The sequence below is a fragment of the Variovorax sp. LG9.2 genome, assembly GCF_035018885.1.
Classification (GTDB): Bacteria; Pseudomonadota; Gammaproteobacteria; order Burkholderiales; family Burkholderiaceae_C; genus Variovorax.
Window position 1 is genome coordinate 1 of sequence record NZ_JASJXB010000027.1, and the last position, 56,406, is coordinate 56,406.

A 56,406-nucleotide genomic window follows, 5' to 3' on the forward strand; every position below is an offset into this window, starting at 1 on the left:
GCAAGAAACTTCTCGCGGCGCGTTCGCTTCTTCTTCAATGCGTACTCGGCGCTGGCAAAGCTGCGTTGGTTCATGTCGGGCGCCCTCGTAATCTGGTCTTCTCGTGCATGCATGAGGCGTGCCCGGATCGATCAATTGATCAGCGTCTCCCTAAGGATAAATCAGCCTCAGTGTCTTCGAATGTCACTCACGAAGATCACGGTTTGCACTGCGAAACAAAAGTCAAACACTGTGCGAAGAGAAGCTAGTAACTGGCGAAGCCAATCTGAGTCTTAAGAGTATTTAAAAAAGCCGCATTCCACCTATACTTAATTGCCTGGAGAAAACCGGGTCAAAAAAAGGCATAGGGGGAATAGTGAAAAAACCAACATCGGCCGTACGCGAACTATTGAGAAAATATGGTGAGGCATCCACTGTGGCAGTCGTCCTGACGCTCTGTGCCTGCACTGCGGCCCCGCGATTGCAGTATCCGATTGGGACAGCTGCAAGAGCGGCCGTTAACCCAGGCGTCGACTTGGCCAGTGCCCCCGCAATGACGGTACCAAGCACTTCTCCCGCTCCGGCAGCGAGCCCTGCGAAGTCCGACATACTGGTGGCAGTCACCAATCCCGCGCAGATCATTCCCATTACCTATTCAGTCAACGACTCGGAGCGAAGTGTTATGACCGTTCTCAGACGCTGGTCGCAAGCCGCAAAATCAGACTTCACCTGGAATGCGAACATCGACTATTCGGTAACACCGCGCATGCGAGTTATCCAGTTTCAATCCTATGCCGAGGCTGTGATGGCTGTGCAAAGCGAACTGGCTGGCGTCGACATTCCTTTGAACATTACTCTCGGATCAGAAGGACTGTATGTCTCGCTTGCCAACACAGTTGCAAAGAAAGCAAAAGAAGAGTCGAAGACCATTGCAACGAGAATTCCTCTGCCTATGCGTATGGCCGTCACGAAGGCTGAGGCTGAGCCTGGCACGGTAACCGCGCTTGCAGGCGCCTCGGTCTTGCCCGGCATCTCCTCCGCATGTAACGACCGCAGAGGCAAGGCGTCACCATGTACCGTTGAGTCCGGACGATCTGCCAGAGGTGAGGAGTCTCTTGCTCGTTGGCAAGCACGGCAGGCGGCGCCTGCGCCCCATGTGCGAGACGGGCGCCGGCACGAGGCGGCGTCCGAAAGCTGACGAAAACGGCACGTTGAGCGCGCAGCGCCCGTCATTCGCATCTGATGGTGTGCACGATATGCCTCGCATCAATCGAAGTGCACAAGCCGAACCTTTCTATTTGACTTTAAGGGCTCCGCGAGCGGCGACAGCCTTTTGATACCCCTTTTTGGGGGCTGTCGCGTGCGCCAGGAGGTCACACGACGCACAAAACTCGTCAGGGCGCGGCCGTGCCGACTGCAATTGGAAAGGCTACCAGGCGAAGTCGGCCAGGATCATTTCGTTTTCAAGCTTGACCTGCTCGAGCGAATCAATGACGAGCTCCAGCATATTGGCCAGCTCGGCACCGTCGGGCTGGACGGCGCCATCAGACGCCATGTTTTGGCGCAAAAGGTACTGGACGCCCTTCAGCGTCCCGAACGAAATGGTCAGACTCTTTCCAAGGGCGTGATGCCGTTCGGCGAGCCAGACCAGATCCGTACCTTCCGCGCCACTCAGAAAGGGACGGTGTCGTCCGAGAAGGACTCGGTCTGCTTTGCCGGCGCGGCTGTCGAGAGCCCGGCTTCTTCCTGCGCACGTTCATTCTTCCAGCCGCTGATGATCTGCATGGCGTCTCCGACGATCTCCGTCGAGAAGCGCTCAACGCCGGCTTCGTCGGTCCATTTGTTGTTGCTCAGCCGGCCGGCCACGAGAATGCAGGACCCGGTGCGCAGATTGCGCGCCGCATGTTCTGCCAACACCCCCCACAAGACGACACGATGCCAGTCCGTGCGCTCGTGCTTGGCCGTCTTGTAGGTTGTTGCAATGCCGAGGTTGAGTACTGAGAGACCTCCGTCGGTCTTTCGCAGTACGGGTTCGGCACCCACATTGCCGATCATGCGCACTTCGTTGAGATAAATTGCTGACATTTTTTATATTCCCTGAGTTGACTTAAAGAACGGGTCCATCGGTAGCGGATGCCATGCAGATTCATCCGAGAGCCGATGGTCTCTTTGCTTTTGGGTCGATGACGCACCATTGGCTACGGCCTTGTGCATGCGCTCGATGGCCATCTCGAAGCGTTTCAAGGCTTTTCCGACGGCTCGCCTGCTGACGCCATACCGCGCCGCGATCACAGGCGGCGGCAAGCCTTCCACAAAGTGATGACGTATCTGCGTCTTCGTGGGATACACCCTGGGCAAACGCACGGAGGTTGAACAACCCCACCGGATCCTTGCCGAACTCGCCCAGACGTGTGCCCTTCACGACGAGCGCAATGGCGTCCGTCGGATGAATGGCAGGCATGTGGGAAAGGTCGCGAAAAGTCGGCAGGCGGACATTGTCTGCCATGCGTTTTCTGACCTACTCTGTAGCCTTCACCCTTCGGCACGCGCCAAAGGGGCGCTCCCGTCACTTCAAGACCGTATCGTCATGGCGCGCGATCATCGCTGCCATGTCGTCATCGAACTCGTCGACCAAGAAGCCTTCGCGACCGTCCATCAGAGCCTGGGTGTGAACGTACGCAAAAGCGTCCAGATCTGCCTGCAGGACGTCTGGACTGTCAATGGCCTGCAAATGGAGTCTCTGGAAGTCTGCGAGTGAATAGTAAGAGGCATTGGGAGTGATTCGATTGGACATGAAAGTTAATTAATATGAATTGAGCATTTATGTTGAATTAGCTGATTGGCATTATCGTTGAGTCTTCGTCATCACTTGCGGTGTAATTGCAGCCTCATTCCATGCAGTACAGGACCAGAAGAAACCCGTCCTCTCCTTGTGCTCTCTTCGAGTCAGTGCGCCGCGATTGCAGGAAGGACACTTGATCGTGCTGGACTCTCTCTTTCGAATGGTGTCCACGTCGTCAAAGACCGGGATGCCATTCGAATCGTTTGCGGCAAACGTGCAGTCTTCTTCCAGTCCGAGCACGACCAAAATGACCCTGAGCCGTCCTTGCGCTGGCGCTGCGCAAGGTCCTGTTTTTTCTTGCACCGGCAGTCGCCGGCACCTACCGAACATCTGTTTCGTCAGCGGCCTCGCATGTCCGGGGTCGTTCCATTGAGGAGGACAGGCTTTGCCTGCGGCGTCGCCGAATTCCTGAACGTGACAGACACCTTCTGCGATCTCGCTGCGTCTGCCATGCCTTTTAGGAACACGGCGTCCCCGGTCAGCGTCAAGTTCGGTCCGTAGCGGGCAACGGCCACCTTCAAAGCGATGGCATAGGCCGCAGGGTCCACGCGGAGCACGGAGACGCCTTTGGTGGAATCGGTCACCAGTGCGGCCACCCGTCCCAAGGCAGACGCCGCATTCCTGAAATAGGACACGGTGCCCGTGTGGTCCACCGCATAGTGCGGCTGCGCGAAGACCGGCCGGCTGATAGCGCCTGTGATCGTCTGCGCCATGTCGGGTGCGGGAGCTGCGGAGCGACGCAGCTCCTTCAACGCGTTGGTATTGCCGCGGCCCGCCAATTCGGTCAGGTAGTGGCGATAAAGCGCCTTGCGCGAGGGCCGTCGCTGGATGCCCTGGCTGGCACTCTCAAAGCGCCGCTCCGCCGCGGCTATCTTCACAATCTGCTGCGCCCGCGCCTGTGCCATGAGCGATGACTTGCGAAGCCGCAGGTCGACCGGAACACCAGAAGTGGGCCGCCCCCTGGGCGCTGGCGGCATCGCCTGGACCGCCGATCGAGTCGCTTTGAATGCATCTCTGATGGATTTCAGCTCCGCGCGGTAGATCGCTGCCTCTGCTGCACGCGTCGGACCCGTGTCGGGCGGTCTCGTTTTTTCCCATGCCCGGAATCCTTCCCACAAGGACGGTTCGGGCACCGGCAGTCCTTCGGCCAGTGTCTGGTAGTAGCACTGAGTCAGGACCTTTTGAGCCTGAGCCCAAGGCACGTCGAGGTGCTTCGTGAAGAAGTCGCCCAGGTTGTATTGCTTGTCCGCGTGCAGGATGCGCGGTGTGCCGTCGTGGCCACTTGTGACGGAATATCGGGCGATGTCGATCTTGTAGAGCAACACAGCCTTTTCAAGCACCAGCAACGGATTTGTGTCCCCCTTGAGCTGGGCAGGCGTCGGACCGCCGGGCCGGTGCTGTGCCTCGAGTGTGGTGGAAACGGTGCGCCTGGACCCGTGTTGCCCCATTGATCCGTTCAACCCGCCTAGCGCTGCGCCCTCATCGCTTCGATCGCCTCCCTCTCGGCCAACGCGGCTTCTCTGCCGTCGCAACGCACTACCCCAGGCAGTCGTTTCGCCCATGTGATCAGGCGCATCGTCGTACAGAAGCACTTCACTACGTCGGAGGTCGTGAACCACACCGACGCTGGACAGGTGCTGCACGCCGTCGATTGCGCGGGTCTGAAGTAGTCGCTCAGACTTGAGAAAGTTGGACTCGTATAGCTCGGCGACGGCTCGGTGGGAGGCACGCTTGCGCTCGCTGTGTTCTGGATCATGGATTGGTTCCCTGTAGGTGATGGGCTCAAAGGCTTCGTCGCTGCGGATGGCTTCGAGGCGTGTCTGGGTTCGACTGATCCTGTCCTGCAACCACGCGACCTTTTCATGCCCGGCCAATGCCTGGTAATGCGCATGAAAGCCGCCCACGGCGTACCGGGATTCCTGGGCGCCTCTATCGACCCACTCCCGCGCGACCGTTGCGAACTGAACGGCCCGTGACTCCCCGCTTGACGCCTGGACGGCTTGCAGCCCGAAGCCCTGGCGCGTGAACTCCTTGACGTTCATGCCCTTGGGAGCGCCTTCGGGTGTGATGTTGATGTAGTCACCCTCGCGGCCCTGCCGGACCCGGACGGCTCCGTAGCGTTCCGATTCCTGGATCAATTTGTCAAAGGTTGGAATCCGGCCGGACTCCACACCCTCGCGCAGGCGCTGCCTGATCTGTGTCGCCGAGAGCTTGTCAAAGGCGATGCTATGGCGTGCCAGGGGCGACTCGGCCGCAGCACGCAAGGAATCCTGCGGGCTCTTCAGACCGAAGCGGGCGTTGATCGTTTCCTGGATTGCCTGGAGGTAGCGCTCGTTTCTGCCGCCTGTATTCGCCGGGTTGAGGTAGGTCCGGTCGGTCAGATTGATTTTGGGATAGACGATGTGGATGTGCGGCAGACGTTCGATCGCCTCGCCAGTGACGGCATGGACATCGTGTGTGACTTTCGGAATGTGCGCTTCCGCGTACCAGTAGTACTCGTCCGGACCATAGGCTGCCATGAGCAGCCCCCGATAGGCATCGGCGACCGCTTTCATCAAAGCGAAGTTCACCTCTCCGGATCCGCACACGGATGCCGCGGTGAACTGTTCGGCAAAGCCGAGCGTGATGTGGACGTAGCGATCCGCTTTGCTGTCCGCGGAGTGACCGGCATGCGAAGCAATGACGCTCTCGAGCTTGGCAATGTCACCCTCGAGCACCATCCGGTCGTCGATCTCGTCGCGACCGTTCTCGCGACCCTTTTTGCGGCCGGATTCCAGATACTTGCCGATCCCGCTTTTGCCGCCGCCGACCCTAGCCAGCATAGGCAATAGCCTCGTCAAGCAGGGCATCGATCAGCGCAAGCTGCGCCATGGCATCAGCGAAATCGGCCGCTGTGATTGTCTCCATGAGCAAAAGGACATTGAAACTGCGGGCGAGCTGGTTGATGTTGTTGCCGGCGCGGCAGACTTGATAAAGCAGGCCATTCAGGCCGGGCCGCTCCTGTGGCGCGATGACCGTTTTGTTGGCAATGATGGCCTGCTCCAGCCATATTGCCTTCGTCATTCCAGCCTCCCCGGCGCAATCAACCAATTTCCCATGGGAAATTCTGTCGATGCGCACATGCAGTTGCACTGTTTCGCGTGATTTCTTCGGATTCAATTATTTCATCTGCGCGTATTTTGACAATTGAGAAGCCTATTTGCTGGCTGCCGAAGGCTTTGATTGTGAATTGTTATTTAACAAAGGCGTAGCCGTCGCAGGGTTTCAAAGGGATACCCTTTGGCACGTTAATGATGGCGAGGCGTAGCCGATGGTACCATTAACTTACGTGCCTGCATTCCTCCAGAAACCGCTAATTCGACCCATGATTGCATTGCAGTCGTGTTGATGTATCCGGAATGTAGCGTCATGTCGCCTAGCTGTCGTCACCTGCCATTGCTGTGTATTATTTGAGTCTGGCATGTCACTTTAGTGGCGCCTTTCTACCGCATGGCAGTCACAGTGTTTCACATTATTATTGTTACATCCCTCGCCGGTTAATTCCGATGTTGCGCGATATAGTCAGCTGGCCAGACGGTAGCGAATTAGATATCGCAAGCCAGCTTCAAAAAACAATCCAATTCAACAGCCGTACTCCATGCCGGTCCATTTTCACGACTTTGCCGTCAGAAGTTCGAGCGTTTACCAGCAATGGAAAGACGAGAACGTGCCGCTAGACTCACCTAGAAAAGTACTGACGGCCGCTAGAACGGTGCTCGCGGATATGAAGATTTCCAATGTGACTGCAGTCAAATGCCAAGGTTATTTTGCTGCCCACGGTTATGCGCTGAAAATTGAAACCATCCGACGCTGGTACCGAAAGAATTGCAGGACGGTGGAGGAAGCGCACGCCATTATCCGCGGTGCTGAGCAATTCGTTCCGAGCCTAGAAGTTCGACGTTTGCCAAACAGCCCTGTTATTGCAGGCAAAGAGCCTGCAGAGATCGGGCTTCAACAATCAAAACGTCGAGACCTGATGGATCGAGCTCTGGCCGATATGCAGGAAAAGGATCCGGACGTTATCAATGCGCGGCTTACCGCCCACATGGCAGCGGCTTCTGCTCTTAAATAAAAGCGATCTGGATCAAAGAGATCCGGGCACAGGGAGTTCAATGAAAATCGCAGTTCTCAGCTATTCCGGCAACGTCGGTAAATCCTTGTTGTCGCAGCATCTGCTGCGGCCACGCATCGCCGATGCAAAAATGTTCTATATCGAATCCATCAATGCAGGTGGAGGCGACACCCAAGTCTCAGGTGGCGATTTCTCCTCTGTGATGCGCGAGGTGAACATCTGCGACAACGCAATTGTCGACATCGGCAGCAGCAACATCGAGAAGGTGCTCGCGCGTGTCCAGGCCATGAAGGGCGTTCTGGAAGACTTCGACTATTTCCTGATTCCGGTGATCGCCAAGAGCAAACAGGAGAACGACACCGTCCGGCTGATCGCCCACCTGGACGAGCTCGGCGTGGGCCCTGAAAAGATCAAGGTGGTCTGCAATCAGGTGGAGCCCGGAGCGGATGCTTCCAAGCTTTTCACGACGCTGTCCCCGCTCCTTAAAAGCCTCGGCATCAATTGGGCGCAGGTGCACGAGAGCGAAACCTATGCACTGCTCGGTTCATCGACGATACGCAACTCGACCGCTGTGGGTTTCGACTTCAAGGCCGCGATCCAGAAGACCGGTGATCCGGCAGCCAAACGGGATCTGTCGTCGCGGCAGATCATTGCGCGTCTGGCACGCGGCACTGACGCCGAACTGGACGGCGTCTTCGGCAGGCTGTTCCCGGCGGAAGCTGTCGTAGCGAAGAAGTGATGGCCGATGCAGAGACGGTCATCGGCAGCCCGTCACCCCAGCATGCGAAGTACATCGACGCGTTCCACAGTCAGCTGCTGATCGACGTCCAGGCGATCGGCGATGCAGTGGACCGGCATGTCAGTGCCTTGCCGCTGGCCTACGCCGAGTTCGACGAACGGGCGAGGAGCATCGCAAGCGCTGCGTCCAAGGCCACGACGGACTTCGAAGCCATGGGGGTTGCACTCCTGAACGTCATCAGGACGCGTACGGACCGCATGCGTGCTGACAGCGCGGCCACGAGCGCAGCAGTTGCCAAGAGCACGCAGTCGTCGCTGCAGGTCTTCACGAGGTACTTCTGGCTGCTGATCGGTATGTCTGCATTTAACTTCGTGGCCCTGGCCGCGTGCCTGCTCGTCCTTTTCATGAAGCGCGTCGTCTGAGCCGGTACGTTTTGCACGCAAACAGTTGCTGATGCGAAACGACCACTTAACTGCTCTGGCGACTGTCACCGCCAGTTTTCTCAGGCCCGGGCCACCGGGCTGGTGTTTCAGGGATTTGAATGGCCATCGATTGCGCACAGGCGCTCGCATCACCCTTGATGCAGCAAATTATCCGGGTTGAATCCGGCGGAAATCCATTCGCCATCGGCGTTGTGGGCGATGCATTGCAGCGCCAGCCGAAGAACGAGACCGAGGCCGTGGCCACGAGCCGGATGCTGGAAGCGCGTGGCTTCAACTACTCCATCGGGATCGGCCAAGTCAACAAGGTCCACTTCCCGCGTCTGGGATGGGTCGCCGATTTGCCAAAAGGATTCAACGACTGCCAGAACGTCTTGGCCGCGACAGACATTCTGCTGGTGTGCCAAACCCGCGCAACCAACGCCGGATACAGCACACACCCCCATTTCACAACGGTAGACGGCGTGAAGGCGTCGGCCGCCGATGTAGCCGCCCTGTCCTGCTACTACAGCGGTGACCTGCGAGCAGGAACACGACTCGGCTATCCGGCAAAGGTCCTTCGCGGCATCTCGATGCCGGACGCTCCAGGCGGGCGCGGCAAGACCGCGGCCAATGAATTTTTAATGATGGCTGATTGAGCCAAGGGAAGCAAAAAATGAAAACTGCAATTCAACTGAACACACTCGCCGGCGCTACAGGTGCTGGTGCCGCACGCAGGCTGGTGCTCTTTTCCGCCGTGACCGCTGTCGTCACGCACCCTGCCTTTGCTCAATTCCAGAAGGCAACCGCTGCGCTGACACAGGTTCAGACCTGGCTGTTGAGCATCGGGGCAGTCGTCGTGACACTCGCCATCATGATGGTCGGCTTTCGCATGATGTTCGGTGCTGCTCAATGGAAAGACGTGTCGCCCGTCTTCTGGGGTGGCATCTTCGTCGGCGGCGCTACCGCCATCAGCGCCCTTTTCTTCTAGGCAACCCAGTGGCCGACCGAATCTTCAAGGGGGCCACCCGCCCCGCGATGATGATGGGAATTCCGATCATTCCCTTCATTCTCACGGCAGGCGTGTTCCTGCTGATTTCGATGTGGTCAATGGTGCTGCTCGGATTCGTCTGGCTCGGCGTCGGCCTGGTGTGCGGCGCGACAGCTCTTGGTTTTTTGCGCTATGTCTCTTCGCAGGATGACCAAAGGCTGAATCAATACATCCTGTATGCCATGTCCCGGGTTCACGGCTGGCGCAACGGACCGATCTGGAAAGCTCATTCGATGAGCCCGGTCAACTACAAAAAGCGGAGATAGCTTGATATCTATCCTCGCTGAACGGCGGATATCAGCCGCCGAAGACCAGATCTCGCGCATGGTTCCGTTTTCGGTATCGCTGACCGACACGGTCGCGTCGACCAAAGCAGGCGACCTGATCTCCAGCTGGTTGATCGATGGCCTATCTTTCGAAGGCATGGGCATGGCCCAGGCTGAGCAGCAGATGGCGCAGCTGAACCTGCTAGTCCGTTCGCTTTCGAATGGCAAGTTCGCGTTCTGGGTACATCGCATCCGCCGCAGCATCGGAGACAAGCTCCACATTCCGGAGACCGGGTTCGCCCATGATTTTCTGAAGAAATACAACGCCGGGCTCACTGCCGGCGGGCTGATGGGAACCCAGATCTACCTCAGCATCCTCTATCGCCCACACGTCCAGTCGACGCGTTCGAGCCTCTTTCCTGGCCCCGCCTTGTCGCAGGGTGATTGGGAAGGCGAACTCGAGGCAGCGATGGACGTGATGACCAACCTGCAAATCCAGGTCAGAAGCACCCTCGCGGAATACCGCCCTCACCTGCTCGGCACCGTGACCAAAGCCGGTGTCGTCTATAGCGACCAACTCACGCTCTATGCCTTCCTGATCAATGGCGTATGGACCGACATCCCGCGCAAGAACGTGCCACTGGACCGCTACCTTCCGACCTCGCGTCTGTTCTTCGGCAACGAGTTCGTTGAAAGCCGCGACATCTATGGCTCGATCTATAGCACCTTCATCGACATCAAGGACTACGCCGACATGACGTATCCGGGCATCCTGAATCCGATTCTCGGACTGCCCTGCGAATACGTCGAAACGCATTCCTTCTCGCCGATGACGGGCCTGGACGCGCAGAGCGCGTTGAAGACGCAGCGCAACCAGCTCCTGAGTTCGGACGACAACGCACGTTCGCAGATTGTCGAGATTGACTTTGCGATCGACAACGTGATCAGCGGTAAGTTTTCACTGGGCGAGTACCACTACTCGATGCAGGTCAAGGGGGCGTCGATCGAAGCAGTGAAGGTGGCCCGCTCGCACGCGGTCGACGCGCTGCAGCAGAAGGGCTTTCTGGCGGTGCCGCTGGACCTGATCACGCAGCATGCATTCGCGGCGCAGCTCCCCGGCAACTGGCGTTCGCGCCCGCGGGTGGCCAACCTCAGCTCGCTCAACTTCTGCGGCCTTTGCTCGCTTCACAACTTCACCGTCGGCAAGCGCAATGGCAATCCTTGGGGAGAGGCCGTGGCCATCTTCAAGTCGCCCGCGGGTCAACCTGTGTATTTCAACTTTCATGACTCGAAGATCGATCACGATTCGTTCGACGACAAAGAGCTGGGCAACACGCAGATCATCGGCGAGTCCGGCACGGGCAAAACGGCGCTGTCGCTGTTCCTGCTCTTCAACCTGGAGAAGTTCAAGACGCAGATCATCTTCTTCGACAAGGACCGCGGCGCAGAGATCGCCATCCGCGCGATCGGCGGCAAATACCTCGCCCTGGAGAATGCAAAGCCCACCGGTTTCGCCCCTTTCAAGATGGACCCCACCCCGCAGACGATCGCGTTCTGGGGTGACCTCGTCACCTTCTGCTCGATGGACCCGGCGCGGCCGCATACGGCGACGGAAGAAAAGCACATCCGCGATGCCGTGCTGATGGTGGCGCGGCAGCCGCGCGCGCATCGCAACTTCCAGGCGGTGCTCCAAAGCCTGATGGACGTGACCGACAACAGCGTGGCGCAACGGCTGCGCAAGTGGGCTGCTGACCCCAGCGACCCCGGCGCGCTGGCCTGGGCTCTCGACTGCGCCGACGACGAGCTGCAGTTCGAAAATGCACGGCCCTATGGCTTTGACTACACCGATGTGCTCGAGGATCAAAGAACCTGTCCGGCCATCATGATGTATCTGATGTATCGGGTCGAGAGCCTGATCGATGGCCGGCGCTTTGCGTTCTTCATGGACGAGTACTGGAAGGCACTTTCAGTCCCCTACTTCGAAGAGTTCGCCAAGAACAAACAGAAGACGATCCGCAAGCAAAACGGTTTCGGCGTCTATATGACCCAAAGCACATCGGACTGCCTGCGAAGTCCGATCGCGCGCACCCTCATCGAGCAGACGGCCACGTTTATTTTTCTGCCGAACTCCAAGGCAGACAGGGACGAATATGTCAACGGCTTCAAGCTCAGCGACGACGAGTTCGCAGTCGTGAAGAGCCTTGTCAAAGGCTCCTACATGTTCGCCATCAAGCAGGGGACGAAGTTCACGCTCGCACGTCTTGACCTCGCCAGATTCCACTCTGAACTCAAAGTGCTTTCCGGAGACACCGCCAACGTCGCGCGTCTGGATCGGCTGCGCGCACGCCTGGGGAATGCACCGGAAAACTGGCTGGCTGCGTTCATCAACAACGAGTCCTGAAATTCAACGCCAGCCCGGAACCAAAAGTGAAGATCCTCATGAAAAAAACACCCTTCAAATACATCGTCGCGAACGTCGTGAGCGTCATCGCGTTCACAGCCCAAGCGCAGATTCCGGTGACCGACATCCTGCTGAATGCCACGCAGCTGACTTCATCCATCGAGACGGCGACGTCATGGGCATCCCAGTACGCTCAGATGGCAGACCAGTACAAAAGGCAGCTGGATCAGTTGAAGGCCCTGACCAGCAAGACCGGCATGGGCCAGATCGGCAGCAACATGACGCGCCAGTCTTTGCCTTCGGATTTCCAGACGCAATTCGACAGGATTCGAAGCAACGGCGTAGCCGGTGGTTCGCCGGCCGCACAGGCTATCTACAACAACGCCGGGGGCTACAACTGTGCCTCGCAATTTCCGAGCGACCAATCGAGGCGCGTGATGTGTGAGTCTCGCTCTATGACAGCGCCACAGAGCCTTGCGCTCATGAACACGTCAATCGCCAATACGCAAACACGGCAAGGGCAGATCCAGCAACTGCTCGGCCAGGTCGACTCGGCGCCCGACGCCAAGGCTGCTGCAGATTTGGCAAACAGGATCTCTGTCGAGCTTGCCTACATGAACAACGAAAAGATGCTGATGGATATGGCCGTCGTTTCGCAAAAGGAACAGGCCCAGATTACGGCGCAGACGTTGGCGGATCGAAACCGACAAGGTTTGTTGCGCGTAGGCAATGACCCCTTTTCCAACTGACTCATGTTAAGAGGTTCTATGAAATTCTTTCTGATCTTTGTAGTAAGTATTTTGTTATCCGCTTGCCACAAGCCAGATGAAAAGAACGTCGGGAAACCAAACATGACCCGAAACGGGAATGACCCGTTCAACCTTTCTACTCCCGAGACGCTCCCAAAGAAGTGAATGTTGGAGCAACCAGCTGATGTTCACAGTCTTCTCTTCAATCAAAACGCAGCTGCTCGCGCCAACTGACGCATGGTCCGGAGTGGCAGGCAATCTCTCTGCGCTCGTCTTATCTCCAGTTTTGGTTGGGGTGAGCATTGTGATTTTTTGGCATGGCTTCAATATCCTTCGTGGAGCGCATGGGGCGCACCACATGCTCGATATTTTTGCGAAGCTGATAAGGTCGTTTCTTGTGGTTGCACTTGCGATCAGCGCCGGCGCTTACACAAGCAATGTCATAGGAGTTTTCAACGATCTCCGAACGGGCTTGACCGGACTTTTCATCCCTGGTGGTGCCGCGAACTCGTACGCTGCGCTAGACGCCGCGATGGAAGCCGTACTGTCGACTTGGGACGGGATGTGGTTGGTCGCGAGTCATAACGTTAGCGTCGGAATAGTCGGGCCAACTGACATATCCGGCATCCTCATGCTCATTGGATGGATCGTGCTCGCCGTGGCGCTCGCGATCTTCTGCGCGCTGTGCGCGTTCAATTTGATCTTCATCGATTTCTCCCTTGCTTTGATGTTTGCGTTAGGACCGATGTTTATTGCTTGTATGGCGTTCCCATCGACGTCGCGTTTTGCAGATGGTTGGATCTCCGGCGTACTGAAATACGTGTTGACTGCGGTATGCGTGGCGGCGGTTGTAGGTTTAGGAGTTGGCATCCTCAAAACGTACACAGACAAGATGGTGTTGGATCCCAGTACGATCAACTTTATATTGGTCGCCATCAACGGCGTCATAGCGTCAGTGGTACTTGGTCTGTTCGTATCAAAGATGCCACAAGTAGCTGCCGACATGGTTGGTGGTGCCGCGCTCAATCTGCTCACGCCGCGTGATGGTGTAGCCGCAGCAATGAGGATGATGAACATCCCGAAGGCAGGTCAAGGCTCTACCAACGGCGGGATAGAGAAAGCTCTTGAACGCCAGTTCGGGCCGCCGCAAAGTAGCGGTGGAGGCGGGAGCAACGCCATCGCTTCCGGAACCGGGACCATCACCAGCGGACGGGACTCTCTCGGCGTACAAGCCGCGACGGGCCCGTCAAGCATGCCGCCCTATGCAGTTGCAGCAGCAGCGACTGCGATGGCGGCCGCGTCGACGACAACCCCAACTGTGTCGCAGGAGAACTACAGCTGTGAATCGCAAAGCGCTTCTTCCTCTTCCCCGGTCTCTGGTCCACCAGCCGTAGTGATAACGGCACCGATGACATCACCTTCAACAAGCGGGTCCGCATCCAATCAAGTCTCAGAAGATGGTCCTATATTAGTCCCGACGAGCGCTTCTCACACCGCTGCGCAAGCTGCCAGCGCGGTCACCACAACGCCTGCTCCCGCGCAGCCGGTGACCGCGGCGACCACGTCAACCGAGTCGTCGTTCTCGCAAACCTCGTCAATACCGCCTCCTCCGGATTTCACCGCTGCAGCCACCGCAGTTTCACTTGGCAGGCCGGTCGGCAGCACGCACACCCCAGGCAAGGCCTGAGCCGTCTTCCCACCAATTCACAGCTGACGTCGCACGCGTCAGCCAGCTGAAGCGACCCGTTCGCTGAACCCATTCCAAACATGTTCGATAAATCAAAACCGATTCAAAACCTTTCGTGGGAAGCAGACATCCTTCGCAATGAAAGGAACTCCCGGATCGTTGCCTGGCGCGTCGCCGGTACCGCGGTTTTCGCGGTCGTGGTGCTTGCGATCGCGATCACGCTGATGATGCCGCTCAAGCGCGTCGTGCCTTACGTCGTGATGGTCGACAAGTTGACGAACGAAGCCCAGGTTGTCAACACCAGCCAGGAGTTCGTCAAGACTTCCGAACTCTCCGACAAGCATTGGCTGGCCACTTTTCTCATCGCACGTGAACGGTATGTTTTCAAGATCGTCCAGATCGACTACGACAACGTGAAGCTGCTGGCCTCGGACCGGGTCTGGGCGTCCTACCGCCCGCAGTTCGAGGGCTCGAACTCCATCGACAGCCGCTTCAAAGACGAGGTCGAGATTGTCCCGCGCATCCTGAGCATCACCCCGACCGGGATCGGTCTTGCAACCATTCGCTATGAGCTGACGACCAGGGACTATCGCGCCACTGCGCCCCCGATGGTCCAGCGGCGCATCGCAACGCTCAAGTACGAATACCAGCAGAGGGCCATGACCGTCGAAGCCGACGCCATCGCCAATCCATTTGGCTTCACCGTCACCGAATACCGAACCGACTCCGAGATGTTCAACCCGACCGGCGCAGCCGTGGCGCCAAACGCCGCTGTCGTTCCCAGCGCACCGACGGTGCCGGCGATTCCGCTCGTACCTAAAGCGCATGGCGAAGGAGCATGAGCATGATCAAAGCCATCCTTGTGATCTGCCTTGCCGCCGGCAGCGCTCAGGCCAGCGCAGACACCTATTCGGCCGTCTCCGGCGAATCGAGCCGCGTTCGGCGGGTCGAATACAAAGACAACATGGTCGTCAGCGCCACGGGCTACGCCGATCATCCGATCCTCATCGACATGGACCCGAAGGAACCGATCGAGGACAAGGCCGGCGGAAAGATGTCGAACTGGGAGGTCTATAAAAACGGTTCGCGCATGTACGTGCGCCCACTTGATGACGCGCGTCCCATGACGCTGATCTTGGCCACCAAGACAAGGTCCTACGTCTTCGACATGAAGCCCGGCAAAGGTACGCCGCCGCCGGGCTTCGTCTCCAAGATCATCTTCAGCTACCCAGAGGTGACGACATCGACTGAAGCTATGGAGAAACAAAGCAAGGAAATCAGGGATGCCAGATCGCCGCTCGGCGATGCATTGAAGGCCGCCAGGAACATGCGCTACTCCGTAGAAACAACGACCGTCGGCAGCGACATCCAGCCGCGGGAAGTTTTCGACGATGGCCGATTCACATACTTCAAGTTTCCGGCGAACCTGCCCGTTCCCGCGATCTACCAGTCAACCCCGCGCAGCAAGGACGAGTGGCTGGTCAACTCCCACAAGGACGGTGAGTACGTCGTGATGCATGCCGTGGGCGCCTCGTGGAACCTCCGTTCGGGACCCTCACTGCTCGGCATCTTTAACGATGCCTACGACGCCGCAGGCGCTGCGCCAGTCGACGGGACCACCATCAGCGGCATCAGGCGCGAGGTGCGGCATGACTGACCCGGTCCAGGCCTTCGAGTCCGACGCGCCCAGCGACGTCGACCAACCCACCGAGTTCAAGGGCGGCAAGCCGAAGAAACGCTCCTACCGCGGGATCGTCGTAGCCATCTCCATGGCCGCAGTGCTGATCGGACTCATGTTTTTTCTGAGCCACGTGATCGGCGGCTATCGGGAGCAATGGGCTGCCGACCGGGCCGACAAGGCCAAGAAGGCAGCGGAGGCGGCCAATACAGGCGCGCGGGGCGGTCACCTCTTTGGAGACGCCGTGTCGGCCCCTACAGCCGCTCAGGCGGCGCCGAAGCCCGCCGGCTCGCCACCAGCAGGCGGCAGCGGTGCAATCCCGCTGCGCACCGATGGCGCAGCGCCCCCACCCCCGCAGGGTCAAGCCGCCGCGGCACCGCCGCCGAAGCCACCGCAAGTGTCGATGTTCGATGACGACTCATCCTCAGGCACCAAAACGCCGGCAGGCGGCACCGCTGCGCAAGCCGCCACTGCCAGCCCACTGAAAGTCGTCCAGACGCAAGCGGCGAGCGAAGCCAAGGGCCAGCCAGCGACGGCCACGCCCCAGGCGACAGCCGCCAACTTCGGCGATCGTTCCTACCTGCTGGCACGTGGATCGTGGATACCCTGCATCCTGGAAACCCAGCTGAACTCGACAGTCGCCGGCGCAACCAGCTGCGTGATTCCGGAGAATGTCTATTCGGATGACGGCAAGGTCGTCCTGCTCGGCAAGGGCTCGCACGCGCAGGGCACGTTTGGCAGCACCCTCAAGGTGGGCGACGAGCGCATCGCAGTCATGTGGGACCGCATCAAGACAACGCTCGGCATCGTAGTGGACGTGAGTTCGCCGGTGGCCGATGGTGTGGGTACCACCGGCGCCGGCGGCTATGTCGACAACCACTGGGTCCAGCGCATCGGCGCCGCCGTGCTGCTTTCTTTCGTGCAGGACGCGATCGGCTACGAGGTGGCCAAGACCCAGAACAACGCCAACACGAATTCGACTACCACCAACGTGTACATGCCGCAAAACAGCGTCTCGAGCACCAACCGCCTTGCAGAAAAGATCCTCGATTCGACGATCAACATTCCACCCACGCTCTACAAGAATCGCGGCGACCGGATCATGATTTACGTGAACCGCGACATGTGGTTCGACTCGACGTACAAGCTTGTGGTGTCGCAATGACCGACATGACGGCTCAGGCCTTCGACAGGTCGACTACAGTGCGCAGCTTCTTGAGCCCGCTCGCCGAGCTGATGGACGACGACAGGATCACGGAAATCGCAGTGAACGAACCCGGCAGAGTCTGGTTCGAGCGCAGCTCCGTCTGGGACTCGACCCCCTGCCCTGCTTTCACGGCCGTGCACATGCGCCAGCTGGGCATCGCTGTGGCGGTCTTCAGCAACCAGGAGCTGTCCCGAAGAAATCCGCTGATCAGCGCCGATATGCCCGATGGCTCGCGCATCCAGTTCATCGGCGAGCCCGCAGTGCCGGTGGGCAAGCCCTCGATGACGATGCGCAAAGTGTCCAAGCAAAACCGCGTACTTGCCGACTATGCGGCCGAAGGCCTCTTCGATCGCGTGCGACCCGTCACATCGGGCCTTCGCCAGCACGAGATCGACATCAAGCAAATGCTTGCTGCAAAAAACTACGAGGGCGCGCTGCGCGCTGCCGTCGCATCCAAACTGAACATCGTGTTCGCAGGCAAGACCGGCTCCGGCAAGACCACCTTCATGAAGGCGATGGGCCGCGAGATCCCGTTGCACGAACGGGTCATCACCATCGAAGACGTGCGAGAGCTGCACTTGCCGCACCAGAACGTAGTGAACCTGGTCTACAGCAAAGGCGGCCTGAGTGCTGCCGATGTGTCGGCAAAGGATTTGCTCGAGTGCTGCCTGCGTTCCAAGCCCGACCGCATCCTTCTGGCCGAAGTGCGCGGTGACGAGTGCCTCTACTACGTGCGCGTGGCGGCGTCAGGTCACCCGGGGAGCATGACCAGCATGCACGCCGGCAGTCCGGCCGAAGCAATGGAGCAGATGGCCATCATGATCCAGGACTCCAAAGGCGGCGCCAACCTGACCTTCGACGTGATCAAGCGCCTGCTGACGCTCACGATAGACATGATCATCCAGTTCCAGTGCGACGACGGTGCCCGGTACATCAGCGAGATCTACTACGACCCCGACAAGAAACTCGCGGTCAGCCTTCACTGAGACGGCCTTCGATGAAAACCCGTTTCAAAATGACCTTGGGGGCGGTGTCGCTCTTTGTCATCGGTGGCCTGCTGGCCGCGACCACTTTCCTATCCGGTGCTGTGCTGTTCCTGCTGCACAAGAAGCTGCCGCAGAACGTGAGCTTCGCCACCATCGGGCAAGGCTGGGACGAGGCCCAGACTCCGGTCGATTTGAAGAAGGTCTACCTCAGCGTGCTGGTCGCCGCCGCAGTGTCGTTCGGCGTGCCCGGTTTTCTCCTCGCGTATGCGCTCAAAAAGCGCCCCGAGCCTGTGCATGGCAACGCGCGCTTCGCCTCGCACAAAGACGTGCAGGGCGAGGGTCTGCGGGCGGCCAACGGCATCCTGCTCGGTCGCCTGGGTCCGGGCATGACGAAGCGCAGCCTGCTCTGCCTGCCGGGATACGAGTTCAACCTGATCGCAGCGCCGACGCGAAGCGGCAAAGGCGTGAGCCACATCATCCCTAACCTTCTCACCTTCGACGGCTCGGTGGTGGTGCTCGACATCAAGGGCGAGAACTACAGCCTCACAAGCGCGTTCCGCAAACAGCATATGAAGAACGAGGTCGTGTACTTCAATCCGTTCTCGGGAAGCTCGATGCGCTGGAACCCGCTGAGCTACATCTCGAAAGACCAGAACTTCCGCGTCAATGGCCTGCAGGCACTGGCAAAGCTGATCTATCCGGCAAACCCGAAGGAACCGTTCTGGCCAGACTCCGCGGCCAACCTCTTTGTTGGCCTCGCTCTACTCGTCCTCGAAACGCCGGGCCTGCCTCAGACGATCGGCGAGATCCGTCGGCAGAGCACCGGCAAGGGCAAATCAATCTCCGAGTACCTGATGGAAGTGATGGAGCTGCGCGCCGACCCGACCAAATGTGACTTCCCTCTTTCGAGCGCGTGCATCACGTCGCTGCAGCTGTTCGTCAAGAACCCGGATGCGACGCTCAACAACATCGTGGCCACGCTGGTGGCACCGCTCGCAGTCTTCGGCAATGCGGTCGTGGACAAGGCAACCTCGGGTGACGATTTCTTCCTGACGGATGTGAGGAAGAAACGGGTGTCGATATACATCCACATCCCAGCCAAGGAAGTCGTGCAGGCAGCCTTCATCGTGAACCTGTTCTTCTCTCAGCTCATCAATGAAAACGTCGGAGAGCTGCCAGAAGACAACCCCGCGCTGAAGTACCAGTGCCTGATGATCATGGACGAGTTCACCTCGATCGGGAAAGTCGAATCGATCGCCAAGGGTGTCGGCTTCATGGCCGGCTACAACATGCGGCTAGACATCATCATCCAGGACAAGTCACAGCTCGAGGCCGCGTACGGCAAAGAAGACGCACACAACATCCTTTCGAACATGGGATCGCGGATCGTCTTCACCCCGAACGAGGTCAAGGATGCCGAGGACTACTCGAAGCTGATCGGCAACACGACGGTCACAGTGAACAACCGGACACGACGGCTGACCGGTACGGGCATGGGTTCGAGCAGCAGCGACACCGCCACCGAAGGCCTTATCGCCAGGCCGCTCATGCTGCCTCAGGAGCTGCTGTCGATGGACAAGAAGAAGGCACTGATCGTGCGCGCAGGGATACCCGTCATCCAAGCCGACAAAATCATTTACTACACCGACCCGTACTTCCTCGAGCGCTTCCGGTCGGTGCCGATGAAGACGGTTCGCCTTAACGGGGCGGAACGATCGGTGCCGGTACCGCTCGAGGTACCCGTCGCCAAATGGCGTGCATACAACTGCACCGTCGAGCAGTCGGATTTCTATGCACTGGCCGGCGCAAATCCAGAGACGTGCACAGAGCCATTTTTCCCGTCGCTGAAGAAGCGCGTGGAGCGCACTGATCTTGTGGAGCAGATGAACGCACAGGAGGACCTCACGGACGCACAGGTATCGATCATGTCGAGCCAGCTCCTTGCGGGTCTGGTCGATGAATTCACAGCCAAGTTCGAGAGGATCTGACCGCACCAGAGGGTGTGCAGCGTGTTTTCACGGTGGCTGATTTCCAGCCTTCCGTACCTCGCTCCCGGCATACGGGAGCGTTTACAAATCAGGGAGTGTCAGATGAATACGAAAACTGCAGAAGGCGTCAAAGCCACAACCGATTCGACCGTCGCCGAAGCGAAGTATCCCGAACGAACAGTGATCACGGCGCCGATGGCGCGATCCGAATGGGCAGACGCCAAAGCCAATTTCGAAAGCAAGACCACCGGGCAAGTGAACCTGGGCCTGGCGAAGAACAACACCGTCCAGCCTTACAAAGGGCAGGTGCTGTACATCACCGATACGCACATCGTCCAGCGAGTCAACGCCAACGTCGCCGTGGTACATGAGTTTTCCAAGCTGTCGAACGGTGCGGAGTTGAACGCGGCCGTCGACAACGGCAAGCTCAAGCCAGGTTCGCAGATGGAGGTGAGCTACGCGCAGGATCATGGTCGAGGTGACGTCGTGCCCTTCAACAGGCTGCGTGCCGAGATCGTCCAGCGCGAAGTAACCGAATGGGCCAAAGAGAACATCAAGGCGCCAAAGGCGCTGGAGACTTTCCTGAAGACGATGCAGAAGGCGACCCTTGCCATATCCGCCGATCGCTCGCCGAAGGCGTTGGACTTGAAATCTCCGTTGGCCGAGGTGCAAAAGTCGAAAGACGCACCGCCGATCGCCCGTTAAGCAAATCCGGGCGCTGGTGACACAGCGCCCGGGCTTCGTCTGGGTGCTCAGGCCTTGAGCTTTTTCATTTCCTCGGCCAGCACCCACAGCGCGCGATTGACCTTCACGGATTGATCGATGCCCTGGATCTCGCGGGTACGTTGCCGGCGCCCGTTGGTCGTCTGCGCTGCCAGACCACCGCGCACCAAGTTTTCCTGAACCCGGTTGAAGGTGCTCCAAAGGTCGGAACCCATGTCCGCATGACGGCGCGGCGCCAGCAGTTGCATTTCAGTGACCGGTACCGGCTTGGCGAGGTCGGGCTCGTATTTCAGGGCGAGGGCAGCGCGGCCGAAAGCCGTGGCCTCTTCGCAAGACAGCGTCACAGCGCGCATCGCATCCCGACCCTCACGCACCTGCGTGAAGCCCTGCAACACCGCGTAGGCGCCCTCGATCACGTTGTCGACGATCTGGCCCTTGTGACGCACGCGAACATCGGCCACGGTGTCGCCGCAGACCAAGCCGTTGCTGCAGACGAAGCGGAACATGCCCGCCAACATCTGATAGCTGCTGGTGCCGTCATGGCTGTTCAGCAGGATCACTTCATTGGCTTCGCGGTCATCGATCCGTTTCGCATGGCGAAGCCGGATCATGTGTTTCGTGAAGTCGCGTTTGCTCTCGTTGCGCACCCGCGTCTGGCACACCATGAACGGTGCGAAGCCTTCCTTGCGCAAACCTTCGAGGACGGTCGAAGTGGGGATGTACGTGTACCGCTCCGACCGGCTTTCATGCGCAGCCTCGGCAAAGATCGACGGCGCAACACTTCGCAATTGCTCGTCCGTCAGCGGCAAGGCACTGCGGTACGAATGAGAGTTACGGCCAAAACGTGAAGCGAGTTGCATGGTGTTTTCCTTGATGTTGCTTGGTGTTGAAAGAGCTGCCGGGTCCTTAGATTCCGAGCCCATCAATTGATGGTTTCGGGGGCGAGTGGCCGGCTCCCGGATCTCGCCGCCGTTTCCCTGAGTTCGTCGCCCGGTGTGCTGCGGCAGAAGAGCGGACAGGGGAGCAAGGGGGAAGCCTTCGTAACGCGCAAGCGTTATGAACACCCCCTTGCAGGCGAGAGCCGGTCCGATGGCCGATCGGATGCAAAGTCACCGGGAATGGCGAGGAACACAAGGAAACGGAGAGCACGGCGGTCCGGCTTCGCGCAACCGAAAACGCCGCGCGGCAGCGCCTTCACGCACCGCAGGTGCGGCTGGCCAGAGCAAGCGCAGCGCGCAGCACCGGCGCAGCCGATGCGAAGGGAGTCAAGAAACTAAAAAAGGGCGAGCAGGCGCAGCCTGGTCGCGGACCCCAGTGGGCGCCAACCGCAGGGCGGCGGGAGAGGGCCGACTGGCCTTCTCCCTGGAGGCGACCGTCAGGGCGCAGCGACGCAAGGAGCGAAGGCGTCAGCGATGGAAGCCCGAGAGGGTAGAGACGCACCGCGGCTCGATGCGCAGCACGTCAGCGTGGCCGGTGAAGCCGGCGACGCACAGGAAGCATCTGTGCAGGAACAAGTTATCTAATGCCGTTGCAAAAGGCCGGTCAGATCAACGTTGCGCTCACTCCGCGCGCTACAAGCGGCGCAATGCCGTCGTAGAAGAAGATCAAGCTGTCCTCCGGACCGTTGAGGGCCCGCCCACGAACCTTGCCCATGAAGCAAACGCCGACCTCTGCATCCGTCGGGCCGATGACCAACACGAACGGGTTGTCCTCATCGCTACGCAAATAACGCCCACCGAATGCACGCCGTGCGACTTCGAATGCGTAAGCCGATGCAAGGAAGTGCAGATCGTCCGGCAGCGGCGCCTTCTGTTGGAAGAAGTCCTGGAGAACGCGGTCCACCAGTTCTAGCGAGCCACGGCTGTAGTCGAGCAACGCACCGTCGATCGGTGCGCCGGGCTTGGAGAACGCCCGGACGAAGTCCGCAGCCTGGGACGCCATCGCCGCTTCGAGTGTCGAAGGCATCTTTCTCTTATTCAAAAAGCTGAACAGACCCATGGTCGGGCCTAAGCGCTGGCGGGTGTGAGTACAACGAGGCCCGCACACGTGTTGTTGGTTTTCATACATTCCCTGATTCGCCACGTCCGCTCCCCCGATTGGGTCACGTGTGCTGGCTGTTTCCGGCACCAGCGTCGATGTCATGCATGGCTGCTCTCATTTTCACGTCCGCGGCCTTCCACCTCTTCAAGCAAAAACTGGTCCGCGCGTACTAACTCACGAACAGAGGGACCGTGCACGGGAAGCAGCAACCGGCAGTCCGGTCGCTGCATCGATGCGTCACATCAGCCCCTTCGCCGCCATCGACAACGAACGTGTACCGGCAACGATCACATGGTCCAGCACACGGACATCGATCAGCGCCAGCGCAGTCTTCAGCGTCTGCGTCAGTGCCTCGTCCGCACGCGATGGCTGTGCTGCTCCTGACGGATGGTTGTGACTCAGGATCACAGCGGCGGCCTGATGATGCAAGGCCCGGACCAGGATCTCGCGCGGATAGACGCTGGTCTGCGTCAGCGTGCCCCGGAACACATCCTCGAAGGCAACAAAGGCGTGTTGTGCGTTCAGGTACAGCACCGCAAAGCTCTCGTACGGTTGACCGGCGAAGTGCAGCTTCAGAAATTCGGAGACGGCCGTCGGTGAATCGAACACCGGCCGATCGGTCATCTCTTCGGCCAGCAGCTCCTGCGCCAGCGCCAGGCTCGTCACCAGGCTATGGCATCCCGGCAGCGATGACTCGCGTGCGAAGTACGTGAGCCTCTGGAGCGACCGTCCATGGGCTTCGTAGAGTGCTTCGGCGTCGTTGCCGAAGAAAGAGTGCAGCGCCTCGATCGTGCGGCGTTGTTTTTCATTGAATTCAGTGAATGCGGTCATGAGAGAGCCCTGTCGATGTCACAGGCGGAATGCCTGCGTGAGTCCAGACCTCCTCGCCGCAGCGCAGCGCTCAAGGTCGCCATAGGCGCGCGGTACGCGCCGAGCACGCAAAGCGCGCACAGGGCCTTGAACGCGAGAACGGTGGGGTAGTCTCAGAACACACAGGCAAGCCCTCCCCTGCCCTGTTCCTATCCACATCAGACGAAAATGCGGCCACGGCTGGACCGCGACCTCAAGCTCCTGCATGCTGTGTCAGCAACGCAAGGAGTTTTGACATGGGCATGGGCTTTCTGAGCACGATAGGTCGAGAGAACGAAGACGATGATCCGGTCGGGGAAGGGGCCGACCCGATTGATCGTTTCACCGAAGCGGCGGTTGCCGTCGGCCTGATTCGGCCGGGCGACAAGCTCGACGGGAACATGGTCGAGCTGTGTCTGCGCGTCGTCGAGATGGCCGCACAGATGGGTGATCACTATCGCCTCGCCGACTTCCCTTGCGACACTGTTGGCTCCCAGATCCGCGCTGAACTAGGTCAGCAGTCCGCCGGTAAGGGACCGCAAGTTTTGGATGAATAGGGGCGCGCAAATTGAAGAGGACCTCACCTGTTCCAGCTGCTTTATTAGGTATGTACTTATTTACATTTACGTAGTGAGGGAAAATTGACCTGTCATCGGCATCTGCCGCGCAGCGACATTGCCGAGCCAACTTCTTCCCGAGCCACTGCGGACATCGCCTTGCAAGTACGACGAAGCAACGCGCCGCACGCCTCCTGAAAGAGCGCGCTGAGCACCGCAATGCACGCCGTCTCGAAACAGCATCGATATGCGTCGCCGCCTCGATTGCCCTGGGCAAGTAGCATCTGAGTCGAACCCTGGACGCAGCCGGCCTCAGCCACGCTTGGCCCAACTACACGGGCTCGCTGCGCCTGGGAATTGACATCGGCTCATGCATCGGCGTCGCCGCCATTGACGCGCCCCAACTACCGCTTATGCGCCGCATCATGCAGGCTTTGCCAGCATCCAGTGCAGCCTGATTGCTCGGCAGCGGCCCCATGGCGAAATCGATCACCAGCGGCTTTTCGCCGGCCTGCGTCTGCTGGACCAGCGTCCAGAAAAAATGGCCCGCAATCGGTTCGTCGATGATCAGCTCGTGTGCGTCAGGCATAAATGTGAAGAGAAAGTGAACTGCCTCATTGAAACTCCGGCATGGCGACGCCGAAAGTAAAAACATCACAACTTCGCGTGCGATTGACAGAGGAACCCAAGTCGCGCTCCTGGCCTACATGGCCAGAGTCGCCCGCCGAAGGGCCCGACCGGTCAGCCGCGTCGCACAGTCTGGAGGAACAACAGCTGAGGCTTCTACAAAGCGCGACGCGACAGACATGCCTGATTCCACGCGGACGACCCCATCTCCCCCGACCACACCGGATGGCCGCTACATCGTCGTACGCGGGCGACTGTGGCGCACCGCAAATCCTGCGCTGGGCTCCGCGGAGAGGCAGACCTTGGTGGACCAGCTTATGGCGGCGCGACGCAGGGTATCAGTGGCCAAACAAGAAACGGACTTGCCTTCACTGGCGCCGGCACAGCAACAGGTCGATGCAGCGAAGCACGCCCTCGGCGAGCGCGGGCCGGTCTAGTGGTCGGATAGCTCACCGGACCTGAATCGGCACATGGTTCACACCACGCCATACGCTGCTTGGCATGCAGCGTTGCACAAATGAAGGTGGGTGGACGCGATGAGCGTTGACCGATGTGTTCGGCGTGGAATCAATGCCCTTTTTCAAAGGCCGGGCGTGCTGCTTTGATGAGCGCACTTCGGGTTTTCTGCAGTGCCGCAAGTTGGGCCAATTGCACCGGGCAGTCGGAAGTGGACGCAACCAACACGAAGGCACTCCGACGCAGCGCAGTGATCTTCTTCTCGGTGTCAACAGGCGTGCGATCCTTGGAGATCAGTCCAGCCTTGACCGCCGCGGTCGACTGCCTGAAAAAAGCGCTCTCGAACGCGGGCGTTCCGCACCTCGCGGCGATCACGCGCAAGTCAGCCTCGCGCTGTTCAGGTCCTGTCGCGTTGTTCGACAGGTCGGCCCCGTACGCGCTGATGGATGCCACGAAACTCACGGCCGATATCACAAGGCCTGTATTGAGGCTCCTCATTCGCTTCTCCCTTTCCAAGTCCAACTTCGAATCGATCGTAAGCGGTGCATCGCTGCGAAGCGGCCCTGTGCATCAAGGCATGGTCGTCGCGTCGCGCTCACGCAACGTCTTGTGCTGCGCTGGTCCCAGAAAGCTTGAGCCACGCCGCAGAGCAAAAATTCAACCTTTGGCGTAAGTCATCCCGTCCTGCCAGATCGGCGTCATCTGCTCCAGCAGCACCTTCGGAACCCGCTCGTCCGATGCGGCGTTGCGCAATGTCGTATCCATCGCATCAGCGATCCGACCGAGCACTTCCCCGGGTCTGGCCACGCCGCACACCGTGCTGCCGAAGCGGTGGAGTTCTTCCGTGGTGGGATAGGCTCGGGTCTGACCTGTTCCTGCAAAGAGCTTCAGCGCAAGCGTCCTGTCCTCCAGTTCCGGCCCCCCAGCATAACGGGCATACCGATAGATGGCAGTCGTCACGACGTCGAACATCGGCGCCAGTCGGCAGTCTGCTTCGGAGTGATAGAGCACTCCGTAGTTCTTGAGGTGGCCGTCGCCATTGCGCACCATGATGCTGAACGCCACCTGCTCAAAAAAGCGCGACAGGCTGTCGCTGGGCAACCGGATGTACCGCAGGAGGTCCGCCACGCGCTCATAGCTGCCATGGTATTTGCGATCGGACTGGATGTCGCGCACCCGCAGGCCCATCAATGCAGCGATGTCTTCGAAGCCCAGTCGCGATCCGTCGGTCTCGATGTCGAAACGGTCGACCAGAAGCATCTGGCCGTCATGCGAGAGATCAAAGCTCGGCGTCACTATCCCGGCCATCCTGGCTGCCGTCAGACACAGGAACTCGTTGGCCGCCAGCCCGGGATACACCGCAGAGGCAGTCTTTACGATGAGTGTCGGGATCGGGACGGTGGGACGGTCCGGCACCATGATCTTGGGTTGCATCCCGGCAATGCCGGCCCCCGTACTGAGATAAGCGCGCACCAGTGCGTCGAAGACTTCCGGGGTGTAGCGCATCTCGAGCAATGTTTTACGCGAGATGTGCACGGGCGAATCCGCTACACGTGCGCCGGGGAGCCGGAAGCCCAAACGGCCGATACCGTTCGAACCCACCAGCGCCAAGAGGTGCATGGGCGTGAGTGGCTGCTTGGGGAACATGGCCCGCAGTCGCAGATACAGGTCGCCCTCTGGAAGATTCTGGTCCATGACCGCAAACAGGTCGCCATCCTGGTAGGTCGGCTGGCTTGGCGGCATGAGCAGCGCTACTGCGGGCTGGTCGTCGCGGCTGCTCAGATATCGGAATTCGTAAATCGAGTGCTTTAACAGCTGCCCGGCGGCAGCGTTACTGATCTCGACGTCGAGCTGCTTGATCTTGTCAGGGAGCATCGTCGTCTTCATCCTGGGCAAAGCGTTGCTGGACATCTGCGAGAGTCGGCATGCCCAGCCGCTCGAGCCGGATAGTCAGGTCCATGGCGCGCAGGATATCGAGCAAAGAGCTGACGGTGACGTCTTCCCCGCGCTCCAGGCGATAGAGAACGTTGCGCGCACGACCCGAACGTGCCGCAATGTCAGTCGCTTTGAATTTGCCTTCTTTTCGTGCGCGCTGCACCGCGGCACCCAGATCGGTCGGCAGACGTATTTTGTCCTTCATACGCCACATATTAGGCAGAAGACGCATAAATGTCTATTTAAAAGGACGTCTAGCCAACGACCAGTTTCCGTCAAAACGACGGCTGCCGCCCAATCCGACAGCCGTTCGAAAAGCTTCGTAGCCGGTGCATCGCGTTTCATCGCCTACGAATTGCTGGCGGCTCGCAAGGAAGTTGGTTCCTAAATCCGCTGGTACGACGAGAAGCGGATCAATATCTCCCTCGGGTCTCCCAGCCCCAACGAATACCGAGAGAGTCTTGGACTTACAACATAAAACCAGTCCAAGTTTTTATCCGCATCCCCGGTGGGTCAAGATTCAACCGGCGTAGACAGCCATGAGCCAGCGAAGCGACTCGCTTAACGGGGCGCGGTGCTTCGATCTACATGCTTGCTTTCTGAGTCTGCGACTCACACGCCCCGGTCAGTGAACCGGTACCAGCCGATCACGGCCGACACGTAGAAGCGACGCAGCCCATACAGCGGAAACGGCTTGATCACAGAGGGCGCGACCGGCAATTCGGCCTTGTCCCCGGAGTGGATGTAGGCGGCCAGTGCCTGCCCCATGCGCGTCTGCAATCCAACGCCACGGCCCTGGCATCCGATGTCGATCAACAGCCCCGGCGCTGGCTCGTGCAGATGGGGCAGGTAGTCCCGGGTTATCGCGACGTGCCCGCACCACCGGTAAGCGATCGGGATGGCAGCCGCTTGCGGAAAGAGTTTTCCCACAACGTTCTCGAGATGCGACCAGTCACCGGCTTGCCCTGGGACCGGTTCCCTGAATGTTCCCCTCCCGCCCATCAACAGTCGGCCGGTATGGTCGATGCGGTAACACAGCAGCAGATTGCGGGCATCGGATGACACATGCCCTTTGGGCATGATGGAACGGCTGATGGATCTATGCATCTGGGGCCAGAGGTCGTCCGTGTAGCCGTTGGTGCACAGCACCACCCGCTCAGCCGTGACCGTAACACCTTGCTGGATGTGCACCTGCCACTAGCCGCTGGCTTGCGATAGCTGATTAACGGGACTCCGCGTGTGAAGCTAGAACGACGTCCCCGCCCAATCCGAAAGTCGTTCAAACAGCGTGGCCGCTGGCGCATCACGTTTCATCGCAATAGCTTGGATCACTGCCCGCGCGGTCGCCACCGATTCAATGGCCCCGGCTACTTGTGCGGTATTCCCAGCACGGTCCATATCATTCCGGCGAACCGAGCTGGCGAGCGTTTTGAACTCCGACGGCGTCAGCCCTTTGGCGCGTCGCACATAGTCCGAAAAAGCCACCATTTTTGCGAAGCATTCAAACCTGTCTGACATCGGGTCGCAAGTGCGCTGCAAGTAGCTAATTGTCGTTATTCTGAAGCGTTTTACGCGAGGCGGCGAGGCTTTTGCGTTGGCAAACTTTGAAAAAGTGGGCGCTACAGAACCTGGAACCCACTGTCGCACGTAAGGGGCTTGCGCTCGTAGTCGCCCAGCCATGCGCGAAGCCGTACTGACAGTGCAGCGCTGGCAGCAGCACGATCGGGGAAATGTCCGTCGAGCGCGAGCATGCACACCCATTCCCCATCCCTGAACACATCTGCCTGATAAGTTGCTGTCCCGGCGGCGGCGCCTGTAGCCACCAGCCGCATGGTCCATTCCGGCAGGGCAAAAAGCTGCTCCTCTCCAAAGGCAGTCTGGGCGTTCATGTGCTTCCAGTTCGAACATCAAGTGCGACGCTGGCATTTTAGTCGCGCCGCGCTTTTCTGCGACACGCACGGCAACTGCTATTCGCCGAAAGCCTTATGGATTTCGGACGGCCGGTACTGCTTGATGTGAACTGACGATTAGCTTGGAACTTGTGTGGGATCGGCCTGCGTCATGGCCCTGCCTAAGAGCCAGCAGCGACATCATTAACGCACAGCCGGCACAAGCGTTTCGACCGACAAGTTTCTTCCCGCGTCAGGCAGCCGGCGTCTGCGCCATCCTTTTTGAATACATGCTGGCAGGCTCGTACCGCCTCGCGGTCGCCAGGGCGTGTAACAACTACGGCAAGCATCAGTGAGCTGGCGCGACAGCCTTCCTTCGTGCTTCCACCTCGATCCAGCACGCGAAGATCGGATGACCGTCGACGATCATCGGCGGCGCGGCGCGGTGCGCCTGGAAGCCCTCGCGACGCAGCAGCCGCTCGATCCCCAATGGGGACACCGTGATGATGCGTTCGGCACCGTGCGCTGCCGCCACTTCGATAGCCTTTTCCAGAAGTCCGACGGCGACTTCGGACGAAAACTGACTGAGTGCATTGCCGTGAGGTGCGTTGAAGTCCACCGCCGCGAACCGCGACAGCTCCCACACTCTTGAATCGCAGGGTGGTGCCGCACCGCCCAGCAATTGAGGAAAGACCTCCCCCAGCAGATAGGGGCTGGTCGTGGGCAGCAAACGCGCCACACCCACCACCTGGGCAGCCTCATCGCGCGCTGCGATGTAGAGCGTCTCGTCATGATCGAACTGGTCTTTTTCAAGACCTTGGTGAGTAACAAGATCCCATCCCAACGTCTCTACGAAAACCTTGTATCGGTAGCGACCAACATCGTCGAGGACGTGTTGTGCCAGATGACCAGGCCGGCCTGCCAGTATTTCCATTTGCTTCATTCCCGAAGTTGTATCGGGCATTTCAGCGCCGGCCCGGCGCGCGCGAAACTATCAGTTCTGATAGGTCAGCTCGCGTAGCGCCCGCACACCGCTTCGAAGGCGGGCGTATTCCAGTCGAACGCATCAATGAGCGAAGCCATGACTTCGAGGCTTTGCTCCCACGGCAACGGGTCCAGTTCGCCTCTCAGCACAAGGACGTTGGTTCGCGGCATGCCAAGGCGGACCACCCTCGGCGCTGGCGAATGCGTCTCGAGTTGCCAGTCCCAGCCCAGTGTCAGGCCCGGCTCCTCGGCGCTGACCCACTCGGTGTAACCGCAAAGCGTCGTGCTGCTGCCGCAGCGGTGCGTGCCGTCTGCGAGGGCGTCATCGTCGATGCCCGACATCAGGTGCACCAACGTGATGGCGCCAAGTTGTCGTTGATGCAGTCGCAGCAGTCCGTCGGCAGGATGGTTGTTCATCACGGCTCCCATGGGGAATGGCGCGCTCGCATTGATCGCGCGGGGGTGTGAGCTTGCGTGCGTCGGGCCGCCAGATCAACCCGTCACTTTTCATAGGCTGCGGGCAACTGCGAAGTTGTCCACGGATCGACAACGATGACAGATAACAGAGCCGATAGCCATTCGACTCACGTATTGCCGATGAGGTAGATTGACCCCTTGGACGTGTCCGGCGGCCGCTGCGGGCGCACACTGCACTGGACATGACGCTAGCCATTGTTTAACCGAGCTTGCCAAAGCCTGGTCTCAATCGATCAACCGCCCTGCAGATTCATGCCATCGTTCACCGAGAGCCTCCTAACCGCGCTCGATCGTGCCGAGAACGAAGTTGTGGTTTTTCAGGCCCTCGTATCGGCCGCCAGGACGCTTGGCTTCGAGCATGTCGCTTATGGCCTGCGCCTGGCAGTGCCCGTGTCGAATCCGAAAGTCATCACGCTCAACAACTATCCGGAGCCATGGCAGACGCGTTACCAGCAAGCGGGTTATCTGGCGATCGACCCGAGCGTGCGTCATGGCCAGCGAAGCCAGGAACCACTGGTATGGGGTGACGACGTATTCGGTGCTGCGCAAGAGTTGTGGTCTGAAGCGAAGGACCAGGGCCTCCGAGTGGGATGGGCGCAGTCCAGCCTGGATGGCTTCGGTGTTGGCGGCATGCTGACCCTGTCGCGCTCCGGCGAAATCCTGAGCGAAATGGAACTGCATCACAAGGAAATGGAGATGCGCTGGCTGGTGCAGGCCGCGCACCTGTCGCTCTCTCGCCTCATGAAGCCGAAGTTCACGCTGCAACCCGAGGCGCCTTTGACGCCCCGCGAGATTGAAGTGCTGAAGTGGAGCGCCGACGGCAAGACGGCCGGCGAGATCGGCGACATCCTTTCAATTTCGATGCCCACGGTGAACTTTCACATCAAGAATGTCATTCACAAGATGAAGGCGGCCAACAAGACGGCGGCGGTGGTGCAGGCATTGATGTCCGGTCTCCTGAACTGATCGTGGACCGCCCAGCCGACCTACCATTTCTGGTAGTTACTGGCTGCTTCGTCTTTCGATTGAATCGAAGAGATGAAAATCGCCAACTTTCTGGCCGCCGCCGAGATCCGGGTGCACCTGTCTGCAGGCGCACTCATCGCTTGCGAGATCAAGCGCGGCTGGGGTCCTGGCACCATCGTGCGCAAGGCCAGCTTCGCGTTCGAGAGCGGCGAGCGTGCAGCGGCAATGCAGGCGCTGGCGGATTGGATTGGCAAGACGGCGGCACGGCGATCCGTTTTCTGGATCGTGGGGCCGACCGACGCGCAATATTTCATGCTGCCGTGGGCACCGGCATGGCTCGACCGAACGCTGCGCGATTCCTATGCACGCGCCCATTTTGAACAGCTCTTCGAGTGCGATGCCTCGCTCTCGACCTTCTGCTTCGCGCATCCCTCCGACGACAGCGAGCAGCTGGTCTCTTGCATCTCCAAAGCACTGCACGCGGAGTTGGTGGCCCATGCCAAATCCGCACGTTGCGATCTGGGCGGTATAAAGCCTTCCATACCGGCGGTCTGGGATCAATTTCGGGACGTGCTGGAAACCGAGGACGGCACGCTTTGCGTAGTGGACGGCGATCGGCAGGCGCTTGTGCACCACGACAAAAAGCACATCAGGAACGTCGTCGTGAAGCCGTGCGGCAAGTCGGCGGGTGTCCCGGCAGCCCGCACTGGCGTCTCGCGTCTTTTCACGAATGCCATCACCGGCGGGCCGAACAAGTCGATCGCGACCCTGACTTTGCCAGCACAGCGCGGCTATGTCGACGCACAAGACACCGTCTATTCCTTCGCACTGTGCGGAGCACTTTAGACAAGCAGCGCGCCGCGCCCCTTTTCCCAACTCCTGAAGCGGTCAAGTTGCTTCTCGCGGAGCCTCTTTACGGTATTCGCCATGCGGCACGCAAAATCTCCTACTCGGCCTTTCTGAAAACCACGACATGCTGCCAAGGCAGCGTTTCGACGGTTCGGGCCCAGGTCAGGCCCAGCGCCTGCGCTTCGCGCCGGACCTGCGCTTCGCTCATCTTGTGCAACGGTTTGATCGGCACGCTGGCATCTTCCGCCCGGTACTCGACAAAGACCACTTGGCCGCCGGGCTTGAGCGCCTTGACGAGGCTTCCAAGCACCGCATCCGGATACGCTAACTCGTGGTAGACGTCGACCATGATGGCCAGATCCACAGAGGACGGTCGCAGCTTCACATCCGTCTCGCTGCCGAGTAAGGGTGTCACGTTGAACAGGCCATCCTGCTGCGCCGCCTTGCGCAGCAGGACGAGCATTTCAGGTTGTACATCCACGGCGAACACCGTGCCCGACGGCGCGACCGCCCGTGCCATGCGCCGCGACAGAAACCCGGTGCCGGCCCCGATGTCCGCCAGGACCATGCCGGGCTTCAGGTCCAGGGCTCTGAGCAACAGATCCGTGCGCTCCTCCCTCTCGCGTTCTTCGCGGTCCAGCCAGGCTGCGCCCTGCCAACCCATGACCTGCGCAATCTCTCGACCCATATAGCGCTTGCCAATGCCGTCGGCGCTGGCAGGACCAGTGACGTACACGGGCATTTGGGCGTTTGCGAGCGACACGAGACACGCGCCCGAGACGAGCAGCAGCGTCTTGTACAAGCGCAATGCCGCCAGTTTGCAAAGGGGTCCGTCTGTCACTCTGTGGCGCCGCATTGGCGACGTATGAGTTTTGTGCATCGATGAATCGTCAAAACCAAAAGGCAGCTCCTCATATGCACGGAAATCGCGGAACCAAAATTGGCGGGCTCGCAGCCAACATCAATGCGTTTCGCTCTTTGCGCGCAGCCGCACCAAGCAAGTAGTACGAACTCTACTCGGGCGGCATGATGCCGATCGCGCTCAGATCCGTCGCAAGGTAATGGCGCACAACCGGTTCACGGTCAATGAGCTTGGCGCGGTCTGCAGGCGCAATGGTGGGTCGGAGCGTCTCCGCGCCTGTGAAAGCACAGATGCTTTCCATCAAATCCCAGGTCGAAACGACGGCCACCTCGGTGCTGCCGTCGCCGAGATCGCGAAACAGCGCCACAGCGCGCTGACAGCCGGGTTGCGCACGCAGCTCTTTCAGCTTGGTGACTTCCAGATGCGCGCGGCATTCTTCATGGAGTTCGGTGCGAATCCAGAATGTCCACTCCCGAAGGATGTTGCTGTTCTTTGGCATTGATCACTTTGTCCCGAGTTTCTGCCGAATCCGCGCGATGACTTAGCGACTGGCATTGCCGAACTCTGAAACTCACAGCGCATTTCTCCGCATCATTCGATCTCCGCCGTGATTCGGACAGGAACGAAGTCGCAGCCAAATCACATTTGAACCAAGCCGTTCATTTTTGTGGCCGGAATGTGAATGAATTGCGCTTGCGGGGGTGGCTTGGGCAACGTCTTCTGAACCGGCGAGCCAACCGCAGAACCCGCACCTGAATGCGTGTGGGCACTGGATCGCTTTTGACAACGACGGCGTACCTTCAGATGCTGTTGAACGCGTACTTGGCCGAGCTCCAACAAAAGAACGAACGTTGTTGTGACGAACTGCCGCATGCGATGACCACCTTTGAAACTACGATCCATGAGTTACCACCAGAGTCCGAAACGCCCGCCTTCTTGCGACTCTTCGCCTGTTCGACTTCAAACATCCTATGCACCGCATCCTGAGTGCCTTCGTCGACTTCTGCTCCGTGACACGAGGGATATCGCGGATCGGTTCGGACCGTCGACGGGGCGCACACCTGCAGGACACGACACCCCCTTTGCAATCGCTGCCCGCGGTGACAGACCTGATCCACGTCGCAGCGGATGAGCCGGATTACGCCCAAGCAGCCGCGGCGCAATGGCATGCGTCTGAAAACTTCCGCCTGATTCCAAGCGCCGAGGCCGAGTCCCACGTGCGCGATCAACTTGAAAAACAATTCAAGGACCTGCCACGACCACCACGGGCATTCCACGAGTTGCTGTCGTTCGACTTCGTCGCGCGTGCTTCGTCGAACTACGTCGGCGACTTGGTAGCAGGGGAGCCAATCGTGGCAGCCCGCATTCTGGCAAGGGTTAATTCAGTGCTGTACGGCGCCCGAGCGCCCATACTGCAGATTGGCCAAGCCATCACGTTTCTTGGCCTGCAAAGCGTGCGCAACATCTGCCTGCGCTATCTGCTCGACGAGTCCTTCAAGACAGCAAACCCAGCCATGCGCGCGTCTCTCGATGAAATCGGTAGGTCCAGCGCTATCGCGAGCGAACTGTGCCATCGCTTCGCGAAACGCATGGACCTGGACGACCCCGCCTCGTTGACCACGCACGTCGTCCTGTCCTTCACGGGCCATCTTGCGTGTGCGTTAGTCCGGCCCGCGGACCAACGCACAGCGCCTGATGCGGACACGCTAAGCCTGCTGCAACGCTTTGAGCGGCAACAGGCATCCATCGGATTGGCTGCACCGGAGGTGGGACGCCTGCTGCTCAGTTCGTGGAGCCTGCCACCGTCACTGGTCGACAAGGTGGCCATGATGGACCGGGTGGCAATGCCACTCGACGGTGCGCCAAGTCTGCAAAGCCAGACTCGGGCCATTGGGTTCCTCTGCGCGCGGCTGGGCGAACGGTTGGCACGCAAGCAGGTCGCCAACACCGAACAGCTCGAAGCCCTGCTGCAAACCGATCCGGATCTGCGTTTCCTTCGATCGTATTTCGATTCGACGGCTTACGACGATGCCCTCCGGAGCATGGTCGCACCGGATTTTCTGGAGGGACTCGACGTCGTAGAAGCGTGACACGCAAAAAGGTTGAAGCGCTGAGGCAGGCGGATAGGCACCTTCAGACACATCCTCAAATGCGGCGTCTCCGCGACACCGCTTGCCAATGCGTTACGTTCTTAACAGGCGTAGTCCCCACTGTGACCGGTTGGACAGGCGAGTCGTGCAACGGGTCGGCTTGCCGCACGCGCATGGTGACCACCCCAAAGGCACATCATCGAAAAAAAGGCGGTCACGCCCGCCCTAACTCGATGTACCGCGGCCAGTCAGTTTGCGCGCTGTTCTAACGACTGCGTTGCGGCTTTTCTGCAACGCTGCCAGCTGCCCGAGTTGAGCGGCACAGTCCGACGGCCCAGCCATCAGTATCAAGGGATTGCGCCGCAGCGACGTGATCGATTTCTCCCCCTCGACGGGTCGGCGGTCTTTCGCGATCAGTCCAGCGGAAACAACCGCCATCGACTGCCGGAGAAAAACTTTTTCAAAGGCTGGTGTGCGGTCGGGCCATCATCTCGCGCCGGCTATGCCGCCTTCGGGCTGCAATGTCTACGAGACGCTCGGCTCTGGCTACACACTGCTGGCGTTTGGCACCAAGGCCAAAGTCCTCAAGGATTTTCGCGACGTTGCAGCTGAGTTGCGCATGCCGCTCACGATCGTGCAAGACGACTGCAAAGGCGCAGTCGAGCGCTAGGCAAACCTCATTCTCATTCGACCCGACCAGTTCGTTTGCTGGGCCTGAAAGAACGTCGAACTTCACGGCAAAGAGGCCTGGGAAGGTTTGTCCGTTGCCAGAGGATGACGCGACCCGCGCAGGCGCTAACTCGCGGCGGGTATCGCACCATTGGTGAGCAGGCCACCACCAAGTGGCTCGGAAATTGGGGCCTGCCGCGTTTGTTTTTATGTCCCATCCAATACGCCGCCGATGCATCGCCGGATCGTGACAGTCCAGCTTTTGTACGAACGTCCCGGCTGTCGGTGTCCTGACGAAGCCAACCGGGCAGTGCAGGCAATCGTGGTGACCACGCCGTGGTTCAACAACGATGCCAGCGACCGTAAAAATCACCATGCAAGTCGTTTATATGTTCGGAAGCTTTGCCATCCCGGACGAGACGAACAGGATTCCCTTCGGAAGCGAGTCGTCGGAGGCGATGGCAGCCTCACTGAAAGTCACCGTTACCCCAGCCGGTTTTGGCTACCGGAGCAGATGCAGCAGCAAATGAGCCACTAACGCCCTAATGCCAACGCCAAATCTGAGACTGGGAAGGCGGATGGTTTCCAACTGCGCCGATGCCTACTCGCCTTCAGTCAACGCAGACCACCCGATGTCAGATCTGACGACCAGACGTCAAGGGTGCTAAGACATGCAGTTCACAGTAAAAGTCTCGCCTCCTGAGCAGCCGCAGGCTGGTCTGCCGGTCCCGCGTTGAACAGTTCCACCGGCGTCAACTGAACGAGCGCTTTGGCTTCTTCCACTGTACCGGCAAGCCACTGGTCGAAGTCAACCTGTTCCACCAGCACGAGCGATCGCTTGTCCTGTTGTTGCGGCGGCAACGATAGCTTCGTCTTGGGATCGAGCATCGGCTTGTGCATGCGATTCATTAACGGATGCACATCGGCGTTCATCGTGAGCATGGTGTAGTTGGGCACGATCTCGCCGGTGATTGGATCGGTCCACATGCTCCAGATTCCGGCGACACCCCAAGGTTGTCCGTCTGAGCGCTCGAAGCGCCACCACACGTTTTTCCCCGTCTCCCAGTTGGGCTCGTCGAACGACGACGCCGGAATGATGCAACGCTGGCCTCGCTTCCACGCATCGCGATACGTCGGCCTGCTCGACACGGTTTCGCTGCGGGCGTTCACGGTGCTCAGACGCTTCGGCTTGTCGCCCAGACCTCTCGGCTTGCTCATGGGGATGCGCGTTTCGCAGTCGGCCGGAATCATTCCCCACTGCCCCACGACAAGATCGTTCGAACCATCACTGGCCCGGCGAATGAAGGGGCCCGGGCGCAGCGGATGGAGTTCACGCACCCAGCCGCTCTGATTGCGCGGGCCGACGTGCCAAAGGGCCTCGATCTCGCGGACTTCCGGGCTGATGTAGCGGGTGCACATAAGGAGATTCTGCAATGCCGCGGCGCCGGCGTCGCGCGGTCGAACAACTGCCTGGCACGGCGGACCAGTTCATCGGATTTGTCCAGGCCCCGCGCTTGGCGATTCCTTGGTTGTCAATGGTCTGAGCCACTCGGCCGCAGCCTCCACGGGCGTCAGGCTGCGCAAGCGCGCGTCTTGCCAGAGCGCGGCCGCCTGCGCCTCCAGTTCGACTGGATCGATCGTTCGCCAGCGGCGCTGCAGCTGGTGCGCGCACGCACCAATCCACAGGGCTTGGCGGCCGTTTGAATCGTGCAATTTGTCCATGAGCGCATCGTACAAAACTACTGGATGAATGTACAGTTATCAGTCTTGATGCCGACGTCTGTGCTTCGTGATCCTGCCCGTTCCGTCCTCTCCGCCTGCCTACGCCGAGCTGCACTGCCGCTCTAATTTCACCTTCCTCGTGGGTGCCTCCATGCCGGAGGAGTTGGTGCGCCGGGCCGCCGAGAAGCACTACACCGCACTCGCCCTGACCGACGAATGTTCGGTCTCCGGCGTCGTGCGGGCCCACCTCGAAGCACGCGAATGCGGCCTGCACTTCATCGTCGGCAGCGAGATCCAGTTCATGACCACCAACGACACCCCCTTCGCTCGACTGGTGCTGCTGGCGCAGGACAGGCGCGGCTACGGCAATCTGTGCGAACTCATCACGCTGGCGCGCCGGCGCGCACCCAAGGGCTTGTACAAGGCGCTGGTCACTGACATCGAGGGCAAGACCGCCAAGGCCCCTCATCTGGCCGGCATGGCCGGTTGCATCGCGCTCCTCCTGCCGGAGGCAGGCGCCACCGTCGAAAGCCTCTTCGCCCAGGCCATGTGGCTGCGCACCTGGTTCGACGGCCGTGGCTGGATCGCTGGCAGCCGGCCGATGCAGATGGACGACGACCTGGTCCTATGGACCCTCGAGGAAGCCGCGGGACAGGCCGGCGTGCCGATCGTGGCCACCGGAGGCGTGCTGATGCACAGCCGCGGTCGCAAGCCCGTGCAGGACGTGCTGACGGCGGTGCGGCTGGGCAGGACCGTGGCGGAGTGCGGCTTCGAGCTGTTGAGCAACGGAGAACAGTACCTGCGCGGCCGTGTGCTGTTACCTGAATTGTTTCCGCTTGAATGGCTGCACGAGAGCGTGAAGATCGCGGGCCTGTGTACCTTCAGCCTGGAGGAGCTGCGCTACGAGTATCCCGACGAGATCGTGCCGCCGGGCGAAACGCCCGCTTCGCACCTGCGCGCGCTCACCTACGCCGGCACCCTCACGCGCTTCCCCGCGGGCCTCTCCGACAAAGTGCGCGGCCAGATCGAGCACGAGCTGGCCATCATTGCGCAACTGGCCTACGAGCCCTACTTCCTGACAGTGGCCGATATCGTGCACTGGTCGCGCGCGCAGGGCATCCTGTGCCAGGGCCGCGGGTCAGCGGCCAACTCGGCGGTCTGCTACTGCCTGGGCGTTACCGAGGTCGATCCGGCCCGCATGAACGTTCTCTTCGAGCGCTTCATCAGCGTCGAGCGCAAGGAGCCGCCGGACATCGACATTGACTTCGAGCACCAGCGACGCGAAGAAGTCATGCAGTACATCTACAAGAAGTACGGGCGGGATCGTGCGGCCATCACTGGGGTCATCACCTCGTACCGAACCAAGTCGTCGCTGCGCGATGTCGGCAAGGCGCTGGGCTTTCCGCTCGAGACGGTCGAGCGGCTGGCCAACGGGGCCTACGGCATAGAAGGTCAATGGATTGCCGAAGCCTGTCTGTTCGAATGCGGCCTCGATCCGTCGACACGCAAGGTGAAGCAGTGGCTGCAACTTGCCAACGAAGTCCGGGGCTTCCCCCGTCATTTGAGCCAGCACACCGGCGGCTTCGTCATCGCGCGCGACAAGTTAAGCCGCCTGGTGCCGGTGGAGAACGCCGCAATGGACGATCGCACCGTGGTGCAGTGGGACAAGGACGATCTTGATGCACTCGGCCTCTTGAAGATAGATGTGCTGGCGCTCGGCATGCTCACCGCCATCCACCGCGCCTTCGACTTCGTTGCGGGCAAACGTGGCGCCCCCTTCGGCATGCAAGACGTGCCGGCCGAGTGCGCGGTGACCTACGCCATGATCCAAAAGGCCGACACCGTGGGCGTATTCCAGATCGAGAGCCGTGCACAGATGAGCATGCTGCCGCGGCTGAAGCCCGAGCGCTTCTACGACCTGGTGGTGCAGGTGGCCATCGTGCGGCCCGGACCGATCCAGGGTGGCATGGTGCATCCGTACCTGCGTCGCCGAGCGGGCGAAGAAGCGATCGACTACCCAAGCGACGAGATCAAGGTGGCGACCGAGCGCACGCTGGGCGTGCCGCTGTTCCAGGAGCAGGTGATGCAGATCGCCATGCTGGCAGCCGATTTCACCGCTGGCGAAGCCGATCAGTTACGCCGGGCCATGGGCGCCTGGCGTCGCAAGGGCGGGCTCGAGCCGCACCAGGACAAGCTCGTCCATCGCATGCTGGCAAAGGGCTACACACCCGAGTTTGCCGATCGAATCGCCAAGCAGATCGAAGGCTTCGGCAGCTATGGGTTTCCTGAGAGCCATGCGGCCAGCTTCGGCCTCTTGGTCTACGTGAGCTGCTGGCTCAAGCGCCACCATCCCGACGCCCTCCTCGCCGGCCTGCTTAACAGCCAGCCGATGGGCTTCTACGCACCGGCGCAATTGGTGCGCGATGCGCGCGAGCATGGGGTCGTGGTCAGGCCGGTAGATGTGACAGTCAGCGAGTGGAAGACCACGCTCGAAGAAGCCACGCAGGCCAGCGGGTGCAGTCCGCGCTGGGACACCGCTTTCGTGGACCCCTTGCGCGCAGTGCGGCTGGGCCTGTCGCAGATCTCGGGCATGCGGGAGGCCGTGGCACAGCGGATCGTGGCCGAGCGCGCGACTGCGCCTTTTGCCACGGTCGAAGATCTCGGGCGGCGCGCAGGGCTCGATGCGCACGACCTGCGTTGCCTGTCCGGCGCCGATGCCCTGCACTCGCTGGCGGGCCACCGGCCGAACGCTGTGTGGGAAGCGATCAGTGTCGAGACGCGGGCCACCGAGCTGCTGCGCAACGCGCCGACGATCGAAGAGACCATCGAGTTTGCCGCACCTACCGAAGGCGCCGACATCGCGGACGACTACGCCTCGATGGGCCTGACGTTGCGTCGGCATCCGCTGGCGCTGCTGCGGCCCCGGCTGGCGAAATGGGGCATCCGAACCGCGGAGGATCTGCGACGCAATGCCAAAGACAAAAGCACTGTCCGAGCGAGCGGCATCGTGACGCACCGGCAGCAGCCGGGCACGGCCAGCGGCGTGATCTTTGCGACTCTGGAAGACGAGACCGGCACGGTGAACATCATCGTGTGGCCCAGCGTTGCCGAGGCACAGCGGGCGGCGTTGCGGGGGTCGATGCTGCTCACAGTGCAAGGCACCTGGCAGTCCGAGAAAGGTGTGCACTCGCTGGTCGCGTTGAAGCTGCGCAATCACGACAAGCTGCTCGGGCGATTGCGTGCCTCGAGCCGGGATTTTCGGTGAAATAGCGCACTTGACAAAACCGTTCGCCGGTTAAGCCACAAGGTGACCAGACAGTCCGCACCAACTGCAAAAGATCGAAGGGCGGATGCGCCTTGCCGATCATGGTTCCGCGGCAGATTGCGGCTTAGCAGGGTCAAAGGTAGTTGGCCGGGACGGAGGCGGCCTCGGCTTGCAATCGGTAGTGGACGAAAAGCTCTTCATCGGCCTTGAGTTTGCGCAAAGCCCAGAACTGGAGAACGAGGCGGCCAGTGTCGTCGTAGGGCTCCGTCGCTTCGCGGTTCGGCGCGCAGGAACGATTGAGATGCCGCGTGGCATTGCCGCCGCGCACTGCGCCGATCGTGATGCCATCGGACAGCACAAACAAGTAGGTCGGCTAATCGACCCACGCCTTGGAATAAATTGCCTTGGCACTGTACCTTCTGCCTTTGTACAGAACCAGGAGCGTGCGTCTGAGCACCGCGCAAACAGCAAATGCGTCCAAGCCATGCAAGAAACTGCGGCCAGTGCGAAATAGGGCGTGGGCTGCCGTCGGCTAGAAGCATCGATGAGGGCAACTTCAATCGGACTCCTCATGGAGTCGTCCTACGCCGAAGTTCATAGCCAGCGCACAAACAACCTCGAGTACTTGAGAGACACAAGATCTCATGCTCGGTCGATTGATTTATTCAAGCACGGCGCTCTGCGACGCTGCTGAGGGATTGCGCATTTGCGTCGAGGCCCGGCAAGCCAACGCCGCCCGCCAAATAACCGGCGCGCTCTATCTTGCGGACAACCTCTTCTTCCAGTACCTTGAAGGAGAAGAAGTGCAACTGGCCACATTGGTTAACCGTATTCACAAGGACAAGCGCCACGCCAACTGCGCCGTGCTGGACAGCCGGCTCATCTCGCAGCCCATATTTAAGTCATGGCCAATGGCGTGGCTTCCCCGTACGGTGCAGACCGATCTTTTGACGCAGGCCGTTGTTCCGCGGGGATCGAATCCTGCAGCGATCGACGGGACAACCGCCGGGACGTTGTTTCTTGCTCTGTCGCAGTCAGCCGAGCATCATTAAGGGTTGGCCAAAAGGGCCGGTAAGCACTTCGTCCACGTCCGCAACGCGGATGCGATTGGGTACGATCGGCCGATGCGCAGGTTGCGCATGTCAGCCACCGAGGTTTCTATGCGGCTTGCGGATTTCATTGACCAGAATATCGAGACCATCGTGTTCAGCGCGGAAGAATTTGCGCGCACCCTGGATCCCGCCGCCCGGCATCTCGATGCGGAGGCTTTACGGGATCACATGCCGATGATTCTGCAGGCTGTGGCAGTGGACCTGCGAGCACCCCAGACACGACCCGCGCAGCAGCTCAAATCACTCGGCCAGCAACAGCGCCCGCAGGGCGCCCCTGAGAGCGCAGCGCAGACGCACGCGCAGTTGCGGGCCAAGGCGGGTTTCGACATCGAGCAGCTCGTGGCGGAATACCGGGCGCTGCGCGCTTCGGTGCTGCGGCTCTGGCTGGGTGAGGCATCGCACTTCGACGACGACGCGTCCGACGACGTAGTGCGCTTCAACGAAGCCATTGATCAAGCTGTGGCCGAGTCGGTGGCGTTCTACACAGCCGAAGTGGACCGCTGGCGGCACGTATTTCTTGGCGTGCTGGGGCACGATCTGCGAGGGCCGCTCAACGCCATTCTGTTGACTGCTGAAGTGTTGTCGCGCATGACCACTCTCGAACCGTTGACCCGTCACACTGTCCGGCTTGTCCAGAGCGGCAAGCGGATGAAGACATTGCTCGACGACTTGCTCGATTTCAGCCGTGCCTCACTTGGTCTTGGCATTGGCGTCAGACGGACAGCCGCGGATCTTGCGGGCCCCTGCAGGGAAGAGATCGATGTGCTGCGCGCCGCTCTGCCGGACACGCCGATTAATTTTGAGGCGGAGGGCGACACCTCAGGTGAATTCGACGTGTCGCGCGTACGCGAGGTGCTGGGAAATCTTGTCAACAACGCGGCGAAGTACGGCACGCCAGGCAGTACGGTGGTTATTCACCTGAGCGGTGACGCCGAAGCCGTCCGGTTGTCCGTTGAAAACCTTGGCGAGCCCATCCCACTCGCAGCTATCCCGCAACTGTTCGAGCCGCTTCGCCGCGGCGCGCCGGCCGAGCCCCTGGACGAACGGGCCAACCTGGGTCTGGGACTTTTTATCGTTCGCGAAATCGCGAGGGGTCATGGCGGCGAGGTCGTTGGAATGTCAGCTGACGGCAAGACGCGATTTACCATGCGGCTGCCCCGAATGGCAAGCTCGCCCGGAGTCTGAAGCGAGGCCCCCTCAGGGGCCCAAAAGTCGGAGTGCATTCGAGTCATGGCGCTTGCGTCGGCCAAGACTCAGTTTGTTGCACGGGGTTTCGGCGCGAACGACAGCGGCATCCAATGGGAGACGGGGATAAAAGCTGGCATCGGGGATGCCGGCTGTGCATGACTCCACCGTCTTCGTCCTTTCTCGGCTCCTTTTGAATGGCAGATCGCTTGCGCGAAGAAGGCGCGAAGGGTGAAGCCCAGAGAACCTTGTCCCCGCTTGTGTAATTGCTTAGCCGGCGTTTCCAGTCGGCGTCTTTCGCGCCTGCTCACGAGACTTTATGTGCTTCTCTGAGTTCGTCGTGGCGTGCGTGATCTGGCAACTGTCATTGCCCGTCACCGGCAACGCGCCTTGGGCAACAATGCAGTGATGACGACGATCCACATCACGCTCCCCGACCAACTGGAACTGGTGGCGCGCAGTGCGGGCCTGCTGGCGCCGGAGAACATCGGGGCGCTTCTCCAGCACCAGCTCGAAGGCGTTTCTGTGCCGGCTACGGCACCCGGTACGGACGCGGTGAAGGTAGTGCCGGCCGAGGTGATGGCGCTGGAGCGCCTGATCGAGATCGCCAAAGGCGACTCCGGACAAAGCCGTCGCGTCGCCGACTTCTTGCTGGCATGGTGGAATTCGGGCACCTGTGGCGCTTTCGACCTGAGCAACCTTTGGGCGGTCGACGCGGCCATCGCCGACGACATGGTTGCGGTGGTCAGGCTGATCGCCAGTGCGAGCAGGTACCCGGACACGCTCGGCTACAAGGATGACTTCGTGGCCATCGTGCATGCATGGCGTCCGGAGCTGAAATAAAGGCTGTGTCGGTGTGGGCAAGTGTTACCCACACAGATCTTGATCTAGGCGTCCGCCAAGCCGCGCGGTTACCCCTGGCGACGCAGCGCGCGGCTCAGAAGATGCGCATGCTGCAATCGAGCACAGAGGCCGAAGCCTTGGTGCGCGCCTCACAACGGGCGCCTACGGTTGCACAGCGCATCGTGTGGCTGCACAAAGCGGCCACGGCTTGGGGGAAACCGGTTGAGGCCGTCGCGGCATGTGCAAAAGGCTGTGCACACTGCTGCCACATTCCGGTGACGATCAGCGGCAAGGAAGCCCAATTGGTTTCGCGCGCCACGGGCCGTGCCGCAGTGGCGACGCCGCGCAATTCGGTGTCTGTGCAGGACCTCACGGAGGTCGACACCGTGGCATTGGCATCCGAGAAGTTGACACACTGGGGGACGGGAACAGCCTGTCCGTTTCTGGTCAGTGACACCTGCTCGATCTACGAGATCCGTCCCCTCGCCTGCCGCGTTCTGTTCAATATGGATGACGACGATCTGCTATGCCGGCATGGCGCGCAGCAGCCGGCCGATGTGCCTTATGCGGATTCGCGCGTGCTGCGTGCACTGGCACTGGCACTGGCCGCCCAGCCTGCGGAGACGCTCGCCGACATTCGCGATTTCTTTCCAGCGCCATCCACATCCTGAACGCGGTGATACCCAGGGGTGCTGATGCGAACACCGTGGCGACCGGGAACGCCAGCGCGGCCGCGTGTTGGTGCTTCCACCATGCACACGCCGCCGACGCCCTGCACTGTCGTGAAGGGCGCCGAAGAACCGGACAGTCGTCCCGTTCGCTACAGGCCCCGCCTGCCCTACAGTTCCTGCAATTACTCGCCAGCTCGACCTTCCTTCCGACTACTTACGCTTCATCGGCGAGCTCGCCTGCGATTTGGTTGACGGCGGTGATCTGCATGCCTTGCTCCAGGGCCAGCATAGCGCGCGTATTCCCCATGTTGATGTCGCCGGCCATCAGCATGGCATGGCCTGGGCTGGCTCGGCCAGGCTGAGCAGGCGCAACAGGTTGCTGGTGGCGCTGCGTGAGCGACCAACAGCGCGCGCGGCAGTTTCGCGGGTCATGCCGAACTCGGCAATGAGGCGCTGCAGCCATTGCGCCTCCTCCAGTGCGTTGAGGTCTTAGCTGGATGCTCTCGATGATCGACATGACCGCTGCTGCTTCGTTGGGCACATCGCGTACCAGCATCGACACGGTGCCCAGGCCAGCCAGTTTTGCTGCCCGATACCCCCGCTCGCTGACGATGACTTCGTACTCGGCGCTGTTGGCAGCGGCAGATGAAGCGTTGAAGCGGCGTAAGAGGATCGGCTGCATGATCCCTTGCAGCTTTACGCTTTCGGCCAGTTCTTGGAGCGCATCTTCGCCCACGTGCGCGCGCGACTGGTAGATAGGCACCATCTGGTCGAGACGCAGAACAGTGGGGTCGCCCGCCACATCTTCGCTTCGCTGCTTTGCAAAGGTACGTCCTCGTGCAAGGCCGGGAGGGCATCAACTCTGAGGCCGAAATCCCTCTTGCGTTCGGTGGCCATGGATCGATCTTTTTGTCGAATGGTCGATATCAGGCAGAAACTGCAGCGCACCGAAAGCTGCTCCCATCAAGCGATCGCAATTAGAGCGAAGGCCGTGCCTTAGCGACAGAGCGACGAGCAACATTTGGGGTTACCGGCGCTGAGGGCGCAAGAGTAAACGCCTGGCTTGACTACTGGGCGTCGAGTCCTACCGCTTCGTCTTGCCAGCTGGTTGCAACACCATTCGCGGCGACAACACAAAACACGGAGAACGCACGGTCTGCAATCCTGATGTGCCCTTCCGCGATGTGCTCGGCGACGTACGCCATCAGTTGCGTGGTTGGCATGCGGCCTCCGACCTTGCGATGTACCTGTACCAGCACTTCCTCGATGCCCCGATCGACAAAGGGCTGCGCAACGCTTGCATATGCCTGCTCGGCCAGCAGACGACCCCGCACATCCGCAATATTTATCCATGCCTGCTGTGCGGGAGCAGAGGCCGGGAAGCGGGCTCGCATGAGTTCGTGGACGCGTCGTTTGTTCATAGGTTCAAAGCATGTGGGTCAAGAGCTTCAGCCTACATCCCCTGAAGACGACGGTTGCCGGGCTTAAAGCCAGGAACTGCACACGACCATCGCACCATCACTTGCGATCGTGCTGTTTGCGGTCAAGCTTTCGCCAGTACGGGAACTCGTCTTCGTGAACTTCGATGTCCAGTTCCGAGACGCGGGCCTGCATTCGCTTCTGCACGTCGGCGACCGCCCGGTTGCATATGAGCGGGCCCACTTCCTCCAAAAAGAATTTCAGCAGCCCACCCGCGGCCACGTTCTCGATTCGCTCCTCCATGTTCTCCCGGAAGTAGCGCTCGACGGAGGCGATCGCCTCTTGGCGCGCATCCTTGTCCAGCTCGATGGTCATGGCAATCTTTCAATATTTCAATAGCACGGTGCAAGTCATAAAGGGACTTGCCGTTCGGTAGACAGCGCATCGACAACTTTGCATCGTCACGTTGGAAAACCCTCGCACAATATTCTCTTTCGGACTCGGCCCTCCAACTTGATGTTGGATGAATCGACGGAACCCCGGCGGCTGCCCTGCTGGCGGCGTTGACGCCGGGCGTGGCTCTCTTCCCTTCGTGCAGGGCAAACTGACCGCGGGCACTCCGTCGCCGGTTTACGATTTCCTGACCAAGCGCCACGATCGCAACGAGCTGCTGATCAAGCATCCGCGGGCCCCCTTCTTTTGGCAGACCAGTGGCCAGTTGATGCCCGAAGTGGGCATGGACGACGGAGTGATCCTGGTGGCCGACCGGGCGTTGAAACCACGGCACGGCTGTATCGTGGTGGCGCAGGTCGACAATGACCTCACCGTCAAGACATTGCACAAGCGAGCGCACCGCGTGAAACTGGTGCCGCCGAATCCAACCTTCCCCGAGATTGCGTTCCGCGAGGGCTAGCAGTTCATCATCTGCGGCCTGGTCACCACCGCCCTCAAGCGCTTTGCGCCTTGATCGAGCCGTCTCTGCTGCAATCCAGGGCGGCCGAGCGCCCTGCCCTTCCGTGTTTGCGTAAGGTGCGGCACATACATGCCGTCATCGACGGGAACAATTCATCGGTGTCGCCGGCATACGTGACCTCACGCGCGGCTCGCAGGCAGTACGCGAGCGCCTCCTGCAACGGACCGGGCTCCCTAGCAGCATCGGCGCCGGGTCGATAAGACCTTCGTCAGGCTGGCAAGCCACGCGGCCAGGTCAATCGATTTGAATCCCGACAGCGACCTGTTTAACTGAGTGTCCGCCTAAGTAACTACCCACTTCTTAGACGCCGACGACGCCACGTTGCAAGGCAAAGTCAAGCAACACGCGATCGGTCGGCTCTTCGGGCCAAGTCTCCTGAGCCAGCCACTTAAAGAAAGTGGTGCCGGCAATGCGGCTGGCCGGACCGTCCCTCCGCCACGCCCGCGCGATCGGCGCTGCGATCTTTCCCAACTGCAGCGACTCAAATCGGCTACAGGTTTCAGCCTGCATCGAACCTAGCATTTCAGCAAATACAGCCCTCGCCTGACCGACGCGGTCGTTCTCCCACAATTCGCGGATACGACGCAGCCGGTCGGCCTCCGTCAGCACCGGGAGCGACGACGCGGCGGGCGCTGGCCCCGGCGCTGACGCCGCGGTAGCTGTGACGCCCGCGTAGCCCTTTTTCAACGCATCCTTGAAGTACGCCGCCGGCGACTTCAACGGAGGCATGGCATTGTTGCGCAAGCGTTGGTCTAGGTGGTCTAGCGTGGCGCGGATCTGGCCTTCGTCCGTGGTGGCGTAGAGGTCCTGCGCCTCATCCTGCTTGATGCCCAGGGTGATCAGACGCCCCACCAGTTCCAAATCGAAGATGTTGCGATTCGGCGCGTCGATGTCGCCCAAGCGTTGCTGCAGCTTGGGCACCACCCTGAACTGGATTTCTTCGATTTTGCGACCCCGCTTGTGCTCGATCAATTCGAGCCCGAAGTCTTCGCACAAGGCATCGATCTCCGCGAGCGCTTTATTGATGACGTCGCGCTTGAGAAAGCGGTAGTCGACTTCCTTGATGTCGCTGCGCCCGGTTAGCACGGCTGCCCACCACATCACGTCCTCGCGCATCGACAGGCGACCCGGAGAAGTGAGATAGCGGGCGCCGATTTCGTAGAGAACGGCAGCGGAGTAGCTGCGCATCTGGCTGCTCATCTCCAGCAGCACGCGCGTGTACTGGTGGGGCTTGACCAGCCGTTCCTTGATTTCTTCCGGATAGCGCCAGGTCACCATGCAGGGGCGGCCCCTGCCCTGCTCTTCGATCGTCACCGTTCCCAGCAACTGCGACGAAACCCACCGCTTGAGCGTACTGCTGCTAGTCGACCACTCGATGGTGGTGGCCTGCATATCCCGCAGATGTGACTTCAGCAGTTCGGTGTTGTTTGAGTTGAAGCGGGCGTCGCCGATCAGTTCGCTCAACGCGAGCCGGTATTCAGGCTCGTCGACGCCCTGCCTTTGGGAGTGGTACAGCAGCGCGTTGTAGATTCGTCTGGACAGCAAGGTCAGGCGACCGCGCTTGGGACGGATCGCGATCGCTTCGTTCGCCTTTGCCACGCTTTGCTCTTCTGCGGTCGGCTGCGCGCGCTGTGGCGCTCGGGATGGGAGTTCGGCTTCGTCAGTCACGGACGTGGTGGATATTGGAGAGCGCACATCATGGGGCCGTATTGTGAATGGGTCAATTCACAGATTGCGGGCGGTTGTGTCTTGGTTCAGTTGAGTTAAACACTTGGGGATTTGAAGAGTTGGCATGCCAGATTCCTGAAGCACGACAGTGACTTATCTTCGTTTGCGTGAGGATTGTTGGGCTTCAATGTGAGAACCGATGGGATTGCATGTGATGGTTCTTGGGATTTCGGGCCGTGCAGCGTGAGAAGGGATGGGCTTCAATGTGTGTGGATATGGGATACCGCACCCCTTCTCCGCTCAAATAGCTCTGGGACGCCGAGCCTGCAGCGCTCAAAGCCTTGAAAGCACGTCTTCGTCGGCAGATTTCGCCCATTCGAGAGGTCGGTTGACGTAGGCGATGGAAGCGGTCCCCAACGGAGCTCACAATAGTCGCGCGTCCAATGCGCACGGTTTCCGCATATCTTGTTCATTCTATGGATTCTCGTAGAATCACCGAATTCTGTCGAACAAGGCGAGTCTCATGTCTGCAATTCTTCCCCCGGCCGCTGGAAACCTGGTTTCCAGCGAGTCCCAAGTGCCGCGGCGCCAAAGCATCAACATGGAGAAGATCGCAGCGTTGGCACTGCGAGCGGGCTCCATGGTCGAGCAGATCAGGGGCATGCTGCTGGCGCCTGACGCGCGCAAGCTGCCGCCCACTTTTTCTACTGCGCAACTGGCTTCGCTATGCCGGGTTGATAAGGCCCACGTGGCCTATCGCATCACCAAGGACGACCTGCCCGTTGGCCAGTTGACACCCTCCGGCGGGAAGCGCACGTTCACGCTTGAGCAGCTGCGCCGCTGGACCCGCACCTATCGTGGCGACCAGATGCGACCGGCGGGGCGCAAGGCCATCACGATCGCCGTTGGTAACTTCAAGGGGGGTGTGGCGAAGACCACGACCGCCATGGTTTTGGCGCAGGGTTTGAGCCTTCGCGGGCACCGCGTCCTGGCCATCGACACCGACCCGCAGGGATCGCTCACCACACTGCACGGCCTGCTTCCCGAAGCCGAGGTCAACGAAGAGATGACGATCGGACCGCTGTGCGATGGCTCCGAAACCGACATCCGTTACGCGATCCGCTCTACCTACTGGGATGGCATCGATCTGGTCGCTGCGGCGCCGTTCTTGTTCTCCGCAGAGTTCGCGCTACCCGCCCGCCAGATGCGAGTTCCAGACTTCAAATTCTGGGATGTTCTGAACGCCGGTCTGGATTCGGTGCGTGACCTTTACGATGTGATCGTGATCGACACGCCGCCCTCTTTGTCGTACGTGACGATCAATGCCCTGTGGGCTGCTGACGGAATCGTAGTGCCGGTACCCCCTTCGGGTCTGGACTTCGCCTCGTCGGCCCAGTTTTGGGCCCTGCTGGCGGACATGGGAGGCAATTTGGACGCGCAAAGCGCCGACCGTGAAGGTAAGGCTTTTGACTTTCTGCACGTTCTGCTCAGCCGGGTAGACGCGGCAGACCCTGCAATGCCGGCCGTAAGGCAATGGATTCAGGCTACATATGGCGAATACACCTTGCCGGTCGAGATTCCCAAGACCAGCGTGACCAGCAATAAGGCCGCCGAATTCGCTACGGTGTACGACGTGCAGAAATACGAAGGTGCGGCGAAGACATACAAGCGTGCAGTGGACGCCTATGACTCTTTTGTTGAACTGGTCGAGCAATCCATAGTCGGGGCGTGGGCGTCGCCTGAACGGGCAGCGAAATGACAGGTCAAACCGCATCGACGAAAGACAGCGTGGAAACCAGGTTTCCATGCTTCGGCATGCAAATTAGGCTTCGTAGGGCGGGGGAGTGCGATGGTGGAAACCAGGTTTCCACGCTGCAGTCCCAGCTTCTTGTCATGCTCCAGCGCGCGCCGGTTAGAGGCGCACTAAGTACTCGCAGGCTCGCCAACTCGAGCAAGCACAGCACCATCGAACCAAATCAACGGAGGCGCCACCATGGCCAGCACACGCAAACGTCTTGAAGCCCTGACGGCAGGGCTGACGATGCCCGTGGCCGCGCCGCCCGTAGAACGTCTTCCGGTTCGCAGTGAGTCCGAGGGGCCGCCGTCCGTCAATGCCGACGTGGAAACCAGGTTTCCACCAGTCGCCGGGCGCGTGGCCGGCCCGCGCACTGGGCCAGGACAGATGATCGCCTTCCGCGGCCAGATCCAGCAGGTGGAAGGGGAGATGGCTAGCCTTCGCGAGAGGCTGAGCCAGTACGAGGGTTCCGTGCCGACGCGCAAGCTCGACCCCATCAACATTCGACCCAGCCGCTGGGCCAACCGCCACGACGCCTCTTTCAAGATGAGCGCCTTTGCTGGCCTCAAGGCCGACATCGAGCACGCAGGCGGCAACGTCCAGCCAATCTTGGTCAAGCCCTTGGAAAAGGAACCGGGCCAGTTTGAAATCGTATTTGGCCACCGTCGCCACAGAGCCTGCCTCGAGCTGGGCATTCCAGTGCTGGCGTCGATCTGGACGGACGAGCTGGGCGACGCAGCTCTCTTCGCGGCCATGGACCGAGAAAACCGCCAACGAGCCGATTTGTCCAGCTACGAGCAGGGCCTGATGTACCAGCGCGCGCTGGAAGAACAACTATTTCCGACCCAACGCCAGCTGGCGGAGGCGGTGGGCGTGAGCCACACCTGGGTACGCAAGGCGCTGATGGTGGCGCAGCTGCCACTGGCCGTTGTCGAGTGCTTCCGGAGTCCACTGGAGATCAGTTTCCGCCACGCGGAGCAGATCAACGTGGTCATGGAAAAGGACCAGCGTGGCGTACTGCGGCGTGTGGAGAAATTGCGCGGCCAGGGGTTGGCGCCGGCCGCTTTGGTGGCCAGGTTGCTGGACGCCAAGGTCGGTTTCGACAAGCCGGAAAAGATCGAACTGCAGATTGCCGGGAAGAGGGCCGGTTCGCTGGTGCGATCGAAGGGCGGCGAACTGACGCTCTCCATTTCCGCAGAGGCCGCGACTGATGCAACGCTCGAGGGTTTGGAAGCGGCAATCGGCGAAGCCTTGCGCAGGATCCGCACGCGATGAGTTGACGACAATGTGAGATCCGTTGGGATACTCGATCTAGACGAGCGGCGCCGGAGATTGGACTCGAGATCCTTTTCGCAAAGACGATCGCATTAGGTGCAACATGCCGGACTAGCTGGTAAAGAATGCCAATAACCCGCAGACCCGAACAGGACGGCGGGTTAAAAACCCCAATCAAATCAACAACTTAGATTGATGTCCTAACTGGTTGTCAACTTTGAAAGCAAAATATCGCGTTGATGATAATATTATTTATCATTGGACAAATCATGACCTACAGCTTCGGCCGCTATTTCAGTCACAGCATTCTTTTCTGCAAGCAGGAACAGGTCTGAGTCGTCTGAACACCTCCCAGGGACCGCGCTTCACCCACGCTCACTTCAAGTCGATGACAGTCCGCCAGCTTTACCAGCTCGCCCAAGTCGAGAATGAGGAGCTCGAGCGCCAATGCGCCTCCGGGCGCGCGAGGGCGCTGGACGGCGACCGCGAGGGCTCCGGCATCGCGCAGGCTTTCGAGGTCGAGCGGCGGCGCAGGACCCGGGCGAGCCAGATGCGGAGCCTGCCGCCGGAGGAGACACCGGTTCGCGCCTGGTGGAAATTTTGGCAAGCCGGTGATGACCACCGAACGATGACACCCACGTGACTCGGCGCAAAACTCCGCCGCGCAAGCTGCACAGTGGACATTTCGCCTTCATGCGGGCGCTGGCACAGGGTTTGGACGAGCGGGCTAGTTGGGACCGCTATCTAGGCCTGGAAGGCGAGCACGCGGATTTGCGCCAGGTGCGCCGGACCAGTGCATGGATCCGGGACCAGTTTGCCGCGGCCGCCCGGCGCGAGCACAGGCCGGGCACGGCCCGGCTGATCTTGCTAGATCCGGATCGGTTCGCCTCCGCCCCAGCCATCCCGAGCCTCGCAGAGTTCGCCGAGGCGAGAGGGATGGAAGACTTCTCGGAAGCCGAGCAGCTCGAGGCCTATGAAGAGGCGTACCCGAGCGCGGGCACGGGAGGGCAGGGCGCTCCCGCAGCCACTTCCCGTCGTGGTCGTGTCATCGAACGACAGCTCGAGGCCTTGCGCTGGCTGCAGGGGCTGGTTGCGCAGGACCCCAAACCAGGCGATGGCGTGGCCGCCTGGCTCAACCCCTCACTGTCGGCACGCCTGGAGCGTGCTGGAATCCCGACGCTCGTTGCACTGGTCGAACGCATCAATGCGATCGGTGCACGGTGGTGGGTGGATGTGCCCGGTGTTGGCGAACTGAAGGCCTTGCGGATCTTGGACTGGCTGCACGCGAACGAAGAGGTGCTAGGGCTTCAAGTCGGCGTCCACGCAGAGACGCCGAGGGCGCAGCTTTCACAGGTCGACCTTGCCGCAGTCGTTCCTGCCGCAACAGCCATTCGTCCCTACGAGAAATTCATCTTGCCCGCCGAACTCAACGGCAACGCAGGGCGCTATCGTGCGCCGCGCGAGAAGTGCCGCTTGATGGCGGCCGACGACCGTGAGGCCGTCGGTGCGTGGCTGGCTTCGAAGAAAGCAGGCGTCGAAGACGGCACTCTATCTTCTACGCAGCGGGCGTATCGCAAGGAAGCCGAACGCCTGCTGCTGTGGGCCATCCTCGAGCGCAAGAAGGCACTGTCGTCGTTGTCTGAAGAAGATACGACGGCGTTCCGATCGTTTCTGTCGGCGCCGCCGGCGACCTGGTGTGGCCCGCGGCACCGACAGCGCTGGTCGCCGTTGTGGCGGCCTCTGGAAGGTCCACTGGGCACGGTGGCGTTGAGGCAGTCGCTGATCATCCTTAGAAGCCTGTTCGGCTATTGGGTGAGCCAAGGGTATGTCGTCGGCAATCCGTTCGCTGCGGTGGCGCTGCCACCCGGACCACAGCGGCCACTGGGATCGAGCAGGACGCTGACGTTTGCGCAGTGGGATCACATCGACGCCTTGTTGCAGGGGCATTGCGACTCACAGGTGGACCGGCGACTCCGGCGCAGCATGCACTGGCTTTATGCGACGGGCCTGCGCTTGGCCGAGATCACGGCCGCAAGGTGTGAAGATCTGGAACGGGTGGACTACCGGACCGGTGATGGCGCGATGGCGACCGGCTGGCTGCTGTTGGTAACCGGTAAGGGCGGGCGGAACCGGCAGGTGCCTGTGCCGGGAGAGCTTGTCGAGGAACTGGGCGACGAACTGGCGCGGCACGGGTTCGAGCGGCAGGTGGGCGCGATGAGCAACCGGGGCACCCATGTGCTGGCGCGCTTTGACAGCGGAGTGAAGCAACCGGCCTCATGGTCGGCCTCCGCGCTTTATCAGGCACTCAAAGCATTTATGGCGGAGGCAAGCAAAGGCCTGCCTGAATCCGATACGGAGCAACTGATGAAGTTCAGCACGCACTGGTTGAGGCATTCGCACGCGTCGCATGCGCTGCAGGGTAGGGGAGTGCAAAGGCCGGTGCCGCTGCAGGTGGTGCAGAACAACCTCGGGCACGTGTCGATCGGGACGACTTCGATGTACCTGATCACTGAGCGTGATGAGCGGACGAAGGCAATGCAAGCGTTTTGGAAAACCAAAATTTAGCTGGCAAAAGCTGGCGCCGGCGAAGGAGCATGCAGTGTGGCCATCATCGGCGATGACTGTGGCGAAAGGACATATTCATTGAGTGGGCACGAAAGCATGTAACCACGACATGTACGGGCTACCCGATTAGAAGAGCGGCGAGGTCGAGGCCCACAGCACGTTCATGCCGGGCCGACGACCGAAGCCCTCGGCATGCGCGCTGCTCGAGTACCTTATCGAGGAACTGCGTCGCTAGGGTTTGGTCATCCAGGCAACTTCGCCGCGAGCAGATCGATTTTCTCGATGTTCGGCGGCGTGCTGAGCAACGCCGCTGCGTTGGCCATCAACGCCGCGGCGATCGGGCCATGCAGATGGGCTTCACGGCCTTCCTCGTCAGCAAAGGTGTCGAAGACACCGAACGTCGACGGGCTGAATTGCAGCGCGAACCAGGTGGTGGTGCCCGACTCGGCATTGGCGAGCGCCAACGCGCCAGCCAGAAAGGCGGCAACCGCAGCCTCCTGGCCGGGCTTGGCTTCGAGACGGACGAACAGGGCAAATTTGGACATGGAGTGCTTCTCTCGTTGAACAGGTGAATGGATTGGCGAGTTGCAAGTCTCTGCGCCGCACGGACAATCAGCGAGTGGCAAGAAAGCCAACATTGATACCATTACTGCCATGCGCATTCACATTCTGGTTCTCGACGGCGTGTTCGACTTGGGCCTTGCGGCCCTTACCGACACGCTGGACACGGCGAACCAAGTGGCTGGGTTGCTCGCACACGCGCCGTCGCCAGTCGAAGTGGTGTTGGTAGGGGTGCGACGGCGGGTGCGCACCGCGCAGGGGCTGACCGTGCCGGTGGTACCCCTGCACGGTGCGGTGAAGCCCGACGTCGTGCTCGTGCCCGCGCTCGGCGCCAAGATGCCGGACACGCTCGCGGCTCGACTTGCACACGCCGACATGGCCGACGCGGCCGTCGTATTGCAGCAGTGGTCAAACGCTGGTGCGGTCGCTGGCGCCGCGTGCACCGGCACATTCGTGCTGGCCGAGAGCGGGTTGCTCGACGGTCAGCGCGCCACGACGTCGTGGTGGCTGGCTCCGATGTTTCGGCAGCGCTATGCGAAGGTGATGCTCGACGAGTCCCGCATGCTCGTGAACTCGGCGCGCTTCATCACGGCTGGCGCGGCCCTCGCTCATATCGACCTTGCGCTGAGCATCGTCCGCAGCCGCAGCCCGGCGCTGGCGGCGCTGGCGGCGCGCTATCTGCTGGTCGAAGCGCGCGGCTCGCAAGCCGAGTTCGTGATCCCCGATCACCTCTCTCACGCCGACCCCGTGGTCGAGCGCTTCGAGGGCTGGGCCCGCCAGCAACTCGCGCGAGGCTTCTCGCTCGAAGAAGCGGCTGTCGCAGTCGGCGCCAGCAAACGCACGCTGGCTCGGCGCCTGCACAGCGTGTTGGGCAAGACACCGCTGTCGTATTTTCAGGATCTGCGAGTTGAGCGTGCGGTACACCTACTGCGCAGCAGCAGTGAGAGCATCGACCAAATCGCCACGCAGATCGGCTACTCCGACGGAGTCACTTTGCGCGTCCTTCTGCGACGCAAGCTTGGTCGCGGTGTGAGGGAGTTGCGCGCGCGCATCTGATGATCGGTGGTTGACGTGATCAGAATCGCAGCGCCGTCCGTGATGCGTTCATCTTGAAAGGAGAGATGCCCTGGATATAGCGGTGCACCGTGCTCTCCGACCTATGCCCCGTCTGCCTTTGGTTAGACCATGTCGATGCTCCAGCTTGCGCCGCCGCCGTCACAAACCCGGCTCGAAACTGTGCGCCGAGAAGGGCGATGCGGACAAACACGTGTACTAC

Annotated in this window: 58 protein-coding genes and 2 pseudogenes (1 of these 60 only partly in view); 32 read left to right on the forward strand and 28 right to left on the reverse strand. The window is 60.4% G+C overall.

The features are described from left to right. The first annotated feature begins 592 nt into the window (after window positions 1–592). A complete protein-coding gene (locus QN413_RS21120; RefSeq protein ID WP_323498542.1) occupies window positions 593–1,177 on the forward strand; it encodes a hypothetical protein in 585 nt (194 codons plus the stop codon). Window positions 1,178–1,408: 231 nt separating this feature from the next. On the opposite strand, the gene QN413_RS21125 is transcribed toward QN413_RS21120, so the two are convergent. The 6 genes from QN413_RS21125 to mobC all read right to left on the reverse strand — a co-directional run bounded on the left by QN413_RS21125 (window position 1,409) and on the right by mobC (window position 5,980). Further along, entirely contained in the window at window positions 1,409–1,534 is a 126-nt protein-coding gene (locus QN413_RS21125; RefSeq protein WP_323498543.1) for a hypothetical protein, read from the reverse strand. Between the two features lie 116 nt (window positions 1,535–1,650). Continuing rightward, complete coding sequence (locus QN413_RS21130) at window positions 1,651–2,064, reverse strand: single-stranded DNA-binding protein (RefSeq protein ID WP_323498544.1); 414 nt, start codon at window positions 2,062–2,064, stop codon at window positions 1,651–1,653. Window positions 2,065–2,125: 61 nt separating this feature from the next. Beyond that, on the reverse strand, window positions 2,126–2,485 hold the full coding sequence (locus QN413_RS21135) for a hypothetical protein (RefSeq protein ID WP_323498545.1): 360 nt from the start codon (window positions 2,483–2,485) through the stop codon (window positions 2,126–2,128). Window positions 2,486–2,545: 60 nt separating this feature from the next. Beyond that, window positions 2,546–2,773, reverse strand: a complete 228-nt coding sequence (locus QN413_RS21140; RefSeq protein WP_323498546.1) for a hypothetical protein — start codon at window positions 2,771–2,773, stop codon at window positions 2,546–2,548. A gap of 386 nt (window positions 2,774–3,159) precedes the next feature. Then, on the reverse strand, window positions 3,160–5,643 hold the full coding sequence (locus QN413_RS21145) for an LPD7 domain-containing protein (RefSeq protein WP_323498548.1): 2,484 nt from the start codon (window positions 5,641–5,643) through the stop codon (window positions 3,160–3,162). Next, window positions 5,633–5,980 carry a plasmid mobilization relaxosome protein MobC gene (mobC, locus tag QN413_RS21150; RefSeq protein ID WP_323498549.1) on the reverse strand — a complete coding sequence of 116 codons (348 nt, stop codon included), beginning with the start codon at window positions 5,978–5,980 and terminating at the stop codon, window positions 5,633–5,635. Before mobC ends, QN413_RS21145 begins: the two co-directional genes overlap by 11 nt. Window positions 5,981–6,458: 478 nt before the next feature. Here mobC and QN413_RS21155 point away from each other — a divergent pair, with 478 nt between their 5' ends. The 15 genes from QN413_RS21155 (at window position 6,459) to QN413_RS21225 (ending at window position 20,808) form a co-directional block, all read left to right on the forward strand. Then, the gene (locus QN413_RS21155; protein WP_323498550.1) at window positions 6,459–6,932 is read left to right on the forward strand and encodes a hypothetical protein; all 474 of its coding nucleotides are present in this window, start codon (window positions 6,459–6,461) and stop codon (window positions 6,930–6,932) included. Further along, on the forward strand, window positions 6,886–7,671 hold the full coding sequence (locus QN413_RS21160) for a hypothetical protein (protein WP_323498551.1): 786 nt from the start codon (window positions 6,886–6,888) through the stop codon (window positions 7,669–7,671). Before QN413_RS21155 ends, QN413_RS21160 begins: the two co-directional genes overlap by 47 nt. After that, on the forward strand, window positions 7,671–8,093 hold the full coding sequence (locus QN413_RS21165) for a hypothetical protein (RefSeq protein ID WP_323498552.1): 423 nt from the start codon (window positions 7,671–7,673) through the stop codon (window positions 8,091–8,093). Before QN413_RS21160 ends, QN413_RS21165 begins: the two co-directional genes overlap by 1 nt. Window positions 8,094–8,212: 119 nt before the next feature. After that, window positions 8,213–8,749 carry a lytic transglycosylase domain-containing protein gene (locus QN413_RS21170; RefSeq protein ID WP_323498553.1) on the forward strand — a complete coding sequence of 179 codons (537 nt, stop codon included), beginning with the start codon at window positions 8,213–8,215 and terminating at the stop codon, window positions 8,747–8,749. 17 nt (window positions 8,750–8,766) lie between these two features. Beyond that, window positions 8,767–9,081, forward strand: a complete 315-nt coding sequence (locus QN413_RS21175; protein ID WP_323498554.1) for a TrbC/VirB2 family protein — start codon at window positions 8,767–8,769, stop codon at window positions 9,079–9,081. An 8-nt stretch (window positions 9,082–9,089) separates the two neighbouring features. After that, entirely contained in the window at window positions 9,090–9,407 is a 318-nt protein-coding gene (locus QN413_RS21180; RefSeq protein WP_323498555.1) for a VirB3 family type IV secretion system protein, read from the forward strand. 1 nt (window position 9,408) lies between these two features. Beyond that, complete coding sequence (locus tag QN413_RS21185) at window positions 9,409–11,808, forward strand: VirB4 family type IV secretion/conjugal transfer ATPase (protein WP_323498556.1); 2,400 nt, start codon at window positions 9,409–9,411, stop codon at window positions 11,806–11,808. Between the two features lie 38 nt (window positions 11,809–11,846). Further along, window positions 11,847–12,557 (forward strand): type IV secretion system protein, encoded by a 711-nt coding sequence (locus tag QN413_RS21190; protein ID WP_323498557.1) that lies wholly within the window; start codon window positions 11,847–11,849, stop codon window positions 12,555–12,557. 184 nt (window positions 12,558–12,741) lie between these two features. After that, window positions 12,742–14,244, forward strand: a complete 1,503-nt coding sequence (locus QN413_RS21195; RefSeq protein WP_323498558.1) for a type IV secretion system protein — start codon at window positions 12,742–12,744, stop codon at window positions 14,242–14,244. An 80-nt stretch (window positions 14,245–14,324) separates the two neighbouring features. After that, a complete protein-coding gene (locus tag QN413_RS21200; protein ID WP_323498559.1) occupies window positions 14,325–15,086 on the forward strand; it encodes a type IV secretion system protein in 762 nt (253 codons plus the stop codon). Window positions 15,087–15,088: 2 nt separating this feature from the next. Continuing rightward, complete coding sequence (locus QN413_RS21205) at window positions 15,089–15,901, forward strand: TrbG/VirB9 family P-type conjugative transfer protein (protein WP_323498560.1); 813 nt, start codon at window positions 15,089–15,091, stop codon at window positions 15,899–15,901. Further along, window positions 15,894–17,087, forward strand: coding sequence for a type IV secretion system protein VirB10 (gene virB10, locus QN413_RS21210; RefSeq protein WP_323498561.1), 1,194 nt, complete (start codon window positions 15,894–15,896; stop codon window positions 17,085–17,087). The genes QN413_RS21205 and virB10 overlap by 8 nt, the downstream gene beginning before the upstream one ends. Then, window positions 17,084–18,115: a P-type DNA transfer ATPase VirB11 gene (virB11, locus tag QN413_RS21215; protein ID WP_323498562.1), complete on the forward strand. Its 1,032-nt coding sequence runs from the start codon at window positions 17,084–17,086 to the stop codon at window positions 18,113–18,115. The genes virB10 and virB11 overlap by 4 nt, the downstream gene beginning before the upstream one ends. Window positions 18,116–18,126: 11 nt before the next feature. Beyond that, window positions 18,127–20,103, forward strand: coding sequence for a type IV secretory system conjugative DNA transfer family protein (locus QN413_RS21220; protein WP_323498563.1), 1,977 nt, complete (start codon window positions 18,127–18,129; stop codon window positions 20,101–20,103). A 102-nt stretch (window positions 20,104–20,205) separates the two neighbouring features. Then, the gene (locus tag QN413_RS21225) at window positions 20,206–20,808 is read left to right on the forward strand and encodes a hypothetical protein (protein ID WP_323498564.1); all 603 of its coding nucleotides are present in this window, start codon (window positions 20,206–20,208) and stop codon (window positions 20,806–20,808) included. Between the two features lie 47 nt (window positions 20,809–20,855). On the opposite strand, the gene QN413_RS21230 is transcribed toward QN413_RS21225, so the two are convergent. The 3 genes and pseudogenes from QN413_RS21230 to radC form a co-directional block, all read right to left on the reverse strand. After that, window positions 20,856–21,686: a DUF932 domain-containing protein gene (locus QN413_RS21230; protein WP_323498565.1), complete on the reverse strand. Its 831-nt coding sequence runs from the start codon at window positions 21,684–21,686 to the stop codon at window positions 20,856–20,858. A gap of 682 nt (window positions 21,687–22,368) precedes the next feature. Then, window positions 22,369–22,968, reverse strand: coding sequence for a hypothetical protein (locus QN413_RS21235; protein WP_323498567.1), 600 nt, complete (start codon window positions 22,966–22,968; stop codon window positions 22,369–22,371). Window positions 22,969–23,103: 135 nt separating this feature from the next. After that, a pseudogene (gene radC / locus QN413_RS21240) lies at window positions 23,104–23,535 on the reverse strand (RadC family protein); the annotation flags it as partial. Between the two features lie 437 nt (window positions 23,536–23,972). On the opposite strand from radC, the gene QN413_RS21245 reads away from it, so the two are divergent. After that, window positions 23,973–24,272: a hypothetical protein gene (locus QN413_RS21245; RefSeq protein ID WP_323498568.1), complete on the forward strand. Its 300-nt coding sequence runs from the start codon at window positions 23,973–23,975 to the stop codon at window positions 24,270–24,272. 331 nt (window positions 24,273–24,603) lie between these two features. On the opposite strand, the gene QN413_RS21250 is transcribed toward QN413_RS21245, so the two are convergent. From QN413_RS21250 to QN413_RS21290, 9 genes are all read right to left on the reverse strand, one after another. Beyond that, complete coding sequence (locus QN413_RS21250; RefSeq protein ID WP_323498569.1) at window positions 24,604–24,927, reverse strand: hypothetical protein; 324 nt, start codon at window positions 24,925–24,927, stop codon at window positions 24,604–24,606. A gap of 539 nt (window positions 24,928–25,466) precedes the next feature. Further along, complete coding sequence (locus QN413_RS21255; protein ID WP_323498570.1) at window positions 25,467–25,853, reverse strand: hypothetical protein; 387 nt, start codon at window positions 25,851–25,853, stop codon at window positions 25,467–25,469. A 159-nt stretch (window positions 25,854–26,012) separates the two neighbouring features. Beyond that, window positions 26,013–27,230 carry a type II toxin-antitoxin system HipA family toxin gene (locus QN413_RS21260; RefSeq protein ID WP_323498571.1) on the reverse strand — a complete coding sequence of 406 codons (1,218 nt, stop codon included), beginning with the start codon at window positions 27,228–27,230 and terminating at the stop codon, window positions 26,013–26,015. Further along, window positions 27,220–27,522 carry a helix-turn-helix transcriptional regulator gene (locus QN413_RS21265; protein ID WP_323498572.1) on the reverse strand — a complete coding sequence of 101 codons (303 nt, stop codon included), beginning with the start codon at window positions 27,520–27,522 and terminating at the stop codon, window positions 27,220–27,222. Before QN413_RS21265 ends, QN413_RS21260 begins: the two co-directional genes overlap by 11 nt. 380 nt (window positions 27,523–27,902) lie before the next feature. Further along, window positions 27,903–28,481 carry an FAD-binding oxidoreductase gene (locus tag QN413_RS21270; protein ID WP_323498573.1) on the reverse strand — a complete coding sequence of 193 codons (579 nt, stop codon included), beginning with the start codon at window positions 28,479–28,481 and terminating at the stop codon, window positions 27,903–27,905. Between the two features lie 54 nt (window positions 28,482–28,535). Further along, a complete protein-coding gene (locus tag QN413_RS21275; RefSeq protein ID WP_323498574.1) occupies window positions 28,536–28,808 on the reverse strand; it encodes a hypothetical protein in 273 nt (90 codons plus the stop codon). Between the two features lie 101 nt (window positions 28,809–28,909). Beyond that, window positions 28,910–29,179 carry a hypothetical protein gene (locus QN413_RS21280; RefSeq protein ID WP_323498575.1) on the reverse strand — a complete coding sequence of 90 codons (270 nt, stop codon included), beginning with the start codon at window positions 29,177–29,179 and terminating at the stop codon, window positions 28,910–28,912. A gap of 349 nt (window positions 29,180–29,528) precedes the next feature. Further along, entirely contained in the window at window positions 29,529–30,122 is a 594-nt protein-coding gene (locus QN413_RS21285; protein WP_323498576.1) for an acyl-homoserine-lactone synthase, read from the reverse strand. 65 nt (window positions 30,123–30,187) lie between these two features. Further along, window positions 30,188–30,580 (reverse strand): DUF4902 domain-containing protein, encoded by a 393-nt coding sequence (locus tag QN413_RS21290; RefSeq protein ID WP_323498578.1) that lies wholly within the window; start codon window positions 30,578–30,580, stop codon window positions 30,188–30,190. Between the two features lie 312 nt (window positions 30,581–30,892). Here QN413_RS21290 and QN413_RS21295 point away from each other — a divergent pair, with 312 nt between their 5' ends. Then, entirely contained in the window at window positions 30,893–31,606 is a 714-nt protein-coding gene (locus tag QN413_RS21295; protein ID WP_323498579.1) for an autoinducer binding domain-containing protein, read from the forward strand. A 72-nt stretch (window positions 31,607–31,678) separates the two neighbouring features. Then, window positions 31,679–32,452, forward strand: a complete 774-nt coding sequence (locus tag QN413_RS21300; RefSeq protein ID WP_323498580.1) for a hypothetical protein — start codon at window positions 31,679–31,681, stop codon at window positions 32,450–32,452. A gap of 100 nt (window positions 32,453–32,552) precedes the next feature. Here QN413_RS21300 and QN413_RS21305 read toward each other — a convergent pair whose 3' ends face one another. Both QN413_RS21305 and QN413_RS21310 read right to left on the reverse strand, forming a co-directional pair. Further along, complete coding sequence (locus QN413_RS21305) at window positions 32,553–33,257, reverse strand: class I SAM-dependent methyltransferase (protein WP_323498581.1); 705 nt, start codon at window positions 33,255–33,257, stop codon at window positions 32,553–32,555. Between the two features lie 211 nt (window positions 33,258–33,468). Next, window positions 33,469–33,816 (reverse strand): hypothetical protein, encoded by a 348-nt coding sequence (locus QN413_RS21310; RefSeq protein WP_323498583.1) that lies wholly within the window; start codon window positions 33,814–33,816, stop codon window positions 33,469–33,471. A gap of 583 nt (window positions 33,817–34,399) precedes the next feature. Here QN413_RS21310 and QN413_RS21315 point away from each other — a divergent pair. Together QN413_RS21315 and QN413_RS21320 are read left to right on the forward strand one after the other, a co-directional pair. Continuing rightward, on the forward strand, window positions 34,400–35,407 hold the full coding sequence (locus QN413_RS21315; protein WP_323498585.1) for an HDOD domain-containing protein: 1,008 nt from the start codon (window positions 34,400–34,402) through the stop codon (window positions 35,405–35,407). A 502-nt stretch (window positions 35,408–35,909) separates the two neighbouring features. Beyond that, window positions 35,910–36,077, forward strand: coding sequence for a hypothetical protein (locus QN413_RS21320; RefSeq protein ID WP_323498586.1), 168 nt, complete (start codon window positions 35,910–35,912; stop codon window positions 36,075–36,077). Window positions 36,078–36,754: 677 nt separating this feature from the next. Here QN413_RS21320 and QN413_RS21325 read toward each other — a convergent pair. Then, window positions 36,755–37,495, reverse strand: coding sequence for an SOS response-associated peptidase (locus QN413_RS21325; protein WP_323498587.1), 741 nt, complete (start codon window positions 37,493–37,495; stop codon window positions 36,755–36,757). 370 nt (window positions 37,496–37,865) lie between these two features. Between QN413_RS21325 and QN413_RS21330 the strand changes: the two genes are divergently transcribed. Then, entirely contained in the window at window positions 37,866–41,063 is a 3,198-nt protein-coding gene (locus QN413_RS21330) for an error-prone DNA polymerase (RefSeq protein ID WP_323498589.1), read from the forward strand. 133 nt (window positions 41,064–41,196) lie between these two features. Here the strand turns inward: QN413_RS21330 and QN413_RS21335 are convergent, their stop codons facing one another. Continuing rightward, window positions 41,197–41,421: an SET domain-containing protein-lysine N-methyltransferase gene (locus QN413_RS21335; protein WP_323498610.1), complete on the reverse strand. Its 225-nt coding sequence runs from the start codon at window positions 41,419–41,421 to the stop codon at window positions 41,197–41,199. A gap of 286 nt (window positions 41,422–41,707) precedes the next feature. On the opposite strand from QN413_RS21335, the gene QN413_RS21340 reads away from it, so the two are divergent. From QN413_RS21340 to QN413_RS21355, 4 genes are all read left to right on the forward strand, one after another. Then, window positions 41,708–42,115, forward strand: a complete 408-nt coding sequence (locus QN413_RS21340; RefSeq protein WP_323498590.1) for a BLUF domain-containing protein — start codon at window positions 41,708–41,710, stop codon at window positions 42,113–42,115. A gap of 87 nt (window positions 42,116–42,202) precedes the next feature. After that, a complete protein-coding gene (locus QN413_RS21345) occupies window positions 42,203–43,360 on the forward strand; it encodes a HAMP domain-containing sensor histidine kinase (protein ID WP_323498591.1) in 1,158 nt (385 codons plus the stop codon). Window positions 43,361–43,768: 408 nt separating this feature from the next. Next, a complete protein-coding gene (locus QN413_RS21350; protein ID WP_323498592.1) occupies window positions 43,769–44,203 on the forward strand; it encodes a hypothetical protein in 435 nt (144 codons plus the stop codon). 101 nt (window positions 44,204–44,304) lie between these two features. Further along, window positions 44,305–44,874 (forward strand): YkgJ family cysteine cluster protein, encoded by a 570-nt coding sequence (locus tag QN413_RS21355; RefSeq protein ID WP_323498593.1) that lies wholly within the window; start codon window positions 44,305–44,307, stop codon window positions 44,872–44,874. Window positions 44,875–45,106: 232 nt separating this feature from the next. On the opposite strand, the pseudogene QN413_RS21360 reads toward QN413_RS21355, so the two are convergent. The 3 genes and pseudogenes from QN413_RS21360 to QN413_RS21370 form a co-directional block, all read right to left on the reverse strand. Further along, window positions 45,107–45,670 (reverse strand): annotated as a pseudogene (locus tag QN413_RS21360) (ParB/RepB/Spo0J family partition protein); the annotation flags it as partial. A 271-nt stretch (window positions 45,671–45,941) separates the two neighbouring features. Beyond that, entirely contained in the window at window positions 45,942–46,295 is a 354-nt protein-coding gene (locus tag QN413_RS21365) for a hypothetical protein (protein WP_323498594.1), read from the reverse strand. A 97-nt stretch (window positions 46,296–46,392) separates the two neighbouring features. Next, a complete protein-coding gene (locus tag QN413_RS21370) occupies window positions 46,393–46,668 on the reverse strand; it encodes a DUF2164 domain-containing protein (protein ID WP_323498595.1) in 276 nt (91 codons plus the stop codon). Window positions 46,669–46,816: 148 nt separating this feature from the next. On the opposite strand from QN413_RS21370, the gene QN413_RS21375 reads away from it, so the two are divergent. Continuing rightward, window positions 46,817–47,206, forward strand: coding sequence for a S24 family peptidase (locus QN413_RS21375; protein ID WP_323498596.1), 390 nt, complete (start codon window positions 46,817–46,819; stop codon window positions 47,204–47,206). 360 nt (window positions 47,207–47,566) lie between these two features. Here QN413_RS21375 and QN413_RS21380 read toward each other — a convergent pair whose 3' ends face one another. After that, a complete protein-coding gene (locus QN413_RS21380; RefSeq protein ID WP_323498597.1) occupies window positions 47,567–48,865 on the reverse strand; it encodes a replication initiation protein in 1,299 nt (432 codons plus the stop codon). Window positions 48,866–49,457: 592 nt separating this feature from the next. On the opposite strand from QN413_RS21380, the gene QN413_RS21385 reads away from it, so the two are divergent. The 4 genes from QN413_RS21385 (at window position 49,458) to QN413_RS21400 (ending at window position 54,569) form a co-directional block, all read left to right on the forward strand. Then, the gene (locus QN413_RS21385; RefSeq protein WP_323498598.1) at window positions 49,458–50,693 is read left to right on the forward strand and encodes an AAA family ATPase; all 1,236 of its coding nucleotides are present in this window, start codon (window positions 49,458–49,460) and stop codon (window positions 50,691–50,693) included. 234 nt (window positions 50,694–50,927) lie between these two features. Beyond that, a complete protein-coding gene (locus QN413_RS21390) occupies window positions 50,928–52,004 on the forward strand; it encodes a ParB/RepB/Spo0J family partition protein (RefSeq protein ID WP_323498599.1) in 1,077 nt (358 codons plus the stop codon). Window positions 52,005–52,221: 217 nt separating this feature from the next. Next, window positions 52,222–52,647, forward strand: coding sequence for a hypothetical protein (locus QN413_RS21395; protein ID WP_323498600.1), 426 nt, complete (start codon window positions 52,222–52,224; stop codon window positions 52,645–52,647). Beyond that, window positions 52,644–54,569, forward strand: coding sequence for a phage integrase family protein (locus QN413_RS21400; RefSeq protein ID WP_323498601.1), 1,926 nt, complete (start codon window positions 52,644–52,646; stop codon window positions 54,567–54,569). Before QN413_RS21395 ends, QN413_RS21400 begins: the two co-directional genes overlap by 4 nt. 242 nt (window positions 54,570–54,811) lie before the next feature. Here the strand turns inward: QN413_RS21400 and QN413_RS21405 are convergent, their stop codons facing one another. Continuing rightward, window positions 54,812–55,114 carry an antibiotic biosynthesis monooxygenase gene (locus tag QN413_RS21405; protein ID WP_323498602.1) on the reverse strand — a complete coding sequence of 101 codons (303 nt, stop codon included), beginning with the start codon at window positions 55,112–55,114 and terminating at the stop codon, window positions 54,812–54,814. Between the two features lie 109 nt (window positions 55,115–55,223). Here QN413_RS21405 and QN413_RS21410 point away from each other — a divergent pair, with 109 nt between their 5' ends. Further along, on the forward strand, window positions 55,224–56,186 hold the full coding sequence (locus tag QN413_RS21410; RefSeq protein WP_323498603.1) for a GlxA family transcriptional regulator: 963 nt from the start codon (window positions 55,224–55,226) through the stop codon (window positions 56,184–56,186). Window positions 56,187–56,205: 19 nt separating this feature from the next. On the opposite strand, the gene QN413_RS21415 is transcribed toward QN413_RS21410, so the two are convergent. Continuing rightward, on the reverse strand, window positions 56,206–56,406 hold the 3' portion of the coding sequence (locus QN413_RS21415; protein ID WP_323498604.1) for a hypothetical protein. The gene runs 15 nt beyond the window's last position; the window shows 201 of its 216 coding nt (coding positions 16–216); the start codon falls outside the window, past its right edge; its stop codon occupies window positions 56,206–56,208.

Excerpts from the sequence above, each read along its gene's own strand:
- QN413_RS21125 (WP_323498543.1), bottom strand. The coding sequence starts at position 1,534 with ATGGCGTCTGATGGCGCCGTCCAGCCCGACGGTGCCGAGCTGGCCAAT.
- QN413_RS21130 (WP_323498544.1), bottom strand. The coding sequence starts at position 2,064 with ATGTCAGCAATTTATCTCAACGAAGTGCGCATGATCGGCAATGTGGGT.
- QN413_RS21135 (WP_323498545.1), bottom strand. The coding sequence starts at position 2,485 with ATGGCAGACAATGTCCGCCTGCCGACTTTTCGCGACCTTTCCCACATG.
- QN413_RS21140 (WP_323498546.1), bottom strand. The coding sequence starts at position 2,773 with ATGTCCAATCGAATCACTCCCAATGCCTCTTACTATTCACTCGCAGAC.
- QN413_RS21145 (WP_323498548.1), bottom strand. The coding sequence starts at position 5,643 with ATGCTGGCTAGGGTCGGCGGCGGCAAAAGCGGGATCGGCAAGTATCTG.
- QN413_RS21155 (WP_323498550.1), top strand. The coding sequence starts at position 6,459 with ATGCCGGTCCATTTTCACGACTTTGCCGTCAGAAGTTCGAGCGTTTAC.
- QN413_RS21160 (WP_323498551.1), top strand. The coding sequence starts at position 6,886 with ATGCGCGGCTTACCGCCCACATGGCAGCGGCTTCTGCTCTTAAATAAA.
- QN413_RS21165 (WP_323498552.1), top strand. The coding sequence starts at position 7,671 with ATGGCCGATGCAGAGACGGTCATCGGCAGCCCGTCACCCCAGCATGCG.
- QN413_RS21170 (WP_323498553.1), top strand. The coding sequence starts at position 8,213 with ATGGCCATCGATTGCGCACAGGCGCTCGCATCACCCTTGATGCAGCAA.
- QN413_RS21175 (WP_323498554.1), top strand. The coding sequence starts at position 8,767 with ATGAAAACTGCAATTCAACTGAACACACTCGCCGGCGCTACAGGTGCT.
- QN413_RS21190 (WP_323498557.1), top strand. The coding sequence starts at position 11,847 with ATGAAAAAAACACCCTTCAAATACATCGTCGCGAACGTCGTGAGCGTC.
- QN413_RS21195 (WP_323498558.1), top strand. The coding sequence starts at position 12,742 with ATGTTCACAGTCTTCTCTTCAATCAAAACGCAGCTGCTCGCGCCAACT.
- QN413_RS21200 (WP_323498559.1), top strand. The coding sequence starts at position 14,325 with ATGTTCGATAAATCAAAACCGATTCAAAACCTTTCGTGGGAAGCAGAC.
- QN413_RS21205 (WP_323498560.1), top strand. The coding sequence starts at position 15,089 with ATGATCAAAGCCATCCTTGTGATCTGCCTTGCCGCCGGCAGCGCTCAG.
- virB10 (WP_323498561.1), top strand. The coding sequence starts at position 15,894 with ATGACTGACCCGGTCCAGGCCTTCGAGTCCGACGCGCCCAGCGACGTC.
- virB11 (WP_323498562.1), top strand. The coding sequence starts at position 17,084 with ATGACCGACATGACGGCTCAGGCCTTCGACAGGTCGACTACAGTGCGC.
- QN413_RS21220 (WP_323498563.1), top strand. The coding sequence starts at position 18,127 with ATGAAAACCCGTTTCAAAATGACCTTGGGGGCGGTGTCGCTCTTTGTC.
- QN413_RS21225 (WP_323498564.1), top strand. The coding sequence starts at position 20,206 with ATGAATACGAAAACTGCAGAAGGCGTCAAAGCCACAACCGATTCGACC.
- QN413_RS21230 (WP_323498565.1), bottom strand. The coding sequence starts at position 21,686 with ATGCAACTCGCTTCACGTTTTGGCCGTAACTCTCATTCGTACCGCAGT.
- QN413_RS21235 (WP_323498567.1), bottom strand. The coding sequence starts at position 22,968 with ATGACATCGACGCTGGTGCCGGAAACAGCCAGCACACGTGACCCAATC.
- QN413_RS21245 (WP_323498568.1), top strand. The coding sequence starts at position 23,973 with ATGGGCATGGGCTTTCTGAGCACGATAGGTCGAGAGAACGAAGACGAT.
- QN413_RS21250 (WP_323498569.1), bottom strand. The coding sequence starts at position 24,927 with ATGTTTTTACTTTCGGCGTCGCCATGCCGGAGTTTCAATGAGGCAGTT.
- QN413_RS21255 (WP_323498570.1), bottom strand. The coding sequence starts at position 25,853 with ATGAGGAGCCTCAATACAGGCCTTGTGATATCGGCCGTGAGTTTCGTG.
- QN413_RS21260 (WP_323498571.1), bottom strand. The coding sequence starts at position 27,230 with ATGCTCCCTGACAAGATCAAGCAGCTCGACGTCGAGATCAGTAACGCT.
- QN413_RS21265 (WP_323498572.1), bottom strand. The coding sequence starts at position 27,522 with ATGCGTCTTCTGCCTAATATGTGGCGTATGAAGGACAAAATACGTCTG.
- QN413_RS21275 (WP_323498574.1), bottom strand. The coding sequence starts at position 28,808 with ATGTCAGACAGGTTTGAATGCTTCGCAAAAATGGTGGCTTTTTCGGAC.
- QN413_RS21280 (WP_323498575.1), bottom strand. The coding sequence starts at position 29,179 with ATGAACGCCCAGACTGCCTTTGGAGAGGAGCAGCTTTTTGCCCTGCCG.
- QN413_RS21285 (WP_323498576.1), bottom strand. The coding sequence starts at position 30,122 with ATGAAGCAAATGGAAATACTGGCAGGCCGGCCTGGTCATCTGGCACAA.
- QN413_RS21290 (WP_323498578.1), bottom strand. The coding sequence starts at position 30,580 with ATGAACAACCATCCTGCCGACGGACTGCTGCGACTGCATCAACGACAA.
- QN413_RS21295 (WP_323498579.1), top strand. The coding sequence starts at position 30,893 with ATGCCATCGTTCACCGAGAGCCTCCTAACCGCGCTCGATCGTGCCGAG.
- QN413_RS21300 (WP_323498580.1), top strand. The coding sequence starts at position 31,679 with ATGAAAATCGCCAACTTTCTGGCCGCCGCCGAGATCCGGGTGCACCTG.
- QN413_RS21310 (WP_323498583.1), bottom strand. The coding sequence starts at position 33,816 with ATGCCAAAGAACAGCAACATCCTTCGGGAGTGGACATTCTGGATTCGC.
- QN413_RS21320 (WP_323498586.1), top strand. The coding sequence starts at position 35,910 with ATGCCGCCTTCGGGCTGCAATGTCTACGAGACGCTCGGCTCTGGCTAC.
- QN413_RS21325 (WP_323498587.1), bottom strand. The coding sequence starts at position 37,495 with ATGTGCACCCGCTACATCAGCCCGGAAGTCCGCGAGATCGAGGCCCTT.
- QN413_RS21340 (WP_323498590.1), top strand. The coding sequence starts at position 41,708 with ATGCTCGGTCGATTGATTTATTCAAGCACGGCGCTCTGCGACGCTGCT.
- QN413_RS21345 (WP_323498591.1), top strand. The coding sequence starts at position 42,203 with ATGTCAGCCACCGAGGTTTCTATGCGGCTTGCGGATTTCATTGACCAG.
- QN413_RS21350 (WP_323498592.1), top strand. The coding sequence starts at position 43,769 with ATGACGACGATCCACATCACGCTCCCCGACCAACTGGAACTGGTGGCG.
- QN413_RS21355 (WP_323498593.1), top strand. The coding sequence starts at position 44,305 with ATGCGCATGCTGCAATCGAGCACAGAGGCCGAAGCCTTGGTGCGCGCC.
- QN413_RS21365 (WP_323498594.1), bottom strand. The coding sequence starts at position 46,295 with ATGAACAAACGACGCGTCCACGAACTCATGCGAGCCCGCTTCCCGGCC.
- QN413_RS21370 (WP_323498595.1), bottom strand. The coding sequence starts at position 46,668 with ATGACCATCGAGCTGGACAAGGATGCGCGCCAAGAGGCGATCGCCTCC.
- QN413_RS21375 (WP_323498596.1), top strand. The coding sequence starts at position 46,817 with ATGAATCGACGGAACCCCGGCGGCTGCCCTGCTGGCGGCGTTGACGCC.
- QN413_RS21385 (WP_323498598.1), top strand. The coding sequence starts at position 49,458 with ATGTCTGCAATTCTTCCCCCGGCCGCTGGAAACCTGGTTTCCAGCGAG.
- QN413_RS21390 (WP_323498599.1), top strand. The coding sequence starts at position 50,928 with ATGGCCAGCACACGCAAACGTCTTGAAGCCCTGACGGCAGGGCTGACG.
- QN413_RS21405 (WP_323498602.1), bottom strand. The coding sequence starts at position 55,114 with ATGTCCAAATTTGCCCTGTTCGTCCGTCTCGAAGCCAAGCCCGGCCAG.
- QN413_RS21410 (WP_323498603.1), top strand. The coding sequence starts at position 55,224 with ATGCGCATTCACATTCTGGTTCTCGACGGCGTGTTCGACTTGGGCCTT.